General features: G+C 33.1%; 55 protein-coding genes (1 of these 55 cut by a window edge). 31 read left to right on the forward strand and 24 right to left on the reverse strand.

Annotated elements, in window-relative coordinates:
* A protein-coding gene (trmB, locus tag BC748_RS09470) for a tRNA (guanosine(46)-N7)-methyltransferase TrmB (RefSeq protein ID WP_133533247.1) crosses the window boundary here: on the reverse strand, positions 1–271 show its start. It extends 404 nt beyond the left edge of the window; the window shows 271 of its 675 coding nt (coding positions 1–271); the start codon lies at positions 269–271; the stop codon falls past the left edge of the window.
* Between the two features lie 320 nt (positions 272–591).
* On the opposite strand from trmB, the gene BC748_RS09475 reads away from it, so the two are divergent.
* On the forward strand, positions 592–1668 hold the full coding sequence (locus BC748_RS09475) for a glycosyltransferase (protein WP_133533248.1): 1077 nt from the start codon (positions 592–594) through the stop codon (positions 1666–1668).
* Here the strand turns inward: BC748_RS09475 and BC748_RS09480 are convergent.
* Positions 1645–2685: a sensor histidine kinase gene (locus tag BC748_RS09480; protein ID WP_133533249.1), complete on the reverse strand. Its 1041-nt coding sequence runs from the start codon at positions 2683–2685 to the stop codon at positions 1645–1647. The two genes, BC748_RS09475 and BC748_RS09480, sit on opposite strands and share 24 nt — an antisense overlap.
* A 1-nt stretch (position 2686) precedes the next feature.
* Positions 2687–3370 (reverse strand): response regulator transcription factor, encoded by a 684-nt coding sequence (locus BC748_RS09485; RefSeq protein ID WP_133533250.1) that lies wholly within the window; start codon positions 3368–3370, stop codon positions 2687–2689.
* 193 nt (positions 3371–3563) lie between these two features.
* On the opposite strand from BC748_RS09485, the gene BC748_RS09490 reads away from it, so the two are divergent.
* The 7 genes from BC748_RS09490 to BC748_RS09520 all read left to right on the forward strand — a co-directional run bounded on the left by BC748_RS09490 (position 3564) and on the right by BC748_RS09520 (position 12391).
* Positions 3564–6350: a TonB-dependent receptor gene (locus BC748_RS09490; RefSeq protein ID WP_133533251.1), complete on the forward strand. Its 2787-nt coding sequence runs from the start codon at positions 3564–3566 to the stop codon at positions 6348–6350.
* Between the two features lie 173 nt (positions 6351–6523).
* On the forward strand, positions 6524–7648 hold the full coding sequence (locus BC748_RS09495; RefSeq protein WP_133533252.1) for a hypothetical protein: 1125 nt from the start codon (positions 6524–6526) through the stop codon (positions 7646–7648).
* A 107-nt stretch (positions 7649–7755) separates the two neighbouring features.
* Complete coding sequence (locus tag BC748_RS09500) at positions 7756–8070, forward strand: T9SS type A sorting domain-containing protein (protein ID WP_133533253.1); 315 nt, start codon at positions 7756–7758, stop codon at positions 8068–8070.
* Between the two features lie 103 nt (positions 8071–8173).
* On the forward strand, positions 8174–9880 hold the full coding sequence (locus tag BC748_RS09505; RefSeq protein ID WP_133533254.1) for a T9SS type A sorting domain-containing protein: 1707 nt from the start codon (positions 8174–8176) through the stop codon (positions 9878–9880).
* A gap of 75 nt (positions 9881–9955) precedes the next feature.
* The gene (locus BC748_RS09510) at positions 9956–10936 is read left to right on the forward strand and encodes a LuxE/PaaK family acyltransferase (protein WP_133533255.1); all 981 of its coding nucleotides are present in this window, start codon (positions 9956–9958) and stop codon (positions 10934–10936) included.
* Between the two features lie 104 nt (positions 10937–11040).
* The gene (locus BC748_RS09515) at positions 11041–11715 is read left to right on the forward strand and encodes a hypothetical protein (RefSeq protein ID WP_133533256.1); all 675 of its coding nucleotides are present in this window, start codon (positions 11041–11043) and stop codon (positions 11713–11715) included.
* 4 nt (positions 11716–11719) lie between these two features.
* Entirely contained in the window at positions 11720–12391 is a 672-nt protein-coding gene (locus tag BC748_RS09520; protein WP_133533257.1) for a hypothetical protein, read from the forward strand.
* 29 nt (positions 12392–12420) lie between these two features.
* Here BC748_RS09520 and tyrS read toward each other — a convergent pair whose 3' ends face one another.
* Positions 12421–13713 (reverse strand): tyrosine--tRNA ligase, encoded by a 1293-nt coding sequence (tyrS, locus tag BC748_RS09525; RefSeq protein ID WP_133533258.1) that lies wholly within the window; start codon positions 13711–13713, stop codon positions 12421–12423.
* A 323-nt stretch (positions 13714–14036) separates the two neighbouring features.
* On the opposite strand from tyrS, the gene BC748_RS09530 reads away from it, so the two are divergent.
* Positions 14037–15050, forward strand: coding sequence for an NAD-dependent epimerase/dehydratase family protein (locus BC748_RS09530; RefSeq protein WP_133533259.1), 1014 nt, complete (start codon positions 14037–14039; stop codon positions 15048–15050).
* Here the strand turns inward: BC748_RS09530 and BC748_RS09535 are convergent.
* From BC748_RS09535 to BC748_RS09545, 3 genes are read right to left on the reverse strand one after another with little or no spacing between them, the layout of a single operon-like run.
* Positions 15047–15430 (reverse strand): DUF4296 domain-containing protein, encoded by a 384-nt coding sequence (locus BC748_RS09535; protein WP_133533260.1) that lies wholly within the window; start codon positions 15428–15430, stop codon positions 15047–15049. The two genes, BC748_RS09530 and BC748_RS09535, sit on opposite strands and share 4 nt — an antisense overlap.
* Before the next feature lie 11 nt (positions 15431–15441).
* Entirely contained in the window at positions 15442–16782 is a 1341-nt protein-coding gene (locus BC748_RS09540) for a dihydroorotase (protein WP_133533261.1), read from the reverse strand.
* 9 nt (positions 16783–16791) lie between these two features.
* Positions 16792–17517 (reverse strand): polyprenol monophosphomannose synthase, encoded by a 726-nt coding sequence (locus tag BC748_RS09545; RefSeq protein ID WP_133533262.1) that lies wholly within the window; start codon positions 17515–17517, stop codon positions 16792–16794.
* A 111-nt stretch (positions 17518–17628) separates the two neighbouring features.
* On the opposite strand from BC748_RS09545, the gene BC748_RS09550 reads away from it, so the two are divergent.
* Both BC748_RS09550 and BC748_RS09555 read left to right on the forward strand, forming a co-directional pair.
* Positions 17629–18282 carry a DUF4271 domain-containing protein gene (locus BC748_RS09550; RefSeq protein WP_342772717.1) on the forward strand — a complete coding sequence of 218 codons (654 nt, stop codon included), beginning with the start codon at positions 17629–17631 and terminating at the stop codon, positions 18280–18282.
* 9 nt (positions 18283–18291) lie between these two features.
* Complete coding sequence (locus tag BC748_RS09555) at positions 18292–19050, forward strand: uroporphyrinogen-III synthase (RefSeq protein WP_133533264.1); 759 nt, start codon at positions 18292–18294, stop codon at positions 19048–19050.
* A 76-nt stretch (positions 19051–19126) separates the two neighbouring features.
* On the opposite strand, the gene pckA is transcribed toward BC748_RS09555, so the two are convergent.
* Together pckA and BC748_RS09565 are read right to left on the reverse strand one after the other, a co-directional pair.
* Positions 19127–20752, reverse strand: a complete 1626-nt coding sequence (pckA, locus tag BC748_RS09560) for a phosphoenolpyruvate carboxykinase (ATP) (RefSeq protein ID WP_133533265.1) — start codon at positions 20750–20752, stop codon at positions 19127–19129.
* Between the two features lie 83 nt (positions 20753–20835).
* Positions 20836–21219, reverse strand: a complete 384-nt coding sequence (locus BC748_RS09565) for a DUF423 domain-containing protein (protein WP_133533266.1) — start codon at positions 21217–21219, stop codon at positions 20836–20838.
* Positions 21220–21345: 126 nt separating this feature from the next.
* On the opposite strand from BC748_RS09565, the gene BC748_RS09570 reads away from it, so the two are divergent.
* The 4 genes from BC748_RS09570 to BC748_RS09585 all read left to right on the forward strand — a co-directional run bounded on the left by BC748_RS09570 (position 21346) and on the right by BC748_RS09585 (position 24627).
* A complete protein-coding gene (locus BC748_RS09570; RefSeq protein WP_133533267.1) occupies positions 21346–22107 on the forward strand; it encodes a DUF3108 domain-containing protein in 762 nt (253 codons plus the stop codon).
* A gap of 14 nt (positions 22108–22121) precedes the next feature.
* The gene (locus tag BC748_RS09575) at positions 22122–22457 is read left to right on the forward strand and encodes a hypothetical protein (protein WP_133533268.1); all 336 of its coding nucleotides are present in this window, start codon (positions 22122–22124) and stop codon (positions 22455–22457) included.
* A gap of 76 nt (positions 22458–22533) precedes the next feature.
* Positions 22534–23907, forward strand: coding sequence for a saccharopine dehydrogenase family protein (locus BC748_RS09580; protein ID WP_133533269.1), 1374 nt, complete (start codon positions 22534–22536; stop codon positions 23905–23907).
* A 249-nt stretch (positions 23908–24156) separates the two neighbouring features.
* Entirely contained in the window at positions 24157–24627 is a 471-nt protein-coding gene (locus BC748_RS09585) for an Lrp/AsnC family transcriptional regulator (protein ID WP_133533270.1), read from the forward strand.
* A 241-nt stretch (positions 24628–24868) separates the two neighbouring features.
* On the opposite strand, the gene BC748_RS09590 is transcribed toward BC748_RS09585, so the two are convergent.
* From BC748_RS09590 to BC748_RS09600, 3 genes are all read right to left on the reverse strand, one after another.
* Complete coding sequence (locus BC748_RS09590; RefSeq protein WP_133533271.1) at positions 24869–25564, reverse strand: zinc metallopeptidase; 696 nt, start codon at positions 25562–25564, stop codon at positions 24869–24871.
* 162 nt (positions 25565–25726) lie between these two features.
* Positions 25727–26848, reverse strand: coding sequence for an alanine dehydrogenase (gene ald, locus BC748_RS09595; protein WP_133533272.1), 1122 nt, complete (start codon positions 26846–26848; stop codon positions 25727–25729).
* 243 nt (positions 26849–27091) lie between these two features.
* The gene (locus BC748_RS09600) at positions 27092–30103 is read right to left on the reverse strand and encodes a leucine--tRNA ligase (protein ID WP_133533273.1); all 3012 of its coding nucleotides are present in this window, start codon (positions 30101–30103) and stop codon (positions 27092–27094) included.
* A 191-nt stretch (positions 30104–30294) separates the two neighbouring features.
* Between BC748_RS09600 and BC748_RS09605 the strand changes: the two genes are divergently transcribed.
* The 6 genes from BC748_RS09605 to BC748_RS14385 all read left to right on the forward strand — a co-directional run bounded on the left by BC748_RS09605 (position 30295) and on the right by BC748_RS14385 (position 33566).
* Positions 30295–31170 (forward strand): cell division protein FtsX, encoded by an 876-nt coding sequence (locus tag BC748_RS09605; RefSeq protein ID WP_133533274.1) that lies wholly within the window; start codon positions 30295–30297, stop codon positions 31168–31170.
* 43 nt (positions 31171–31213) lie between these two features.
* On the forward strand, positions 31214–31450 hold the full coding sequence (locus tag BC748_RS09610) for a DUF3098 domain-containing protein (RefSeq protein ID WP_133533275.1): 237 nt from the start codon (positions 31214–31216) through the stop codon (positions 31448–31450).
* 96 nt (positions 31451–31546) lie between these two features.
* On the forward strand, positions 31547–32344 hold the full coding sequence (locus tag BC748_RS09615; protein WP_133533276.1) for an undecaprenyl-diphosphate phosphatase: 798 nt from the start codon (positions 31547–31549) through the stop codon (positions 32342–32344).
* The gene (gene truB, locus BC748_RS09620) at positions 32344–33033 is read left to right on the forward strand and encodes a tRNA pseudouridine(55) synthase TruB (RefSeq protein ID WP_133533277.1); all 690 of its coding nucleotides are present in this window, start codon (positions 32344–32346) and stop codon (positions 33031–33033) included. The genes BC748_RS09615 and truB overlap by 1 nt, the downstream gene beginning before the upstream one ends.
* 58 nt (positions 33034–33091) lie before the next feature.
* On the forward strand, positions 33092–33256 hold the full coding sequence (locus BC748_RS14195) for a hypothetical protein (protein WP_162846442.1): 165 nt from the start codon (positions 33092–33094) through the stop codon (positions 33254–33256).
* Positions 33257–33356: 100 nt separating this feature from the next.
* Positions 33357–33566, forward strand: a complete 210-nt coding sequence (locus BC748_RS14385) for a type II toxin-antitoxin system RelE/ParE family toxin (RefSeq protein WP_133533399.1) — start codon at positions 33357–33359, stop codon at positions 33564–33566.
* Here BC748_RS14385 and BC748_RS09630 read toward each other — a convergent pair.
* Complete coding sequence (locus BC748_RS09630) at positions 33563–34156, reverse strand: thioredoxin family protein (protein WP_133533278.1); 594 nt, start codon at positions 34154–34156, stop codon at positions 33563–33565. The genes BC748_RS14385 and BC748_RS09630 overlap by 4 nt on opposite strands.
* Before the next feature lie 136 nt (positions 34157–34292).
* Between BC748_RS09630 and pyrH the strand changes: the two genes are divergently transcribed.
* The 6 genes from pyrH (at position 34293) to BC748_RS09660 (ending at position 39534) form a co-directional block, all read left to right on the forward strand.
* Positions 34293–35000, forward strand: a complete 708-nt coding sequence (gene pyrH, locus BC748_RS09635; RefSeq protein WP_133533279.1) for a UMP kinase — start codon at positions 34293–34295, stop codon at positions 34998–35000.
* 79 nt (positions 35001–35079) lie between these two features.
* Positions 35080–35640, forward strand: coding sequence for a ribosome recycling factor (gene frr, locus BC748_RS09640; protein WP_133533280.1), 561 nt, complete (start codon positions 35080–35082; stop codon positions 35638–35640).
* 91 nt (positions 35641–35731) lie between these two features.
* Positions 35732–38224 carry a DUF5686 family protein gene (locus BC748_RS09645; protein ID WP_133533281.1) on the forward strand — a complete coding sequence of 831 codons (2493 nt, stop codon included), beginning with the start codon at positions 35732–35734 and terminating at the stop codon, positions 38222–38224.
* Between the two features lie 157 nt (positions 38225–38381).
* Positions 38382–38726, forward strand: coding sequence for a hypothetical protein (locus BC748_RS09650; protein WP_133533282.1), 345 nt, complete (start codon positions 38382–38384; stop codon positions 38724–38726).
* 159 nt (positions 38727–38885) lie between these two features.
* Positions 38886–39185: a nucleotidyltransferase family protein gene (locus BC748_RS09655; protein ID WP_133533283.1), complete on the forward strand. Its 300-nt coding sequence runs from the start codon at positions 38886–38888 to the stop codon at positions 39183–39185.
* A complete protein-coding gene (locus BC748_RS09660) occupies positions 39178–39534 on the forward strand; it encodes a HepT-like ribonuclease domain-containing protein (protein ID WP_133533284.1) in 357 nt (118 codons plus the stop codon). Before BC748_RS09655 ends, BC748_RS09660 begins: the two co-directional genes overlap by 8 nt.
* An 18-nt stretch (positions 39535–39552) precedes the next feature.
* Here the strand turns inward: BC748_RS09660 and BC748_RS09665 are convergent, their stop codons facing one another.
* Positions 39553–41823 carry a cation:proton antiporter gene (locus tag BC748_RS09665; protein ID WP_133533285.1) on the reverse strand — a complete coding sequence of 757 codons (2271 nt, stop codon included), beginning with the start codon at positions 41821–41823 and terminating at the stop codon, positions 39553–39555.
* A 173-nt stretch (positions 41824–41996) separates the two neighbouring features.
* On the opposite strand from BC748_RS09665, the gene BC748_RS09670 reads away from it, so the two are divergent.
* The 3 genes from BC748_RS09670 (at position 41997) to rpoN (ending at position 47467) form a co-directional block, all read left to right on the forward strand.
* Positions 41997–44417 carry an efflux RND transporter permease subunit gene (locus BC748_RS09670; RefSeq protein WP_133533286.1) on the forward strand — a complete coding sequence of 807 codons (2421 nt, stop codon included), beginning with the start codon at positions 41997–41999 and terminating at the stop codon, positions 44415–44417.
* Between the two features lie 78 nt (positions 44418–44495).
* Positions 44496–45929: an asparagine--tRNA ligase gene (asnS, locus tag BC748_RS09675; RefSeq protein ID WP_133533287.1), complete on the forward strand. Its 1434-nt coding sequence runs from the start codon at positions 44496–44498 to the stop codon at positions 45927–45929.
* Positions 45930–46000: 71 nt separating this feature from the next.
* Entirely contained in the window at positions 46001–47467 is a 1467-nt protein-coding gene (gene rpoN, locus BC748_RS09680; protein WP_133533288.1) for an RNA polymerase factor sigma-54, read from the forward strand.
* Between the two features lie 2 nt (positions 47468–47469).
* Here rpoN and BC748_RS09685 read toward each other — a convergent pair whose 3' ends face one another.
* Positions 47470–47871 carry a hypothetical protein gene (locus tag BC748_RS09685; protein ID WP_133533289.1) on the reverse strand — a complete coding sequence of 134 codons (402 nt, stop codon included), beginning with the start codon at positions 47869–47871 and terminating at the stop codon, positions 47470–47472.
* 85 nt (positions 47872–47956) lie between these two features.
* Between BC748_RS09685 and BC748_RS09690 the strand changes: the two genes are divergently transcribed.
* Positions 47957–48562, forward strand: coding sequence for a hypothetical protein (locus tag BC748_RS09690; RefSeq protein ID WP_133533290.1), 606 nt, complete (start codon positions 47957–47959; stop codon positions 48560–48562).
* Here the strand turns inward: BC748_RS09690 and BC748_RS09695 are convergent.
* Genes BC748_RS09695 through BC748_RS09735 form a run of 9 tightly spaced genes read right to left on the reverse strand, consistent with a single transcriptional unit; the run spans position 48557 to position 57515 of the window.
* Positions 48557–49285 carry a porin family protein gene (locus BC748_RS09695; RefSeq protein WP_246014032.1) on the reverse strand — a complete coding sequence of 243 codons (729 nt, stop codon included), beginning with the start codon at positions 49283–49285 and terminating at the stop codon, positions 48557–48559. The genes BC748_RS09690 and BC748_RS09695 overlap by 6 nt on opposite strands.
* Positions 49286–49326: 41 nt before the next feature.
* Positions 49327–50706, reverse strand: a complete 1380-nt coding sequence (locus BC748_RS09700) for an NADH-quinone oxidoreductase subunit N (protein WP_133533291.1) — start codon at positions 50704–50706, stop codon at positions 49327–49329.
* Positions 50707–50710: 4 nt separating this feature from the next.
* Entirely contained in the window at positions 50711–52147 is a 1437-nt protein-coding gene (locus BC748_RS09705) for a complex I subunit 4 family protein (RefSeq protein ID WP_133533292.1), read from the reverse strand.
* Positions 52148–52157: 10 nt separating this feature from the next.
* Positions 52158–54035, reverse strand: a complete 1878-nt coding sequence (nuoL, locus tag BC748_RS09710) for an NADH-quinone oxidoreductase subunit L (RefSeq protein WP_133533293.1) — start codon at positions 54033–54035, stop codon at positions 52158–52160.
* A gap of 6 nt (positions 54036–54041) precedes the next feature.
* Positions 54042–54362 (reverse strand): NADH-quinone oxidoreductase subunit NuoK, encoded by a 321-nt coding sequence (gene nuoK, locus BC748_RS09715; RefSeq protein WP_133533401.1) that lies wholly within the window; start codon positions 54360–54362, stop codon positions 54042–54044.
* A 2-nt stretch (positions 54363–54364) separates the two neighbouring features.
* On the reverse strand, positions 54365–54877 hold the full coding sequence (locus BC748_RS09720) for an NADH-quinone oxidoreductase subunit J family protein (protein ID WP_133533294.1): 513 nt from the start codon (positions 54875–54877) through the stop codon (positions 54365–54367).
* Positions 54877–55428: a NuoI/complex I 23 kDa subunit family protein gene (locus BC748_RS09725; RefSeq protein ID WP_133533295.1), complete on the reverse strand. Its 552-nt coding sequence runs from the start codon at positions 55426–55428 to the stop codon at positions 54877–54879. The genes BC748_RS09720 and BC748_RS09725 overlap by 1 nt, the downstream gene beginning before the upstream one ends.
* Before the next feature lie 6 nt (positions 55429–55434).
* On the reverse strand, positions 55435–56466 hold the full coding sequence (gene nuoH, locus BC748_RS09730) for an NADH-quinone oxidoreductase subunit NuoH (protein WP_133533296.1): 1032 nt from the start codon (positions 56464–56466) through the stop codon (positions 55435–55437).
* Positions 56466–57515: an NADH-quinone oxidoreductase subunit G gene (locus BC748_RS09735; protein ID WP_133533297.1), complete on the reverse strand. Its 1050-nt coding sequence runs from the start codon at positions 57513–57515 to the stop codon at positions 56466–56468. Before BC748_RS09735 ends, nuoH begins: the two co-directional genes overlap by 1 nt.
* Positions 57516–57671: the final 156 nt, after the last annotated feature.

A 57671-nucleotide genomic window follows, 5' to 3' on the forward strand; every position in this document is an offset into this window, starting at 1 on the left:
CAGCGGTTTTTGCTCCTCGCCAAAATCGAGCGCCTTTAATATCTATTCCAACAAAATTTTTATCAGGAAAACGCTCGGCTAATCCAACGGAATATTCACCTTTACCACAGCCTAATTCGATAATAATTGGATTGTCATTTTTAAAAAAACTACTATTCCATTTTCCTTTCAATGGAAATTCACCACTAACTACTTGTTCTCTTGTTGGTTGAAAAACATTTTCGAAAGTTTCGTTTTCCTTAAATCGTTTTAATTTATTCTTACTTCCCACAAACTTAATTTTTTGGTAAAAATAAGGAAATATAAAGTAACCTAAACTGTTTTATCTTTACATTTGATAAAGAACGAATCAATAGTTTGTTTCAATAATTGTAATTCCTGCTTTCCGCTTCAATTCCCGAAAAAAATCGGGAGATTTTCGCTGCAATCAGGGTTAGAATTGGAAACCATTTGATTTCTTGTAAACGAATAGAAACCTAAATAGCCGCGATTGAAGTGGAAATCCTGTCATTGTTCTGCAATTGTTAATGAGATTGCTTCTTTCCTCACAATGACAGATTGAAACGGAAAGCGGGAAAACGGATAGCAAAAATGCCCGAATCATTCGCTCAAAATAAAAAAAATATTCTTGTCGCTCCTTTAAATTGGGGTTTAGGTCATGCAACTCGTTGTATTCCAATAATTAGAGAATTGCAAAAAAACGGATTTACACCAATAATTGCATCCGATGGAAGTGCTTTGGCATTGTTAAAAAAAGAATTTCCCAATTTGATTCATTTAGAATTGCCTTCTTATCATATTGAATATGCTAAAAAAGCTGAAAATTTTAAATGGAAATTGATTAAAAACAGTCCAAAAACTATAAATGCAATTTTGGAAGAGAAGAAAATTATAAAAAAATGGATGAAGGAATATGATTTGTATGGAATTATTTCCGACAATCGATTGGGCGTTTACAATAAAAAAATTCCAAGTGTTATCATTACGCATCAACTGACTGTTTTATCGGGGAAAACAACTTGGATTTCAAGTAAATTACATCAACATTTTATTGGTAATTTTAATGAATGTTGGGTTCCAGATTTTGACAAAACAACTAATTTCACTGGGAAACTTGGTCATTTGAAATCTACTTCTCTCAATCTAAAATACATCGGAATACTTAGTCGTTTGGAACAAAAAGAACTTCCAAAAAAATATGATTTAATGGTCTTGCTTTCTGGTCCTGAACCTCAGCGCACTTTGCTAGAAGAACAACTAAAAATTCAAGTTCAAAATTATAACGGTAACGTAGTATTCATAAATGGAAAAATTGAAGAAAATCAAAAAATAGAAATTGTAAACAATGTGACTTTTTACAATTTTATGACTTCTGGAGAATTGGAAATTGCTTTTAACGAAAGTTCAACTATCTTATGCCGATCTGGTTATACAACTATAATGGATTTGGTAAAATTGGACAAAAAAGCTTTTTTTATTCCAACTCCTGGACAATTTGAGCAAGAATATTTAGCCAAAAGATTAAAAAGACACGGCATGATTCCTTATTCAAAACAAGAAGATTTTAAGATTGAAAAATTAGAAGAAATCCAACTATATAGTGGTTTTCCAAAAGTTAAAGAACAAATAAACTGGAAACAATTATTAGTGCTTTTCGAGCGTGAATGAGAATTCTGAACCTTTTCCGAATTCGCTTTCTACATAAATTTTTTCGCCGTGAGCTTCAATAATATGCTTTACTATTGAAAGTCCAAGTCCAGAACCACCTTCACTTCTTGCTCCACTTTTATCCACTCTAAAAAACCGTTCAAAAAGTCTTGGAATGTATTGTTTTTCAATTCCTTCGCCATTATCTCGAATACGAATAATCAATTTGCTGTCGACTAAATCCTCTATAGTTACTTCGGTTGTTCCATTTTCTTTTCCGTATTTAATGGAATTCATAACAAGATTAGTTACTACCTGCTGTATTTTTTCTTTGTCGGCAAAAACTTTTATGGCTTTGTTGTATTTTACATCAAACATAAGAATGATGTTTTTTTTATCGGCACTCATTTCGAGCATATCGAAAACATTTTGAACCAATTCAACTATATCAAAACGAGATAGTTCTAAATTGACATCGCCCATTTCAAGTTTAGCAATCATGTCTAAATCTTCTACGATATAAATGAGCCGTTCGACACCTTTTTCTGCTCTTTCTAAATATTTTTTTCTAACTTTTTTATCGTCTAAAGCACCATCGAGCAAAGTAGAAAGATAGCCTTGAACTGTAAAAAGTGGTGTTTTTAATTCGTGAGAAACATTTCCCATAAATTCTCTACGGTATTCTTCACGAACTTTTAAGGTTTCGATTTCAAGTTTTTTATCTGTAGCAAACTTCTTAACTTGTTTTGTCAAGGTTGCCATATCGGTAGTTATCGGTTGGTTTCTAAACGAAGTCGACTCGAGAAGCGAAACATCATCATAGATCTTTTTTACTCTTCTGTATATGAAACGTTCTACTCGATATTGAATAACGAAGAATGAAAATGTTGCGATTGAAACAGCAAAAACCAAACAAATTGAAGCAGAAAATTTATTAAAAAACCACAATAATAATCCAAGAAAACCTGCTGAAAAAATAGTAATATAAACGGATGAAACTAATGCAAACCGATATGTTTTCTTAAATTTTATTGCCATTTTATCCTTCTAGTTTGTAGCCAACACCTTTGATGGTTTTGAATAATTCTTCGTCTATTTTTTCGCGCAATTTACGAATATGTACATCAATTGTTCTACCACCAACGATAACTTCATTACCCCAAACTTTATCTAAAATTTCTTCACGCTTGAATACTTTTCCTGGTTTTGAAGCTAATAAATAGAAAAGTTCAAATTCTTTTCGAGGCAAAATGATTTCTCTTCCGTCTTTTACAATTTTGTATTCTTCGCGATTGATTTCTATTCCAGCTACGTTTAAAGTTTCAGAAGATTTTTCTTCACTTTTTAGTCTTCTTAACAATGCTTTTACTTTACTAACCAATAATTTTGGTTTGATTGGCTTTGTAATATAATCATCTGCGCCAGCGTCAAAACCTGCTACTTGCGAATAATCTTCACTTCGCGCAGTTAAAAAAGTGATGATAACATTACTAAGTTCTGGAAGTTTTCTAATGTTTTCACAAGCTTCCATTCCGTCCATTTCGGGCATCATGACATCCATAATAATAAGTTGTGGCAAGTGCTTTTTTGCCTTAGCCACAGCTTCTTTACCGTCTGAAGCAGTAATTATTTGGTATCCTTCTTGCTCAAGATTATAGCCAACAATTTCGAGTATATCTTGCTCATCATCGACTAATAAAATTGTAATGTCTTTTTTTTTCATGGGTTGAACCTCTTTTAGAAATAGATACGCAAAAGTAAATATAATACAAAATCTTAAGTAAATGAAATGCTGAGTTAACCATAATTTAATATCATAACAATTTGGTAATCTTTTGGCAACAAAAAACTAATAAGTGAGTAACGTGGTCTTTACATTGGAGTAGTTCCTTTGCGCCAAAATAAAACACAACAAAATGAGACTTAAACTAATTGTTATCACTTTATTATTTACTTTAGTTGGTTTAGCACAAACAAAAGGAACCATCAAAGGTGTTATTACCGATAAAGATTTGAACAACGAACCATTACCTTTTGCAAATGTAGTTGTTAAAGGTCAAAATATAGCTGTCAATACCGATGAAAACGGAGGTTACAGTATTGCTATTGTTCCTGGAGAATATATTTTAGAATTCAGTTTTTTAGGTTATGAAAACGCTACCGAAAAAGTAATTGTAAAAGAAAACGAAACCATTATTGTAAATAAATCAATTGGTTCTGGAAGTTACACGCTTCAAGATGTTGTGATACAAAACAATACTAGTCGCGAGAAAGAAACAGCTCTTTTATTAGAACAGAAAAATGCTGTAGAAATTAAACAAAGTATTGGAGCACAAGAAATGTCGAGAAAAGGAGTTTCTACTGTTGAACAAGGTGTTTCAAAGATTTCTGGAGTTTCTAAAGTTGAAGACCGTGGAATTTTTATCCGTGGATTAGACGATAGATATAACTACATGCAAATAAACGGTTTAAACTTTATTCCTTCTGATCCAAATTTAAAAACAATTCCTTTAAGTTTTATACCAACGGATATTGTTAGAAACATAGATGTATTTAAAACATTTAATACTGGTTTGTATCAAGATTTTGCTGGTGCATCAATAAATATTTGGACAAAAGATATTAGTTCAAAACCATTTACAAAAGTTAGTTTATCAACGGGATTCAACTCATTAGCAAGTTTCAAAGATTTTAAAACCTCAGATGAAGGAAGTGGTAATTTCTTTGGATACACTGGTGAGAAAAGAAACTTGCCTAATGTTTATGGAGAAAATGTCGCTTTAGGTTATCAAGCAAGTCCAAGCGAGTCAAAAGATTTATTTAATGCCTCTTGGACACCTGACAGAACTACAGCTCCATTAAGTTTTGGAACTAGTATTACCAATTCAGATTCTTTCGACTTAGAAAATGATAGAAAAATCGGTTATATTTTTAATATAAATTTTAATAATAATTACCAAAACCAAAGTGGTGTAAGAAGAAATATTAATTCAGAAGGAACAGCTTTTAAAGATTTTGATTTAAACAGATGGAATTACACAACACAAAAATCTGCTTTAGCAAGTATTAATTTGAAAAAATCAAATAAATATAATTTCTTATTCAATTTAATTTACATTCAAAATTCCGAAAATGAAATCCGTGAATTTGCAGGAGAGAATACTGATTTTATTACAATTGACAAACCATTTTTCTTAAGAGACACAAAATATTTAGAAAATTCTTCTATAGGATTTCAACAAATAGGAACTATTTATTTTAAAGATAAAAAACACACACTAGAGTATGGTATTGCAGCTACTTTAGGTAAAAATAATATGCCAGACCGTAAAATTCTCATCACAGAAGGGGTTGAAGACGATGCCAACTTTGTAACATTTAATGGCGTTAACCCATTCCGATTTTACTCAATTTTAGATAATGTAAACGCTAATGGAAAAGTTGAGTATGAAATAAAGTTTGGAGAAGAAACTGATGGAAAATATAAAAATGTAGTTCGATTTGGATATGCTGGTGATATGACTACATTTAATTTCTTCAACAGAACAATTCGATTAAATGCAAATCCAAGTTTAACAGAAACAGCATTAAACACTAACTTCCCACAAGTGTTTTTTGATACTAATTTTGATGCTGGTCATTTATTTTACGCAAGCACTCCAGATCCTACTTATAAAGTAGATATTAATCAATTTACAAATGCAGGATTTATCAATTTTGCAAAGAATTGGTCAAAATTAACATTAGATTTCGGTGTTAGAATAGAATATATGTTCAGAGAAACTAAATATAGAGAGGAAACAAGTTCAGTTAACTCACCATTTAAAACAAAAACGTATGATCCAATTGATTTTAGTCCAGTTTTAAATGCTAAGTATTTAGTAAACGACAAAACAAATCTTCGTTTCACAGCTTCTAAAACATCTACAAAACCAAGAGTTCGTGAAATATTACCTTTTAGATACCAAGATGGTGATGGAAACTTTACACTTGGAAATCCTGATATTAAAAACACACAAAATTATAATGCTGATTTCAAGATAGAATATTTCCCAAAAAACAATGCTACTTTTTCAGCTACAGTTTTTGGTAAATACATACAAGATCCAATATCTAGATTAGTAGAAGGAACTTCAACAGGTTTCCTAGAAAATTATGCAAACTTTGACGAAGCTACTTTATATGGATTAGAATTAGAAACAACTTTTAGTTTTGATTTACTTTTTCCAGATAATATAATTGCAGAAAAAACAACTTTAGGATTAAACACCATCTTAATGAAATCAAACGAAAAAGCAGACGCATCAAAATTCCCTCAGTTAACTTCAACTTCAAGATCGTTGCAAGGTGCATCAGATTTCATTATCAATGCGGACCTTTCTTATGATGTTGTTAAAACTGAAAAAACGGAATCCAGAGCAACATTGATTTTTAACACATTTAGTGATAGAATTTATGGTGTAGGAAACTCTGGTGCCGCTGATTTTATTGAACAACCAATTGATAGACTTGACTTTACTTGGAGAAATACATTTAATAAAAATTATCAAGTAAACTTAACATTGAGAAACCTTCTTGATAGTGAAATTATTGTAACACAAGATGCTACAAGAGCTTTAGCTTTTCCAGATCAATACAGCAACATCAGTAGACAATTAAATCAAGGGATTTCTGTTGGGCTAGAATTCTCATATACATTCTAAAATATTTTATTTAGCTGATTATTAAAACGAGAGAGCATTTGTTCTCTCGTTTTTTATTTGATAACATTTAATTTACAAATAATTGATTATCCGATAACCGTTAAATAACTTTTGATTAACCTCTTTTGGAAAGTCTAAAATTACTTTTGTCAAAACAATATAACACAAAAAGAATGAAAACAAATTTATTAAAACTAGTTGCATTATTTGCATTAACTTTTGCTATTGGATGTTCATCAGATGATGATAGTGGTACAAATGTTCCAAACCTTGAAGGTTCTGTTTTACAAGGAAACATAACAACTGATTTAAACGTTCCAGCTGGAAGCTATAGCTTGAAGGGAGTTGTAACAGTAAAATCAGGAGCAACTTTAACTATTCAGCCAGGAACAACTTTCACTGTAACTACTGCTGATCAAACTGCTGGAACAAATTATTTACAAATTGAACAAGGAGCAAAAATTATAGCTAATGGTACTTCATCTCAGCCTATTATTTTCACAGCACAGTCACAACAAATTGGAGCTTGGGGTGGAATAATTATGAATGGTAGAGCAAGTATAAACGTAGCTGGTGGTACAGAAATTGCTGAAGCTGGTGGTTTAAGTTATGGTGGTACTAATGATGCTGATAGCTCAGGTTCATTAAAATATGTTAGAGTTGAGTATGCTGGTGCTGCTATTACTGGTGGAACAGCGGAATATAATGCATTCTCTTTCTTTGGATTAGGAACTGGAACAACTTTAGAAAACCTACAAGCTTACAAAGGTGCTGATGATGCATTTGAATTCTTTGGTGGCACAGTAAATGCTACAAATTTAGTTGCATTTGGTTGTGAAGATGACAATATCGACTGGGATAGAGGTTACAGAGGAACTTTAAGCAATATCTGGATTAAGCAACCTTCAAATGGTGATTTTGCGTTCGAATGTTCTAATCTTCCTGTTGAATTTAACCGTACTCCAAGAGCAAATCCAAATGTAAGTAATGTAACAATTGAAGGTTCTGGTAATGCAACAAAAGCAGCATTTAATTTCAAAGAAGGAACAGCTGGAAACATTTCTAATGTAAAAGTTACTAATGTTGGTTATGGAGTTGATTTAAGAAATCAACTAGGACAATTCCAAGATGCTTCATTAAAAATAACTAATGCAAATATTTCTTTCATCACTGCATTAACTAGAAATGGAATCTCTGGTGACACAACAAACATTGACTCAATTGTAACTGTTAATGCAGGTGCAACTGGAGCAAATACTGCACCATTTACAACTGGTACTTGGGTTAAAAATTTATAAGATTTACTTAATTATTTCATAAAAAACGCCTTCCTAATACGAAGGCGTTTTTTTTGGTATAATATTTGAAATATATTTTCTATATTTGTAACAACCAAATTTTTGTCATGGCAAAAAACTACTTTAATATTACTTTACTTTTTTGTTTGTTTTCTTTCTCAGCAATGGCTCAAGAAGGAAAGCCACAACAAAATGATGGCTTAGGTTTCTATCCAAACCCAGTGAGTAATGGTAAAATATACATTACTTCAAAGACAAGTTTGGAAAAAGAAATCATGATTTTTGATGTTCTTGGTAAAAAAGTGCTACAAACCACTACCACAACCAAAGAATTAAACATCAGCTCAATTCCTACAGGAGTTTATATCATCAAAATCAAAGAAGAAGAAACCACAGTAACTAGAAAACTAATTGTCAGATAGTTGATTTCTCATTCTTAATCGTTTTTTAACCTTTTTTTTACGTTTTTTATTTTCACTAAAGTTTTTTTGTGCTTATATTTGTGGGCTAATTAAATTTAAAAAAATGAAAAAAATTTACTCTTTATTATTTTTGGTAATGACATCTGTGACTTTTGCACAGACATTCTATTCTGAAAACATGGGAACTGCAACAGGAACCTTATCCATTGCAACTAATGTTTTCCAAAACTCGACACCAATTGTTTATTCTGGTGATGCTGATACAAGATCATCTGGAGCATCAACTACATACAATGGAGCAAGTGGAGGAAGAAATGTGTTTTTTGCAGCAGTTGGAGGTAGATTTTTCCAAATTGACGGTTTAGACTCTTCTGCCTATTCTTCTGCAGATTTACAATTATCATTTGGATACACTACTACCACTGTAGCTGCTCAAATGGTAGTAGAATATTCAACAGATGGTACAACATGGAATCCACTAACATTCACAAATAACACAACAACTGCTTGGAATTTAGTAACTATAAGTGGCGGTGTTATCCCATCTTCTGCAACACTTTCTTTCAAATTCACAGCTCCAGCAACAGGAAGTGGAATGAGAATAGATGATATTAAATTAAGCAGTGTTTCTGCTTCTTGTACACTTGCTCTTGGAACACCAACAACAGCTTGCAATGCATCAACTCTAGGAACTGACACATACGATATAACAATTCCATATACTGGTGGTGGAAACGCAACGTATGTTATTACTCCAAATTCTGGAACTGTTGGTGGAGACAATCCTTCAACTGTTGCAGCTGGAAATATAGTAATTAGTGGAGTAGCAGAAGGAACAAATTTTTCAGCAACTATTATTGGTGGAACATGTAATCTAAGTACTAATGCAAATTCCCCAGAATGTAAACCAGTAAATACTTTACCATATAGCGAACCATTCCCATATACAGTTGGAGGCTCATTAAATGCTGAGCAAAAATGGACAGCAGTAAATTCTGGTGATAATATTACTATCAATTCAGGAAGCTTAAGTTATACTGGAATTACTTCTACTGGAAATTCAATCACTTTTGGAGGTTCAGGAGCAGAATCAAGAACTCCATTTACAAACACTACAACAGGTACAGTTTATGCTTCTTTTATAGCTACTGTTACAGACTTATCAAATATTACATCTACTGACTTAACTGTTAATACTTATTTTGCTGTTTTTACTGATAATTCTGGAGCTACAACAAATGGTAGAGTTTGGATAAGAAAAAATGGTACTCAATATCAATATGGTTTAGGTACAACTTCAGCACCATCAGATTGGGATACTACATTATATAATGTAAACGATATTCAGTATGTAGTTTTAGGATATGATTTTACAAACAATATTTTAACGTTAACTATCAACCCAACAATTGGCGGAACTTCTTCTCCAACATTGGCTGTTGTTCCTGCTGCTGCATATAGTAGCATTGCTGGTTTAATCTTCAGACAAGATGAAGGAAACAGAACTCCAACAATGATCATTGACGAACTAAGAGTAGATGTAACCCCTAACTTTACTTTAGGAACTTCTCAAAATGAAATCACTGGATTAAAATTATATCCAAACCCAGTTGCTAACGGTAAATTATTCATCGAAACTGCTGCTAATGCAGAAAGAACAGTTACTGTTTTTGATGTGTTAGGAAAACAAGTTTTAAATACTATTTCTTCTGAAAATGAAATCAATGTTAGCGAATTAAACGCTGGTGTTTATGTAGTTAAAATTTCTGAAGAAGGAAAAACGGCTACTAGAAAATTAGTGGTTAGATAATCCCATTTTTGATAACATTAAAAGCTCTAACGAAAGTTAGGGCTTTTTTATTTTCATTACTTTTGCAAAAAAAAATTGATTTCAAGTCAAGACATATTCACGATTTCAAGTCAAAAGCAATTTGAAAAAATAGCTTTAAAGGTTTTTCGTCACCAACACGAAAACAACAAAGTCTATCGTGAGTTTTGTGATTTTCTAAATACCGATGTTCAAAAAGTAAAATCAATAGAGAAAATTCCGTTTTTGCCCATACAGTTTTTTAAAAGTCATGATGTAATTTCTGCAACTGAAGCTATCCAAGAAACTTTCACTAGCAGCGGAACAACCGGAATGATTACTAGCAAACATCTCGTTACTGATGTTTCGCTTTACGAACAAAGCTATCGATTGGCTTTCTCAGAATTCTATGGAAACATTGAAGATTATACCGTTTTGGCTTTGCTTCCATCCTATTTGGAACGCAGCGGTTCGTCCTTGATTTATATGGTTAAAGATTTAATCGAATTGTCCAACAACGAACACAGCGGTTTCTATCTTCACAATTATGATGAATTAATTACCAAACTAATTGAACTCGATTCATCAGGTCAAAACGTAATTTTAATTGGTGTAACCTATGCTTTATTAGATTTAATAGAAAAGCAAAACTTTCAGTTAAAAAACACCATTATCATGGAAACTGGAGGAATGAAAGGCAAACGCAAAGAAATCATCCGAGAAGAATTGCATTCCATTTTAAGTAAAGGTTTTGGCGTTTCCAACATTCATTCTGAATATGGTATGACCGAATTATTATCACAAGCGTATTCATTGGGTAACGGAATTTTTGAATGCCCATCATGGATGCAAATCCTAGTTCGCGACACAGAAGATGCATTAACTTATGTCGATTTCGGAAAAACTGGCGGTATAAACGTCATCGATTTAGCTAATATCAATTCATGCTCGTTTATCGCTACACAAGATTTAGGCAAAAAATACAACAACAATTCCTTTGAAATTTTAGGACGTTTTGACAATTCCGATATTCGAGGTTGCAATTTGATGGTGATATAATAAAATCCATATTTTTACGTTATCTTAGTATTTAATGTAAGTTTATGCGAATTTCTATTTTTTTATTTCTTTGCTCTTTTTCTATTTTCGCCCAAAATCCGAAGTTGGAAGTTAAAATCAATTCTATTGCAACTTTTCCAGTTCACAACTCAGCAACGGAATACCAAATCAATTATCAAATAGAAAATAAAACCGCAAACGAACTTTTGTTTTTTCTTATTCCAAATGCATTAATTGCTAATTCGGCTAGTTCTCTAACGTTATTTCCGGTTTACAAAATGTATCAAAACGGTGTTTTTGAAAACATGGACGGACCATTTTTTGAATATGAAACCGAAGACGATTTAGAATATTCAAAAATAGAAAACAAAGAATCTGAAGAAGCCAAAAATCTCTTGAAAAAAATCCAAATAACTCAAGGCACAATAGCAATGGATAATTATAAAAAATACAAAGAGAATGGTGGTGAAAGTAATGATTTACAATGGATTTATTACAGACTGCGTTTGCTCAACAATATTGTTTTTTTGAAGCCAAACGAAACCAAAACATTCACTATAAAAACACTTTGGGACAAAAACCGATATATTAAAAACGATGATTTAGAGTTTTATCTCGACCAAAATAACACTATCGAAATTGAACTAATTCTCGACCTGAAAACCAATTTATTTCAAGACCAACTCACAAAAGAAGATTTGCAAAAAATCAAAGAAAACCCAAATTTTATTAGCGGACAATTCACTTCCAACAAAATGAAAATTGAATTTAAAGATTAATTCCATGAGGATAAAACTGTTTTTTATATTACTTTATTCCTCATTTTTATTCGGACAAAAACCTGTTGAAATAAGGATTGATAGTTTAACTTCTTATGACGAAACTCAAGAAGAAAGAACATTTACTATAAAATATTCAATTACAAACAAAACAGACAAAACCATTAATTTTATTTTAAACCCTGAAGATTTAATACCAATAAGTGGTGGTTCAATGCGACCAAAACCGTATTATAAAATTTATGAAAATGAAACATCAATCGATATGAACAGTCTTTTTACTAGAAGAAAAGAAACTAGAACTTTTAAAAACGAAGAAGATTTTAAAAAATACCAAGACTCTTTATCTGAAGTTGTAAAAAATAAAACTTTGGAAGAATTAGTTAAAGAAAACAAAGCCAACACTATCAAAAACATCCTAGAAATGAAACCCAACGAAACCCGAGAATATTCAACAACATTCCGTTGGGATAAAAACCGTTATTTCAAAAACGATGTTATGGAATATTACATTGACGAAAAAGAACCACATTTTTTTGAATTGCATATCAATCTGATGAAAGAAGAATTGCTTTCAAAATTCTCTGAAAAAGAAAAAAACGAAATCCTAAAAGACAAAAACTTTATCAAAGGTTGGTTTACTTCCAATAAAGTTGAAATCAATTTTAGAGAATAAAAAAGGAGCAAAATTTGCTCCTTTTTGTATTAAACCACTTTTATCAAGTAATAATTTTTCTTTCCTTTTTGCAACATTACAAACTGATTGTGAATTAAATCAGATGCTGTAATTTTATAATCTGCTGCTATTTTTTCTTTATTTAACGAAATTGAATTCTGTTGCAATTCACGTCTTGCGTCACTATTAGAAGCCAAGAAACCTGTTTTAGCCGAAAGCGCTGCAATCATATCCAAACCTTCGTTCAAATCATCAGTTGAAACCTCAGCTTGTGGAACACCATCAAAAACCTCTAAAAAAGTAGCAACATCCAATTTTTTTAAATCATCCATCGTTGGACTAAAAAAAGCACTCGAAGCAAAAACTGCTTTCTCCAACTCTTCTTTTCCATGAACAAAAGTGGTGATTTCTTCCGCCAAACGCTTTTGTAAAACTCTCAAATGCGGTGCCGTTTGATGTTCAGCAACTAAACTATCAATCGTGTCTTTATCCAAAAACGTAAAAATCTTAATGTATTTCTCTGCATCAACATCAGTTGTATTCAACCAAAATTGGTAGAATTTATACACCGAAGTTTTATCCGCAGTTAACCAAACATTTCCGCCTTCGGATTTTCCAAATTTAGAACCATCCGCTTTAGTTATCAACGGACAAGTCATCGCATACGCTTTTGCTCCTTCGCCGTTCATTCTACGAACCAATTCCGTTCCAGTTGTGATATTTCCCCATTGATCGCTTCCACCCATTTGCAGCAAACAATTATGCGCTTTATACAAATGATGAAAATCATAACCTTGAATTAATTGATAGGTAAACTCCGTGAAACTCATTCCTTCGCCTTCAGCACTTAATCTTTTCTTCACAGAATCCTTTGCCATCATATAGTTTACAGTAATACGTTTTCCCACATCACGTGCAAAGTTGATAAACGAAAAATCCTTCATCCAATCATAGTTATTAACCAAAATCGGAGCATTCGCAGCCGTAGAATTAAAATCCAAAAATCGCGACAAAACCGCTTTAATTCCAGCCACATTTTTATCCAAAGTAGCTTCATCCAGCAAATTTCTTTCATCACTTTTTCCCGATGGATCGCCAATCATTCCCGTTGCGCCACCAACCAAAGCAATAGGTTTATGCCCAAATTTCTCCAAATGAACTAAAAGAATTATCGGAACCAAACTCCCAATATGCAATGAATCGCTCGTTGGATCAAACCCAATATACGTCGTTGTCATTTCCTTTAAAAGTTGTTCTTCCGTTCCAGGCATGATATCATGAACCAAGCCACGCCATTGCAATTCTTCTACTAAATTCTTCATTTTAAATCTATAATTTACGCAAAGATAACAATTCAAAAACCAATGACAATAGCAATTTCAATATCAAAAATTAATTATGTTGAGCGAATCGCTTGGGCATTTTCAGTTATCCATTTTCCTGCTTTCCGTTTCAATCTTTTTATTGTTTTGTCACATCGAGCGCAGTCGAGATGCTTGTTTTCAAAACAATAAAAAGGATTTCCACTTCAATCAGGGCTAAATAGTATTTGTCTTACTAAGAAAACAGTATTTTTAAACCAATTCCTTTTAAACTTTTAAACTATAACCTTTTAAACTTATTTCTTAAAACTTATCTTTACAAAATGATTTTAGTCACAGGCGGAACAGGTTTAGTTGGAGCACATTTATTACTTCTTTTAGCAGAAAATGAAGAAACTATAGTTGCCATTTACAGAAATCCAAAAAAGATTGAAAAGACAAAAACTCTATTTGCTCACTATCAAAAACCAGCACTTTTTTCAAAAATCAATTGGATTGAAGCAGATATTTTAGACATTTCATCATTAGAAATTGCTTTTAAAAATATAAAATACGTCTATCATTGTGCTGCTCATATTTCGTTTAATCCAAAAGACGAAAACCTCCTGCGAAAAGTAAATATTGAAGGAACAGCCAATATTGTAAATTTTTGTATCGATAAAAAAATCGAAAAACTTTGTCATGTCAGTTCCATTGCAGCTCTTGGCGATTTGAAAGAAACGGAAACTATTCTCACCGAAGAAATCGAATGGAATCCCGAGATAGCTCACAGCGATTATGCAATAACAAAATATGGCGCCGAAATGGAAGTTTGGCGCGGACAACAAGAAGGTTTGCAAGTAGTGATTGTCAATCCAGGAGTGATATTTGGCTCAATGCTTTGGACAGATGGCAGCGGTGCATTTTTCACTAAAATTAAAAAAGGTTTTCCTTTCTACACAAAAGGTTCAACAGGATTTGTTGGCGTTTTTGATGTAGTAAAAGCGATGCATTTGCTTATGAATAGTGACGTTTCTGGTGAACGATTTTCATTAGTATCCGAAAACGTATCTTTTGAAGAAATCATTTTCAAAATTGCAGACAAACTAAAAGTCAAAAAACCAACTTTTGAAGTCAAACCTTGGATGACTTCATTAGCTTGGCGATTGGATTGGTTAGTTGCTGCTGTTTTTAGAACCAAAAGAAAAATTACAAAATACAGCGCTAATTCATTACATTCAAATGAAATTATTGCTAATGAAAAAATAAAAAATCCCGAAATTTCGGGATTGAATTTTGAGTTTCAAAGTATAGATTCAGTTTTGAATGAAATTATACTTTTGAGTAAAAAAAGTTAATAAACGGTTGGCGTATCAGAATTTTGAGTATCATTCCCTGTTGTCAATGGCTTTCCAGTTACTTTTTTATTTTCTTCATCTAATTTTTCTTTTATTTCTTCAAACATTTTTTTATAATCTTCTACGTCTGAAGCGTAAAATTTATTACTAGCAACAAACTGTTTTTTATTGATTTTATGCTTTTTGAAAATATATTGATTGATTTCTTCTTGTGAAATCCCTCCTTTAATATTCTGACTTTTAACCGCTTCTAACAATGTCAAATCATATAAAATAGCTGTCATTTTATCTTTTTCAATCAAATCTGAAGGCTTTTCAATTGCAGAATCTTGACAACTAATCGTCAAGAAAACCAAACATAAAAGAACTATTTTTTTCATCGCTATTATTTTTATCTTTCAAAAAGCAATCGCTTTCCAACTTTTTTATCTTTTACTTTAAAATTTTGGTAAACCAATTCGCCATTTACAAAAGTATGCGATATTCTCGACTTAAAATTATAGCCTTCAAATGGCGACCAACCACATTTTGCTAAAATATTTTCTTTCTTAACATTCCATGGCAAACCAGCATTCACAATAACTAAATCGGCATAAAATCCTTCTTTGATAAAACCTCTTTTTTCAATTTTAAAAATCTTCGCTGGATTGTGACACATTTTTTCTACGATTTTCTCGACAGAAATTTTCCCTTGGTGAAACGTTTCAAACATCGCAACTACAGCATGTTGAACCAATGGTCCGCCAGATGGAGCTTTCAAATAACTTTGCTGTTTTTCTTCCAAAGTATGTGGCGCATGATCAGTGGCAATAACGTCAATTCTATCATCGAGCAATGCTTCCCACAAAACTTTTCGGTCATTTGCAGTTTTTACTGCAGGATTCCATTTTATAAAATTGCCTTTGGTTTTATAGTCTTCATCGGTAAACCAAAGATGATGAATACACACTTCGGCGGTAATTTGTTTTTCTTCTAATGGAATTTTATTGGTAAAAAGTTCCATTTCTTTAGCTGTAGAAAGATGAAAAACGTGCAATCTTGCTCCTGTCTTTTTTGCTAATTCAATTGCTTTTGATGAGGAAAGATAACAAGCTTCTTCGCTTCTAATTAAATGATGTGCTGTAACGGGAATATCGTCACCAAACTCAGCTTTGTATTTTTCTAAATTATTTTTTATTGTCGTTTCATCTTCGCAGTGAACTGCAATTAGCATTTTTGTAGAGGAGAAAATTTTCTCTAAAGTTTCTTGATTATCAACCAACATATTTCCAGTTGACGAACCTAAAAATAATTTTATCCCAGCAACGTTTTTTGGATTAGTTTTTAAAAGTTCTTCAAGATTATCATTGGTTCCGCCCATCATAAACGAATAATTCGCATAGGAAGTTTGAGCCGCAATTTGATATTTTTCTTCTAAAAGTTCTTGTGTGACAGCATTTGGAACCGTATTTGGCTGTTCGATAAACGAAGTTATTCCTCCAGCAACGGCAGCACGACTTTCTGTTTCGATTGTTCCTTTATGAGTTAACCCTGGTTCACGAAAATGTACTTGATCATCAATTGCACCAGGAATTAAATAATTCCCTTCGGCATCAATAATTTTACAATTAGGCGATTTTGGACTTATACTTTCAGCAATTTCGACGATGAATTCATTTTCAATCAAAACGTCGCCTTCAAGTATTTTCCCTTCGTTTACAATTTTGGCATTTTTAATTAAAACCGTATTCATTTTTATTTTTTATAATCGATTAAAAAACTTTTTAATTCGCAGCGACAAAACTCCAAAAACAGCTTCCTTTATAATAGCTCCACTCATTTTGGATTGTCCTTTTGTTCTATCGGTAAAGATGACCGGAACTTCCTTAATATTGAATTTTTTGGCAAAAGCCCTGTATTTCATTTCAATTTGAAAGGCGTAACCAATGAATTTTATTCTGTCTAAATTAATGGTTTCCAATACTTGCTTTTTGTAGCAAATAAATCCAGCAGTTGCGTCCATTATCTTCATTCCGGTTATCATTCGAACATAAACCGAAGCAAAATAGGACAGTAAAACCCTGCTCAATGGCCAATTTACAACATTAACTCCAGTAACATATCGAGAACCAACTGCCAAATCTGCACCATCTTTTGCGCAAGCATCATAAAGTCGTTCTAAATCGTTTGGATTATGTGAAAAATCAGCATCCATTTCAAAAATATACTCATACTTTTTTTCCAAAGCCCATTTGAAACCATGAACATAAGCCGTTCCTAATCCCGCTTTTTTCATTCGCACTTCGAGAAATAATTTGTCAGGAAATTCGTGCTGCAATTCGGAAACCTTCTGATATGTTTTGTCAGGAGAATTATCATCAACAATAAGAACGTGAAATGTTTTTTCGAGTGAAAACACGGCACGAATAATGCTTTCTATGTTTTCTATTTCGTTATAGGTTGGAATAATTACTATACCGCAATTCATATTTTAGTTCAATTTTCAGGGCAAAAATACTGTTTTTATCAGTGTAGTTTCTTAATAATTTTATAATAATTTAGAAAATAAAAAAATCGTAATTTTGCAACGATGATTGAAATGATTTTAAACCCGCGAATTATAGAGCCAAAAGATTGGGCAACCTTTTTGTTTGTTTTTTCTTTTTGCTTAATAGCCATTACAAAAACTGCCTTTGAAACTCGTTTCAATGATTTTTTAAGGATTTTAGTTTCCGATAAATACATTAAAGTTTACAAAGACACTTCACACTTGATGAGTGGTTTTACTATTCTATTGTTTTTGGTTCAAGTAGTTTCGTTTTCCTTTTTTATCCAAATAATTTTAGATCATTTTGGATATATTTCAAAATATGATTGGATTAGTTACTTAAGGATTTTTACTTTTTTTGGCGTATTTGTCCTTTCAAAATTTCTAATCGAAAAAATCATTGCCACTACTTTCACAATTGAAGAGTTTGCAGAGCAGTTTAATTTACAAAAAGTTAGCTACCGAACTTTTATCGGGATGCTATTGCTTCCTGTGAATATTTATTTATTTTACAATAACGCATCAGATGTTTTAATTTATTGCATTATTGTTGTAATTTTAATAATAAACCTGTTAACTTATTTGATTTCTTTGCGAATTTATCAAAATTTAGTTGTTGGCAACTTGTTTTATTTTATTTTGTATCTTTGCGCACTTGAAATAGCGCCGTATTATTTCATATATTATTTGATTACAAAAATTTAGCACACTACAATGTCAAATTTAAAAGTGAAAACAATTTTGGTTTCTCAACCAGAACCAAAAGTAGAGAATTCTCCTTATTTTGAGTTACAACAAAAGCATAAGGTGAAAGTTGATTTCCGCTCATTCATTCATGTAGAAGGAGTTAATGCTAAGGATATAAGAGCTCAAAAAATTGACCTCAACAATTTCAGCGCTATCATTTTAACGAGTAGAAATTCTGTAGATCATTTTTTTAGAGTTGCAGAAGAAATGCGATATAAAGTTCCTGAAGACTTAAAATATTTTTGTCAGTCGGAAGCTATTGCATTTTACTTGCAGAAATATGTAGTTTATAGAAAGCGTAAAATATATGTTGGTCAAAAAGATTTTGTTGATTTATCTCCATTAATCAAAAAATATAAAGACGAGAAGTTTTTGCTTCCTGCTTCTGACCAATTAAATTTTGACATTCCGCAAACACTAAATAACTTGAAAGTAAATTGGACACAAGCTACTTTTTACAAAACTGTGATGAGTGATTTGTCTGATTTGGCAGATGTATATTATGATGTTTTAGCGTTTTTTAGTCCAACTGGAATTAAATCATTATTTAAAAATTTCCCAGATTTTAAACAAAATAACACTCGAATAGCTGTTTTTGGAAGTACAACTCAAAAAGAAGCTTTGGAACACGGATTGCGAATTGATATTCTTGCTCCAACTCCAGATACACCTTCAATGACAATGGCTTTAGAGAAATATGTAGCTGAAGCAAATAAAGGAAAATAGATTTTAATTTATACAAAATAAAAAAAGCCATTCAAATTGAGTGGCTTTTTCGTTTTGGCTTAGTTTGTTTGTTATTCTATAATTGCGGACCAGCATTTACTAAATTCTGCCCTTCGGAATTATCGGTGTATTGAACGAAATTTTTAATGAATAATCCAGCTAAATTAGTAGCTTTTTCATTCCATTCCGAAGCATTTGCATACGTATCTCTTGGATCTAAAATCGCTGGATTTACATCGTGTAAAGAAGTTGGAACTTCAAAATTGAATGTAGGTATCATTTTAGTTTCAGCTTTTTCTATGGAACCATCAAGAATCGCGTCAATGATGGCGCGCGTATCTTTTATTGAAATACGTTTTCCTGTTCCGTTCCAACCTGTGTTTACCATATAAGCTGTTGCGTTGTGTTGCTCCATTTTTTTCACCAATTCTTCACCATATTTTGTTGGATGAAGTGATAAAAATGCTTTTCCGAAACAAGCAGAGAATGTTGGTTGTGGTTCGGTTACTCCTCTTTCTGTTCCTGCTAATTTAGCCGTAAAGCCTGAAAGGAAATAGTATTTAGTTTGTTCTGGAGTTAATTTAGAAACTGGTGGCATAACTCCAAATGCGTCTGCTGTTAAGAAAATAACTTTAGTAGCATGACCAGCTTTAGAAACTGGCTTAACAATATTATGAATATGCTCTATCGGATAAGAAACACGCGTATTTTGAGTTACAGAACCGTCTTTAAAATCGATAATTCCATTGGCATCAACAGTTACATTTTCAAGTAAAGCGTCTTTTTTAATGGCACCAAAAATATCGGGTTCGTTTGCTGCACTTAAATCGATGGTTTTTGCATAACATCCGCCTTCAAAGTTAAAAACGCCATCATTATCCCAACCGTGTTCATCGTCACCAATTAATTCTCTTTTTGGATCGGTAGAAAGAGTAGTTTTTCCTGTTCCAGATAATCCAAAGAAAACGGCTACATCACCATCTTTTCCTTTATTTGCAGAACAATGCATTGATGCAATTCCTTGTAATGGCAAGTAGTAATTCATCATTGAGAACAACCCTTTTTTCATTTCTCCACCGTACCAAGTTCCGCCAATTAATTGCACTTTTTCTGTTAAATTAAAAGCTACATAAACTTCAGAATTTAATCCGTGAGCTGCATAATCTTTGAAACTAGTTTTTGAACCATTCATAACTATAAAGTCTGGTTCTCCAAAATTTTCAAGTTCGGCTTCTGTTGGACGAATGAACATGTTTTTTACGAAATGCGCTTGCCACGCTACTTCCATAATAAAACGCACTTTCAATCTTGTGTTTTCGTTAGCACCACAAAAAGCATCAACAACAAACAATCTTTTTCCAGAAAGCTGGTTTACAGTTGTTTCTTTTAAGGCATTCCAAGTAGTTTGAGAAATTGGTTTGTTGTCGTTTACTGCTTTATCAGAATTCCACCAAATGGTATTTTCAGTGATACTGTCTTTAACAATGTATTTGTCTTTAGGCGATCGACCGGTAAATTCACCTGTCATTACATTTACTGCTCCAAGTTCTGTTAATTGACCTTTTTCATAACCTTCTAAACTTGGATTTAACTCTTCATTATATAAAAAATCAAAGGATGGATTGTGAATAATTTCTTGAACATTTTTAATTCCGTATTGTTCTAACGAAATCGATTTCGTAATTTGAGCAGTATTTTCCATAAAATTGTATTGTGTTGCAATTATTAAATTGACTGCAAAGGTAAAAATATTTTATTACAACGTTGTAGTTGAAAGATAAATTGTTATTTTTTCTTGACGAACTGCAGAAAAAGTAGTGCCCAAGCAAGAATTAACATCGTTCCTCCAATAGGTGTTATAATTCCAATTGGTTTGAAATTGATATTGGTTAATGTCATAGTAGAAAGTAAATATATTGAACCAGAAAAAAACACAATACCTAATAAAGTGAACCAATAAATAGTTTTTTTAGCTTTCTCAACTATATCGTTATTCAATCCTAAGAACAATAAAAACAAAGCGTGATACATTTGATATTTTATTCCAGTTTCGAAAGTAGCTAATTGCTCAACGTTCAAAACTTTTTTTAATGCATGTGCACCAAATGCGCCAAGAATTATCGCAATCATTCCTAACAGGATAGCTGTTTTTATTATTTTATTGTTCATTTTATTAATTTTAAATACTAAAACACAAATTTACCCGTTATGTATTGATATTAAAGAAATTTTAAGTTTTCTTTTTAAAATTATCCGTTTTAAAAATTTTACATTTGCACACATAAAATACTTCTCATGAAAAAAATATTTTTAGTTATAACATCGATTTTGCTATTATGTTCGTTTAGAGCTACTACAAATTCAAAAATAAAATCAGGAGAAAAATTGGTTTATACGGGTTCATACAATATGAGTGGATTAATGACACAATTGGCTCAAGTAACTATGAGTACGGAAAATGTTTCTACCTCAAAAAACAATTATCTTCATTTGAGTTGTGAGTTAGCAACTTATAGTAAATGGGATAAATTTTTTAAAATTAGAGATATTTATGAAACCTATGTTGATCCAATCACGATGAAACCTGCTCTTTACAAAAGAAGCATTGACGAAGGTGGTTATACCAAAAAAGAAAAATATGTTTTCAAAAACAACACTGTTACAAGTACGGCTAGAAAAAGAAATTATCCTGAGTCGGTGAAAAAATTTACTATCAAACCAACAAGCATTGATGCTATTTCAATTTTATATCAATTGCGTTCTGTTGATTTTTCAAAATATAAAGCCGGTCAAACAAAGTCATATACCATTGTTTTTGATGAAAAAGAAATTCCTGTGACCTTAAAATATATCGGAAAAGAAACTGTTAATGCTGGTAATTTAGGAAAAAAAGAATGCTATAAAGTTTCTATCGGTGCCAAAACCGATGCGTTAAAAGGACAAGATAAAAATTTAATTTGGCTTACTGCTGACGACAAAAAAATTCCTGCATTGATGAAATTTAGTATTCCAGTAGGAACAGGACAAATAGCATTATCATCTGCAACAGGAATTTAATAACCACCTAAAAAATGCAAAAAATATATCTCATTTTAAGTTTTGTTTTTACACTTTTGGCTTTGGTTTTTTCTATTATGCCAATGGATACAATTGCTTTATTACCCATTGGACTAGCTATTGCTTTTTGTTTACTAACTATTAGAAAATCGGAGGGAAATAAAGTTAAAATACCAAAGTGGTTGTTGACCATTAGCGTTTTATGTTCTGTTTTTGTGATTGGGAAAACACTTTTAATAAAAGACGAAGTTGTCGTTGACCAAACATTCGAACAGCAAAAAATAGAAACCAAACAAGAAGCTAAAAAAGAACTCGAAGAATTAGAGCAACTTGAAAATGATTTAGAATAATTTCAAAACCCATTCGAATTGAATGGGTTTTATGTTTCTGCAAATTCATACATTTGCCACAACAACAAACAAACGAATGAGAAATATACTTATTATTGGTGCTGGTCGTTCAGCATCATCACTTATAAAATACCTTCTTGAAAAATCTACTCAAGAAAATCTTCATCTTACTATTGGTGATTTATCATTAGAATTGGCGCAACGCAAAACCAATAATCATCCGAATGCAACACCAATTGCATTAGACATAAATAATGTTGAACAACGCCAAAGCGAAATTCAAAAGGCTGATATTGTCATTTCGATGCTTCCAGCACACATGCATATTGATGTGGCAAAAGACTGTGTTACTTTCAAGAAAAACATGGTTACCGCTTCTTATGTTTCCGATGCGATGCAAAGTTTAGATGCTGAAGTGAAAGCAAATGGTTTGATTTTTATGAACGAAATTGGTCTTGACCCAGGAATTGACCACATGAGTGCGATGAAAGTTATCCATGAAATTGAAGAAAAAGGCGGAAAAATGATTTTGTTTGAGTCGTTTTGTGGCGGATTAGTTGCTCCAGAAAGCGATACTAATCTTTGGAATTACAAATTCACTTGGGCACCAAGAAACGTAGTTTTAGCTGGTCAAGGTGGCGCAGCAAAATTTATCCAAGAAGGAAAATACAAATACATTCCTTATAATAAACTCTTCCGAAGAACGGAATTTCTAGAAGTCGAAGGTTTTGGAAAATTTGAAGCCTATGCTAATCGTGATTCACTAAAATACAGAAGCGTTTATGGACTAGACAATATTTTGACTTTATACCGTGGAACGATTCGTCGCGTGGGTTATTCAAAAGCTTGGAATATGTTTGTTCAACTTGGAATGACCGATGACACTTATGTGATGGAAAACTCAGAAACCATGACTTACCGCGACTTCATCAATTCCTTTTTGCCTTATTCGCCGACAGATAGTGTAGAAATGAAAACCCGTTTGCAACTTGGCATTGAACAAGACGATATCATGTGGGATAAATTATTAGAACTCGATTTATTCAACCCAACTAAAATTGTTGGACTAAAAAATGCTTCGCCAGCCCAAATATTAGAACATATCCTTAACGATAGCTGGACTTTGCAACCAGAAGACAAAGACATGATTGTAATGTATCACAAGTTTGGATATGAAATCAATGGTGAGAAAAAGCAAATCGATTCTAAAATGGTATGCATTGGCGATGACCAAACCTACACTGCCATGGCAAAAACAGTAGGTTTGCCTGTAGCCATGGCAACCATCCAAATCTTGAACGGAAAAATTAAAACTTCAGGCGTTCAATTGCCTATCAACAAAGAAGTTTATTTGCCAATCATCAAAGAGCTTGAAGAGTTTGGTGTGATTTTCAAAGAAACCGAAATGCCTTATGTTGGTTATAATCCGGATAGATTATTAGGAAATTAAATTTATAATTAGAAGTGAATCGTTCGGGAATTATCTGTGATGGTAATTCCTGCTTTCCGTTTCAATCTTGCCAAAAAAGGCAAGGATTTCCACTACAATCAGGGCTAAAAGATTTTCCAATTTTATTTTTGTTAACTTTCTTAATGAACCTTAATTTCTTAATGTTTCAAACCATAACAGTAACCGATTTCAATTTTTTCATTTCTATTTAAAACAAAAATCATATTTTTACTTTCAAATTAATTGAAAATGAAAATAAATCAGTTACAAATAGAAATTGATGGTATCGACAAAGAAATTCTTCGTGATTTGATGGAAGATGCTCGAAAACCTATTCTGCAAATTGCTAATAAAATAGGTATTTCTGGTGCGGCAATTCATCAAAGGTTGCGAAAACTAGAAGATGCTGGCGTTATTGCAGGTTCTAAAGTGGTGATTGACAACAAAGTTTTGGGCTATAAAACGATGGCGTTTATTGGCGTTTATCTTGATAAAGCTTCCAGCAATTCGGATGCCGTTCGTGAGTTGAAAAAAATCCCTGAAGTGTTGGAATGTCATTATACTACGGGAAATTGGTCTATTCTTATCAAAATTATTTGTAGAGATAACGAACATTTGATGCAGTTGCTCAACAAAAAAATCCAACCGATTGATGGTGTTTCGAGAACGGAAACGTTTATTTCGTTGGAACAGCAGATCGAGAGACAGATACAGTTGTAGTGTTCAGTTTGCAGTCGCAGTAAACAGTCGCAGTTTGCGGTTATTGGTGGTAAATGGTTGGCTGTTTAGCCCCGATTGAAGTGGAAATCCTGTCATTGCACAACAAAAATTTCAAAATGACATTGCTTCGTTCCTCGCAATGACAGATTGAAACGAAAAGCGGGAATTACTGTTCCTGAAACTGCCCGAACGACTCGCTTCTAAATAAAAAAATCCGCTACTTTCGTAACGGATTTTGTATTTAATCTCTGCTTCCAAAAACTTGCATTGCCCAATAGAGTAATGATGCTAAAGCACCGATTGCGGCTACAACATAGGTTCTTGCGGCCCATTTTAGTGCGTCTTCTGCTCCTGCGTATTCTTGCTGGGAAAGCATGTTTTTATTTTTTAACCATGCTAAAGCTCTATTACTTGCGTCATATTCTACTGGTAGTGTGATAAAGCTGAAGGCTGTTGCTACTGCCATTAGAATTAAACCAATTACGGCTATGTAAAAACCAAATCCTAAGCCTGCTGCGGCACCAAGTATTAATCCTCCGAAGATTAACCATTGTGAAAGTGTTGAGGATACATTTACGATTGGTACTAATTGCGAGCGTAATTGTAGCATACTATAAGCCGTTGCGTGTTGGACTGCGTGTCCACATTCGTGAGCAGCTACTGCGGCAGCGGCAGCATTTCGTTGATTATACACCGCTTCCGAAAGATTAACTGTTTTGTCGGTTGGGTTGTAATGATCGGTTAGTTGTCCTGGTGTTGAAATTACTTTTACGTCATAAATGCCGTTGTCGTGGAGCATTTGTGTTGCGATTTCGGCACCAGACATACCGTTTCTTAAGTGAATTTTTGAGTATTCCTCAAATTTGCTTTTCAGTTTTGAACTTACCAGCCAGCTTACTAAAGCGATGGCTCCGAGTAAAATATAATATCCTAACATGTCTTTATTTTTTTAATTTATTTATTAATCATCAAATTATACGCCAAATTTTACAAATGACAAGTTGACATTTATCTGTTATACGTAGAAATAAAAAAATGTTACAAAAAAATCCCAAACCATATGCTAGTTTGGGATTTTTTGTAACTCTAATTTTGATTTTTAAACGATTTCTGGTTCGCCAACGCGGTGATTTTCTTTCCAATCAAACGCATCGATGATTTCCTTATAAACACATTTTCCGTTGATGATATTTAATCCTTTAGCCAGTGATGGATCTTTTTCGCAGGCTTTCTCCCAACCTAAATTGGCCAAGGACAGCACATAAGGCAAGGTTACATTGGTCAACGCCATGGTAGATGTGTATGGCACAGCTCCAGGCATATTGGCAACGCAATAGTGAATTACATCGTCTATAATATAGGTTGGGTTTTCGTGAGTAGTTGGTACAGTCGTTTCAAAACAACCGCCTTGATCGACCGCTACATCTACGATAACTGTTCCTGGACGCATTTCTTTTAGCATTTCTTTTGTAATCAATTTGGGTGCTTTTGAACCCTTTATTAAAACGCCACCAATGATTAAATCGTGGTCTTTGATGTGTCGTCTAATGTTGTACTCGCTTGAAAACTCGGTTACTACATGCGAAGGCATCACATCGTTTACGTAGCGAAGACGTTTCATATTAGTATCTAAAATAGTAACATGAGCACCTAAACCTGCTGCCATTTTTGCGGCTTGAACGCCAACAACACCTGCTCCGAGTACTAAAACTCTTCCCGGTGGAACGCCTGGAACGCCACCAAGTAGAACGCCTCTACCTTTGATTGGTTTTTCTAAATATTTAGCACCTTGTTGGATAGCCATTCGACCAGCCACTTCGGACATTGGAGTTAAAAGAGGTAAACTTCCATCAGTATCTTCTACCGTTTCATAAGCGATGCAAACGGCTTTGCTTTTTAGCATGGCTACGGTTAACTCTTCGCTTGATGCAAAATGGAAATAAGTAAATACTATATGGTGTGGTTTAATCAAAGGATATTCCTCTGCGATGGGTTCTTTTACTTTGATAATCATTTCGCTCAAGCTGTACACTTCTTCAATCGACTTGACGATAATGGCGCCAACGTTGCGATAGTCATCGTCAAAAAAACCACTTCCGTCGCCAGCTGTCGATTGCACAAACACTATGTGGTTGTTTTTTGTTAGTTCAAAAACACCTGCAGGAGTCATTCCTACTCTACTTTCATTGTTCTTAATTTCCTTTGGGACACCTATTTTCATATATGTAAAATTTATTTGTTAGTGGTCATATATGTTATCGCCTTTTTATTTATTGGGGTTTGTTTACACAAACTTGTTGGCAGTGGCGATTTCATAATTCAAGGATTTAAATTTCCTCAAAAGTTGTCATTTTATTTCAAATTATGAAATTTTTAGGGTTAAAAGTTAAAATAATCGATATAAAAACAAAACAACCCTGTAAAAAATAGGGTTGTTTGTATAAAAGGTATATTTTTTTTAGAATTAACCTACTAGATTAATTACTTTTCCAGGTACGATAATAATCTTGTTTGGCGTTCTACCATCCAATTGTTTGATGGTACGTTCGTCTGCAAGAACAATTTCTTGGATTTGAGGAACGGTTAAATCCAAAGGCAATTTGATAGTAAAACGCATTTTTCCGTTGAAGGAAACTGGGTATTCTTTTTCGCTTTCTACTAAATACTTTTCTTCATAGATTGGAAAAGCTACGGTTGAAATTGAACCTTGATGACCTAACTGCGACCATAATTCTTCAGCAATATGTGGCGCATAAGGCGAAACTAAAATGGCTAATGGTTCTAAAATGGCTCTGTGATTGCATTTTAATTGCGATAATTCATTCACACAAATCATAAACTGTGAAACCGATGTGTTGAACGAGAAATTCTCGATATCTTCCGTCACTTTTTTGATGGTTTTGTGTAATGATTTGTACATATCTGCTGTTGGTTCGTCGTTGGTTACAATCAAACCATTATCATCAAAATACAAACGCCATAGTTTTTTCAAGAAACCAGAAACTCCTGTAATTCCGGCAGTATTCCATGGTTTTGCTTGTTCCAATGGACCTAAAAACATTTCATACAAGCGTAAAGTATCCGCACCATAATCATTACAAATATCATCGGGATTGACCACATTGTATTTTGATTTTGACATTTTTTCTACTTCTCTTTTAGTAATATAATCTTCCTCTTCATTTAAAAAAGGCATTCCATTATACTCTGGTCTCCAACTCCTAAGTTTATTTTTATCAATAACATTAGAGTTTCCAATTAATAAAGAAATATCAACACTTGTTTTAATAACGTTTTCTGCGGAATAATAGATTTTAATATTATTTAGATTAGAAGCTTTCTCATTAATCCATTCATCAACTAAATAATTATGTCCATTTAATTTTATATCATTATAAATCTCTTCACTTATTACAAGAGATTTTGGCGCTAAAGCTGCTCCCAAAAAATTTTCTGAATTTTCAATATTTAAATTTTTACTACTTAAAAAAGAATTACTCAAAGTAGTTTTTGACCGTAATAAAACAATAAACACAAAAGCACTTTCTCCCAAAATCATTCCTTGATTGATTAATTTTTTGAATGGTTCTTCTGTTGGTGCGTAACCTCTGTCTTTTAGAAATTTGTTCCAAAAACGAGAATACAATAAATGTCCGGTTGCGTGTTCGCTTCCGCCAATGTATAAATCTACGTTTTCCCAATATTTTAGTGCGTCGGGTGAGGCAAATTCGTTTTCATTGTGCGCATCCATATATCGCATCCAATACCAAGAACTTCCTGCCCAACCTGGCATCGTATTTAATTCTAAAGGGAAAACTGTAATGTCGTCAATCAACTGATTACTTACCACTGAACACTGAACACTATCCCAAGCCCAATCGGTTGCGTTTCCTAATGGCGGTTGTCCGTCTTCGGTTGGCAAATATTTTTCTACTTCTGGTAATACAATTGGTAAATGTTTGGCATCAATCATTTGTGGCAATCCATTCACATAATACACTGGAAATGGTTCACCCCAATATCTTTGACGAGAAAAAACCGCATCACGCAAACGGTAATTGGTTTTGCCTTTTCCTTGATTGATTTTTTCAAGCTCTTCAATTACTTTTTTGGTTCCGTCTTTGTAACCCAATCCGTTTAGGAAATCAGAATTTACTAATTCGAAACCGCCTTTTTCACCATAAGCTGCTTCAGAAATATCTTGATTGAAAATATTTTTGATTTCAGGCATTCCGTTCTGACCTTTGAAAAAATTTGCGAAAGCATAATCACGTTCGTCGCCACATGGAACTGCCATAACTGCGCCTGTTCCGTAACCTGCCAAAACGTAATCACCAATCCAAACCGGAATTGGTTCTTTTGTAAATGGATGTTCGGCAAACGCACCAGTGAACACTCCAGAAATGGTTTTTACATCGGCCATTCTTTCACGTTCAGAACGTTTTGCAGTGGCTTCAACATAAGCATCAACCGCAGCTTTTTGTTCTGGCGTTGTAATTTGCGAAACCAATTCGTGTTCTGGAGCTAAAGTCATGAAGGTAACTCCGAAGATGGTATCAGGACGCGTTGTAAACACAGAAATTACGAATTCCGAATTAGGAATTACGAAATCAACACTCGCACCAACTGATTTTCCAATCCAGTTTCTTTGTGATTCTTTTATCGATTCACTCCAATCTATAGTATCTAAACCTTGTAATAATCTTTCGGCGTAAGCAGAAATTCGCATGGACCATTGTGTCATTTTTTTACGAATAACTGGATGTCCGCCACGTTCTGATACGCCGTTTACGATTTCGTCGTTGGCTAAAACGGTTCCTAAAGCTGGACACCAATTGACTTCGGTTTCGGCTAAATAGGTTAATCGGTATTGTAAAAGGATTTGTTGTTGTTGTTCTGATGAAAATGAATTCCATTGATCAGCTGTAAAAATGGCAACATTATCATCACAAACGGCATCAACCATTTGATTTCCTTCCGTTTCAAAAACCTTGATTAATTCTGAGATATCAAGTGCTTTGTCTGAATGCTTACAATAATATGAATTGAACAATTGAATAAAAATCCATTGTGTATGTTTGTAATAATCGGGATTGGACGTGCGCACTTCTCTACTCCAATCGAATGAAAAACCAATTTTATCTAATTGTTCACGATAACGCGCAATGTTTTCACGAGTAGTTTTTTCTGGATGTTGCCCAGTTTGAATAGCATATTGTTCTGCCGGTAAACCAAACGAATCGTAACCTTGCGGATGCAGCACATTGAACCCTTTGTGACGTTTGTAACGCGCTACAATATCGGAAGCAATATAACCTAGCGGATGACCAACGTGTAAACCTGCACCTGATGGATAAGGAAACATATCCAAAACATAATATTTTGGCTTTTCGCTGTTATTTGATGCTGCAAACGTTTGATTTTTTGCCCAATATTGTTGCCACTTCTCTTCTACTTTTTCGTGATGATACTTCATTCGTCGTTATTATTTTTGTGCTAATTTACCCAAATAAACTGGCAGATTTTACCTTGTGAGTTAATCGAGAGTTAATGTCTATACTAATCGGTGCCAAATTTACGTTTTAAGTAGTAATTTCAAAACTTTAAACAGGATAAACATTTGATTAAACAAATTCTTTATTATTTTTACGGCTTAAATTATTACGTATGTCATCATCATTTGAAAAGTTTCAAAAACGCAGAGTAATCACTTCTTATTTTTCGGTTGTATTGAGCGTATTTTTAGTGCTTTTTTTATTGGGAACTTTGGGTTTATTTGTCATTAACTCGAAGAGAATTTCGGACAACTTTAAGGAAGATATTGTAATGACTATTTTCTTAAAAAGTGAGGCGAATGACTCTATCATTAAAGCGTTTGACGATGAATTGCGAATTGCGAATTTTGCAAAAGATTACACGTATGTAAGCAAAGAAAAAGCGGCAAAGCAACACAAAGATGTTATTGGCGAAGACTTTATGCAGTTTTTGGGTGTCAATCCGTTGCAGAACTCTTTTGATGTTCACGTAAAAGCGGATTATGTAACTAATGATAGTTTTAAGAAAATTGAAACCCGTTTGCGTAAAAATGAGATGATTGCTGATGTTATTTACGATCAACAATTAGTGACTTTGGTTAATGATAATGTGAAACAAATCAGTATGTGGATTTTGATTGTGAGTTGTGTTTTTGCTGTAATATCGGTTTTATTGATTAACAGTTCGATGCGATTGTCCATCTTTTCTAATCGATTTATCATCAAAACGATGCAATTGGTTGGTGCTACAAAATCCTTTATTAGAAAGCCTTTCATCAAAAAAAGCATCATTTTAGGTATGATTGGAGCAGTTCTGGCTGTTGTGGCATTGATTAGCCTGTTGGTATATGTAGATGTTAATTTTCCTGCTTTAGATATATTTAAGGATAAACTATTGATTGGTTGCGTTTTGCTTGGTGTTTTATTACTAGGCGCATTAATTCCTTGGATAAGTACTTATTTTGCTACGCAACGTTTCTTGAATTTAAGAACGGACGATTTGTACTAGATAATAGATGATAGACTGATAGATAATAGACAACTTATACATTATGAAAAATAACGAACACAAACCTGATTTTCTTTTTGAAAAAGCAAATTATACTACCCTTTTGATTGGAATAGCTGTTATTGGAATTGGTTTTATACTAATGTCTGGTGGCGGAAGCGATGATCCAAAAGTTTTTAATGAAGATGTTTTTAGCTTCAGAAGAATTCGATTGGCACCAACGGTTGTGCTTATTGGTTTTGGGATTACTATTTATTCTATTTTTAAGAAGAGTAAATAGTCTTTTTAGAAAACTTAGACTACGTTAGATTGTTAGATAATTTAAAACTAGCTATCTATGAAGTCTAAAAATCTAACCATCTAACTTATCTAATCAATGGATTACATTCAAGCTATTGTTTTAGCAATTATTGAAGGAATTACGGAATTTTTGCCTGTTTCTTCGACTGGACATATGATTATTGCAAGTTCATTTTTTGGAATTGCCCAAGATGATTTTACCAAATTATTTACGATTGTAATTCAATTGGGAACCATTTTATCGGTTGTGGTTTTATACTTCAAACGCTTTTTTCAAACGATGGATTTCTACTTTAAACTTTTGGTTGGATTTATTCCTGCTGTAGTTTTAGGTCTATTGTTAAGTGATTTTATTGATGGACTGCTTGAAAATCCTATAACCGTTGCCATTTCATTAATTATTGGTGGTGTAATTTTACTGAAAGTGGATGATTGGTTTACACCAAAAGAAGAAACCCAAGTGGTAAAAGAAATCAGTTATGGTACTGCTTTCAAAATTGGAATGTTCCAATGTTTGGCAATGATTCCGGGTGTTTCGCGAAGCGGTGCAAGTATTGTTGGTGGAATGTCGCAAAAACTATCGAGAACAACAGCTGCTGAATTTTCATTTTTCTTAGCTGTTCCAACCATGCTTGGCGCAACGGTTAAGAAATGCTATGACTACTACAAAGCTGGTTTTGTATTGTCTGACGAGCAAGTTAATTTATTGATTATTGGCAATGTCGTTGGTTTTATTGTAGCGATGATTGCTATTAAATCGTTTATTGGATTTTTATCTAAAAATGGTTTTAAAGTTTTTGGATATTACCGAATCATTGCTGGAGTTGCTGTGCTGTTAATCCACTTTTTTGTTCAGAAACTAACCATTATTTAATGACTGCCGAAGATTTTCTTGAAGGTCAAATCCTTTTAATTGACAAGCCTTTAACGTGGTCATCGTTTCAAGCGGTGAACAAATTGAAGTATGTATTAAAACGAAAATACGATTTGCCTAAGAAATTCAAAATTGGTCATGCTGGTACTTTAGATCCATTGGCAACTGGTTTACTTATTATTTGCACTGGAAAGTTTACTAAAAAAATAACTGAAATTCAGGCGCAAGCCAAAGAATATACTGGAACCATTGTACTCGGTGCCACAACACCAAGCTATGATATGGAAACTGAAGTTGACGCTACTTTTCCAATCGAACATATTACCGAAGCCTTGCTACTTGAAACTACGAAACAGTTTTTAGGCGAAATCGACCAAAAACCACCTGTTTTTTCTGCCATCAAAAAAGATGGGAAACGATTGTATGAGCATGCTCGCGCTGGCGAAGAAGTTGAAATTGCATCCCGAAAAACTACCATTTACCAATTTGAAATCACCCGAATTGCTTTGCCTGAAGTAGATTTTAGAGTGCAATGTAGTAAAGGAACGTACATTCGTTCTCTGGCTTTTGACTTTGGGAAAGCGTTACATTCTGGTGGTTATTTATCTGCTTTGCGCAGAACAAAAATTGGCGATTATTCAGTTGAAAACGGAATTACTCCTGATGTGTTTGAGAAAACTTTGTTGTAATTTAGTTTTTGAATTCATTTATTTCTTACTTTTACTATTCTTTCAAATTCGTTATTTCATGAAAACGTCGAATAAAAAAACTAAAAATTTGGCAACTCCAGGCAAACCAATGTCACAAGATGAGTTTGTTTCTTTAATAAAAGAGGCAGAAGAAGGAGAATTTATGTCGGAAAAAGAATTTGAAAAAAAATTCAACGAATGGAGATTGCAAAGAAAGAAGTAATTCGTTCTATTTTTTATTTAAAAGACATTCAAGATATTTTTGAATACGGCGAAACTACTTTTGGAGAAAGAGCCGCTCTTATTTTCTATGATGAGCTAAAATTAATTGTACGCAATTTTTAGAAACAAATTATTTAATCCATCCCGAATGTCGTCATTTAGAAACAAAAACTAAAATCTATAGAAATATCATTCTTGGTTCCTATTTAATTATTTATAGAATTAGAGCACAGCGAATTGAGGTTTTAAGAGCTTTTCACGGTAGTCGTTCTCCAAAAATAATCAGGCAAGTTAGAAAAGTAAAAGTCTAACTTACCAAATTCAAAATCTCACGCTGCGTACTCAATCCTTTATCGTGCAAATACCATTTTTGTAATTCGGTTTTTGCTGTTTCGTCAACAACACCATGAGTTGCTTTATAATCCAAAATCAATTGCTTTGCTTCTGTTGGTCTTGGTCCAAAATCACCCAAAACCTCTAAGGTATTTTTATCTAAAACAATCAATTTAGGAATAGATTTGGTTCGATTTGTTAAAAACAAATTCATTAGTTCTTCGTTTTCATCACGGAAAACAATTTTCAAATCTATTTTCTCTGATTGTTCTGCCATTTTATTGATAATGGGAAGAATTTGCGCTGCATCACCACACCAACCTTCGGAAATTACTAACCAAATCATTTCGGAATTGATTTCTTCTAAACGTTTTATATTTTCTGCTGGAACAACCATTGTTTTATCCAATCGGTTCATTCGAACTTCGTTCAACTCGCTGTAATGCGTTAAATCCTCCGATTGTTCGTTTCCTGTTGATTTTCCTTCTTTTAAAAGCGTTGCTACTTGATTTCTGTATTCTTGATACGTATAACTTCTTGCTAAACTTTGGGTAATAATTGAATTCATCTTTCTGTTTGTTTGTGGTGCAAATGTACTAAACGCTTTTTTTTGTTTTTATGATAAATGTTATCAAACATTCTTTTTATCGAATACTTCATAAAAAGAGAATATGTTTATATTTGCATCACAAAAAAACAACGCAATGAAATACAAAAGAATTCTTCTAAAACTAAGTGGCGAAGCTTTGATGGGCGAAAGACAATATGGAATTGACCCAAAACGTCTTGCTGAATATGCCGATGAAATCAAAGCGATTCATGATAAAGGTGTTGAAATTGCCATAGTTATTGGTGGTGGAAATATTTTCAGAGGAGTTGCTGGAGCAAGTAACGGAATGGACCGAGTTCAAGGTGACTATATGGGAATGCTTGCTACGGTTATCAACGGAATGGCACTACAAGGTGCTTTGGAAGAAAAAGGAATGTTGACTCGCTTACAAACGGCTCTAAAAATCGAAGCCATAGCAGAACCTTATATCAAAAGAAGAGCTGTTCGTCATTTAGAAAAAGGAAGAATTGTAATTTTTGGTGCTGGAACTGGAAATCCTTATTTCACCACGGATACTGCAGCAGTTCTTCGTGGTGTTGAAGTTCATGCCGATGTTATTTTAAAAGGAACTCGTGTTGATGGAATCTATGATTCTGATCCCGAGAAAAATGCAAACGCAGTAAAATTCAACAGTATCACTTTTGAAGATGTTATCAAAAAAGGATTGAACGTAATGGACTCCACTGCTTTTACATTAAGTCAGGAAAATGAGTTACCAATTGTAGTTTTTGACATGAATACCAAAGGAAATTTATTAAAAATTTGCAATGGTGAAAACATTGGAACAGTAGTAAAAATATAGAGGTTAACAGGTTATAAGTTTATGAGGTTATTTGCCTAATAAACATTATAAACCAATAAACTTTTAAACTATAAATAAAATGGAAGAAATTGAATTTATTTTAGACAGTACAAAAGAATCGATGATTGGTTCTATTGCACATTTAGAAAAAGAATTTTTAAATATTCGTGCAGGAAAAGCAACACCACAAATGCTTGGTAGCGTTTTTGTTGATTATTATGGTTCTCAAACACCACTTTCACAAGTTTCAAACATCAATATTCCTGATGCAAGAACAATTACAATTCAACCGTATGAAAAAAGCATGTTGCAACCCATTGAAAAAGCGATAATGATTGCTAATCTTGGTTTCAACCCAATGAACAATGGTGACAATATCATCATCAGTGTTCCGCCATTAACGGAAGAAAGAAGACGCGACTTAGTAAAACAAGCCAAAGCGGAAGCAGAAGATGCAAAAATTGGAATTAGAAATGCTAGAAAAGATGCTAATACTGATATCAAAAAACTAGAAAAAGAAGGAACTTCAGAAGATGTATGTAAAACTGCCGAAGATGATGTTCAAAAATTGACCGACACTTATATTAGAAAAGTAGAAGAATTATTGGCAGTGAAAGAAGCCGAAATCATGAAAGTGTAACTATGTTAAATCGATATTAAAATCCGTCTCATTGAGAAGAAATTCAGCGAGACGGATTTTTTTATTGCTATTTTTGTGCAAATTCTTTTTAATGAAATGTCTAATTACCATGCTGTTCTTGTTTTGTGCTTCGCTAAATGCACAAATTCAACTCAATGGAATTATAAAAGATAGTTCGACTAAAAAACCACTTTCCTTTGCCACTATAACTTTAGACAACGGATTTGTTTCCATCTCAGATGTTGACGGAAAATTTAATTTTACTTCTATCGCCAATGTCTCATCATTTGAAGTTACTTACATTGGTTATGAAAAAAGGAAAATAAATATTGACAATACGAGTAAATTTCAAGTTGTTTTGCTTTCGCCAAAAATTGATTTGTTGCAAGATGTGATTATTATAAATGAAAATTTAGCGAATAAAATCATTCAAAAGGCAATTGACAACAAAGACAAAAACAACCCGCAAAAAAAGCTCAACTCTTTTCAATTCAATACCTACAATAAACTTCTTGTTAGTGCAAATCCCGATTCGATTGTTGGGAAAATCGATAGCGTATTTGTTACTACTTCACTAGGAAGAGCTTTTCAAAAAATTGATTCAACCGAGTACAAGTTCAAGCGAATTATAGACAAACAACATCTTTTTTTAGCCGAAAAAGTATCACAATTTCAATTTTCTAACCCAACGTTGAAAGAAACTGTTATCGGTTCAAAAATGGCTGGATTTAACGAACCAATTTATGAGTTTTTTGGATTTAAATTACAATCATTTTCTATTTATGATTCAAAATACGAACTGTTTGAAACAACATATAAAAGTCCAATTGCAGCCAATTCATTGTCGGAATACAAATTCAAAATAAACGACACCATTTCAATAAACAACCGAGAGGTTTTTGTAATTCATTTTAAAAATAAAATCAAACGAAAAGGTCTCGAAGGATTGTTGTATATCGACAGTCAAAATTTTGCCATTGCGAAAGCGGTAATGCGAGTTCGAGGTGTTTTAAACATTACTGGAATTCATGAATTTAGTTATTATCCTGAAAATGATATTTGGTTTCCAACAAAGAAGAACTTCAAAATTATTAAAGGAAAAAGTAAAGAAGCCACCTCAATTCTTGGTGGACGAATAGCCTTTGAAGCCAATTCTGACACCAATGAAAACAAACAAAAAAGAAGTTCCGATTTTACATATTTATCATCAGAAACAGAAGTTTATAACATAGAATTTAATTCGGATATAAAAATCAAAAAATCCTTCATTTCCGTTGATGTAAAAGATAATGCTAGTGATAAACCAATGACGTTTTGGGACAAAAACAGAACCGAAATCCTAGATCAGCGAAGTCTAAAAACATACGAAGTTCTCGATAGTATTGCCGCTAAAAACAACATTGAAAAGAAAATTCGTTTTGGCAGAAAAATAATCAATGGCTATTTGCCTTTTGGTTTTTTTGATATTGATTTAAGACATCTTTTGAGTTACAACAATTTTGAAGGTTTTCGTTTTGGAATTGGCGGTATTACGAACGAACAGTTTTCAAAAAAATACCGCATTGAAGGTTATACTGCTTATGGATTAAAAGACGAAACCTTTAAATACAATTTGGGATTTGGCTCTCGAATTGGCAAATTTTCCAACACTTGGATTGGTGCTTCATTTACTGATGACATTCGAGAAATTGCGAGTACTACTTTTGCTATTGACAAACGTGTTTTCAAATTGTATGATCCGCGACCAATTAACATCAGTACATTTTATAATTATAAAACCTGGCGAACGTATATTGAAACGAAAATCATTCCAAAAACCGAGAGTATTTGGCAATTGAGCTATAGTGAGATCACGCCATTATTTGAATACCAATTCGATTATAATGGAAAAATTTTCGACGATTTTAAAATCACTTCTGCCATGGTTTCGCTGCAATGGAATCCGTTTAGCGATTATATGCAAACACCAAATGGAAAGTTAGAGATTGAAAAACGCTTCCCTAAATTCACGTTTCAGTTTACAAAATCAATACCCGATATTCTAGAAAACGACTTTGATTTTGGTAAAATTGATTTTAAAATTGACTATGAAAAAAGGTATTTGAATGGTCAAAAATCGACAGTTTTAGCACAAATTGGTTATGCTTTTGGCGCTATTCCGATTACCCATTTATATAACACTTCGCCTAACAACTTGACGAAAGACAACATTCTGCAACGTATAACCATTGCGGGTAAAAACAGTTTTGAAACCATGTTTTTTAATGAGTTTTTCTCAAGTGAATTTGCTTTTCTCCAATTAAAACATGGCTTTAAACGAGTTGAAATTTTCAAAAAAGTAAAACCTCAATTGGTCATGGTAACGCGCATGGCTTGGGGAAATTTAGAAAATCCTGAACGTCATATTGGCATCAACTACAAAACTTTGAATGAAGGTTACTTCGAGTCAGGTATTGAACTCAACCAGATTTATAAAGGATTTGGGCTTAGTGGTTTTTATCGCTACGGACCAAATCAGCTTAGCCGACTGGAAGATAATTTAGCTATTAAGTTGAGTTTTATTTTGGATTTGGGATTGGATTGATGGGTTTTGGAGGTTATTGTAAAATACTATTTCAATACGTTATACGTATATTATTTGGCTATTTGGTATAGTTTCGTATATTTGAGTGTTATGTTTCATAGTTTAAGAAACCGCTTTATAAAGAGAAAAGTAATTGAAAAACAGAAAAACAAAATATTTGATTTTAGTTTTATCCATTTTGGGGTTACTTAATTGTTATTGCCAAAATAGTTTTAAAAAAGTTTCATTTGAAATACTTTATGAAGAAAACGACCCTTTGCCGGGAACAAACATTATGGTTAAAAATTCCATACCAATTATTGAAACTCAAAGTGACTTTAATGGTAAAGCAGAATTGAATTTGAATGATTTAAATGTTAATGTTGAATTAAGTTATGGTCCACGTTTTAAATTCAAGTTAATCGAAAATGTTGACTTTATAAAAGTTTACTTAAAAAAAAAGAAAGTAACATATTATTCGAAAAATAAGATTCTGAAAAAGGGCAAACTGAAAGGTTATTGAAAAACTACGAACGCATAACAGCGGTTTCTTGCAATAGCATATTTTAAGCACTAAGGCTTCACAATCAACGCCGAAGGAATATCTGAAAGCTAAAAACCATTTTCGGTAATTATTTCTATGTCTGCAAAAAACGGAACTTTTTTTGACTAACTTTGTTTTATGGGAATTGTTGACAAAAATTTAGAAGACTTAAAAACACTTTGTACAATATACAACGTGGAAAAAATGTATCTATTTGGCTCGGCATCAAATACTAAGTTCACAAAAAAAAGTGACATTGATTTTCTTGTAAAATTTAAATCCATTGAGTTGTCAAAGTATTTTGATAATTACATGGACTTCAAGGAAAGATTAGAGAAATTATTTGGACGTGAAGTTGATTTAGTTGAAGAACAAACTTTAAGAAACCCAATATTAATTAACTCAATCAATAAATCTAAAGAACTTATTTATGGATGAAAGAATTCTTAAGTGGTTTTATGATATCAAAATATGTATTGACGAGATTGATAGTTTTTTCCAACATGAAGAAAAGGATTTTTTCAAATACAGAAATAACGTAATGCTTAAAAGAGCTGTCGAGAGAAATCTTGAAATTATTGGTGAAGCCGTAAACAGAATCATCACACGTGATAATCTGTTTAGCCAAAGAATCAGCAATGCAAAAGCAATTATTGGATTAAGAAATCAAGTAATTCACGCTTACGACAATATTTCTGACGAAAATATATGGTCAATACTAACAAACCATCTTCCGAAATTAAAACTCGAAGTTGATATGTTAATCCAAGAAAACGAAAACAATTAATCAACTCCTAGAAAAAAATTAAGGCTTCACTATCAAAGCCGAAGGAATATCACTAAGCCAAGTTTCTTCTTCATCAACGATTTTTTTCCAGCTTTCTAGACTAACCACTATCAAATCTTGCTTTTCTAATAAAGGTTTGTTGAGTTTTCCATACTCCACGATTTGCAAGTTATTAGCATATTTTAATTTTAGACCTGCAACTGCATTTTCAATGATGAAATTGTTTTTTCGCTGACCTTCATTTTCAATGATGGTAACTTTAGTATTGTTGTTAAAAATCAATCGTTCGGCATAATCAAAAAGAAACGCATCGCCAATACTCATAATCGGAATGGTTACGTTTTCTACTTTCTTCAAATCTTTATCAATCAAAATTCCCAGCGGTGTTTTTGATTTTGAAATAATCAATCGCGTTCTATCGTCAAAAGGCGAATTTTCAAAAAGCCCTTCTTTTCCAGTGAATTTATCCAACAATCGATCTGGGTTTATAAATCGAGATGTGAAACCTAAAACGCGTCCGAGAATCGTTCCTTCAAAAATGGATTTTCCTAAACCAACCAACAATAAATCATATTCTCCTTTTACAGAAACATCAACAATATCGGTTTCAATGTCGTTGGTTGCCTTGAAAATAGTAGTTATTTTTTGATTTAAAACTTTGGACTCGTTTATGATGGGTTCAAAAGCCTCAGTTTCATATTCTTCTAAATCGTAAGCATGCAATTCATCACTCGACGAAAAATGCATAGCAGTAACTAGTGTTGTTTCCGTTTGTTTTTTGACCAAACTGTTTGCTAATCGCAGTAATGATTTGCCTTTTTCATTGTTCCCAAAAGAAATCAGCACTTTATAATCCGAATTGTTTTTAACATCGGAAGGAATAAAAACATCTTTTGATTTGAATATATAATTGATAATATCCAACGCTGGACCAGTCATAAAAGTAGTAACCAATGCCATGATAACCATCATCGTGAAGACTTTTGGCGAAAGCACACCGAGTTCATAGCCAATATTCAAAACAACCAATTCCATCAATCCACGCGTGTTCATCAACGCACCAATGGTTAAACTATCGCGCCAATTTTGACCCACAAATCGCGCTGCCAAAGCACTTCCAAGAAACTTTCCAATAACGGCAACTAAAATGATATAACCTGTTATTTTCCACAAATAAGGTTCGTTGATTAAACCAATTTCTGTACGTAAACCCGTGAAAACAAAGAAAAGTGGCAACAATAAAATTACGGCTACATCTTCTACTTTTTCGATAAAAATATTTCTAAACTTAGCACTTTCGGGCATAATTGCTCCAGCCATAAAAGCACCAAACAACGCATGAATTCCAATGACTTCGCTCAAGTATGCCGAGACAATTACGGTTAAAAAGAAAATAGCAACTACGGGTTTATTCAAATTTTCTTTGTTGGCATACAAATCACCAATACGTTTTAAAAACGGTTTTACCACAAAAAGCATCGCCAACACAAAAAGCATTGCTAAAGCAATAATGTAGAGCGAACTGACAAAACTTCCGGCTTTTACAATGGCAATTACAGCAGCTAACAAACACCAAGCTGTAATATCATCGGCGGCAGCACAAGTGATTACAATCGTTCCTAATCGGGTTTTATGAATACCTCGTTCTTGTACAATTCTGGCTAAAACTGGAAACGCCGTTATGCTCATGGCTATTCCCATAAACAATCCAAAAGAGAGAAACTCAACACCTTGTGGAGCAAATTCGTGATAGATGAAATACGATAATCCAATCCCAAGTGCAAACGGAATTACGATACTCGCATGACTGATTACAACGGCATCATTGGCTTTGTTTTTCAATACTTTCAAATCCAATTCCATCCCAATAACATACATGAAAAGTATCAAACCAACTTGACTTAAAACTTGAAGATTTCCTAGCGAAGCCACAGGAAACAGCGACTGGTTTAAATCGGGAAAATACAATCCAAAAAGCGATGGTCCAAGTGCAATTCCCGCAATAATTTCTCCAATAACTGTTGGCTGACCAATTTTTCTAAAAATCCAGCCAAAAATTCGAGCAACCAAAACAATCGTAATGATTTGCATCAAAAGTAATGCTACTGGATGTTGCAAATTGTGAAAAAGTGATGATAAAAACTGTGTCCATTGTGTATCATTTGAAGATGGAGAAACTATTTTTCTACCTACTTCAAGTAGTTTTCCTTGTTCAACAATCCAGTACATCAAAGCCGTAAAACCTCCTGTTACTAGAATATAAAATATAGTGTTTTTTAAATTCCTCATACTTTTTAAATCGCCTCACAAATATGAGAAAAAGGAATGTTATTTTCTAAAAAATTAGAATAAATAACGATTCATTAATTTTATGTAAAAACAAATTAAAGTTAAGTCAAATTCTTTCTAAAAAAGGAGTGTTTTTTGCCGTTTTGATTACCTTTGCAACCCATTAGGATTTTATGAAAAAATTGTTAGGTATTGGTTTTTGGGAATTTATTGCGAGAGTAATTCTTAGAAACCGAATTGTCATTCTTGGTTGTATTGTTTTAATCACCGTTTTACTGGCTTTGCAGTGGAAATCAATACGATTTACACAAACCGAAGCCAACTTAATTCCACTAGACGATAAAGTAAATGTAGATTATCAAAAATTCCTTGATTGTTTTGGCGAAGAAGGAAACTTAATTGTTATTGCTACAAAAGATAAAAAGCTTTTTACCCCAAAAGTATATCAAGCTTGGAGCGAATTGATGCAAACCATTCAATCGAGTAAAGAAGTTAGCTTGGTCGTTTCGGTGGATAATTTGCAAAAATTGGTTAAAAACGATTCGCTAGAAACCTTTGAATTAAAACCTTTGGTTGACAAAAATAAAATTCAAGACGAAGCCTATTTAACTCAAATTCAAAAAGATTTATTCAGCAAAATGCCTTTTTATGAAGGATTGTTGTTTAACAAAAAATCGGGAGCTATTCGTTCGGCAATATATTTGGACAAAAAAATTGTCAATACCAAAATCAGGAAAGATTATGTTTTAGAAAAACTAATTCCTGCTATTGAAAACTTTACCCAAAAAACCAATATTGAGCTTCATACTTCTGGAATGCCTTACATCCGAACATTGAATGCTAAAACTATCATTGACGAAATTGGTCTGTTTATTGGTGCCGCATTGTTGATTACTTCGTTGATATTTTTCTACTTTTTCAGGTCGTTTAGAGCAACATTAATTTCGTTAATCATCGTGATTATTGGCGTTATGTGGTCGTTTGGAATTATCGCTGGCTTGGGTTATGAAATTAACGTTCTTACGGCTTTGGTGCCAACATTGGTCATTGTTATTGGTATTCCAAATTGTATTTTCTTCATCAACAAATACCATCAGGAATATTACAAACATGCTAATAAAGCAAAAGCGTTGCAACGCGTTATCACGAAGACAGGAACAGCTACTTTAATGACTAACATAACGACAGCTGTTGGATTTGCTACATTTATTGCTACTAATAATGATTTGTTGAGAGAGTTTGGAATTGTAACAACCATCAATATTTTGGCGATTTATTTGTTGTGTTTATTGATTGTACCTATATTTTTTAGTTATATTCCACCGCCAATTCCGAGACATCTTGGCCATTTGGAACGAGAATCGTTGACTTCGTTTTTAAAATGGATTGTCAATACAGTAAAATACAACCGAGTTGGTGTTTATGTTACGGCCGTTTGTCTTTTGGCTTTTGGAATTATCGGAATTAATAAAATAAAAGTTTCTGGTAGCATCATCGAAGATATGCCTAAAAACACGACTTTTTTTGATGATATTCGTTTTTTTGAAAAAGAATTTGATGGCGTAATGCCTTTAGAAATCATGATTGACACCAAACGAAAAAATGGTGCGATGAAACTTTCCAACCTTCGTAGAATGGAAGAATTGGAACAAACCATCATGGACGTTCCTGAGCTTTCAAAGCCATTATCGGTTGTAAATATTGCCAAAAGTTTTAACCAAGCTTACTACAACGGAAATCCTGAATATTATAGTTTGCCTTCATCACAAGAAGAAATATTTTTATTGCCTTACATTAAAAATTCACTGAAAAATTCTAAAGAAAATCAGTTGAAAAGTTACATTACTGCTGATGGAAGTGTAGCAAGAATGACCACTTTTATCAAAGATGAAAATGGTGAAAAAATGGAATCTATCGAAGCACACATTCGTAATAAAGTTAATAAATTGTTTCCATCACCACGATATGAAGTTATCATCACAGGAAAACCTTCTGTATTTCAAAAAGGAACTAAATATCTGTTAGACAATTTATTATCCTCATTATTATTTGCTTTTGCCTTGACTGGCGGATTGGTTGCTGTTATGTTCCGATCGCTAAAAATGGTATTGGTTTCTATCATTCCTAATTTGTTGCCATTACTGATGACTGCAGGTTTGATGGGCTTTTTAGGCATTCCTTTAAAACCGTCAACGTTATTAGTTTTTGGAATTGCTTTTGGAATGTCAGTGGATGATACACTTCGATTTTTAGCACAATACCGATTGGAATTGGCACGAAACGATTGGAAAATAAAAAAATCAGTCTTTGCCACCTTCAATGATGCTGGAATTAGTATGTTTTACACGTCAATCGTACTATTTTTCGGGTTTTCGGTGTTTATGCTTTCAAGTTTTGGCGGAACAGTTGCGCTTGGCGGATTGGTTGCATTAACTTTATCCTTCGGAATGTTGTCAAATTTAGTTTTATTACCGTCATTGGTATTGACTTTGAATAAAACGTTGGCAAATCAGCAAGAATTACCAGAACCGATAATCGATATATTAGAACAAACCGATGAAGCAGTCGATGCTTTAGAAAAGAAAAATAAATAATTTATATTTGCGATTGGAATATTAAATATCAAATTTTAAATATTTAATATCTAAAATTTAAAATCTCATATTAAAAAAATGAAACATACAAAAGTCAAAGCGCTTTTAAGCGGCTCGAAAGTGAACACAGAAGTAAATGCAAAAGGTTGGGTTAGAACTTTTAGAAATAATCAATTTATAGCGTTGAACGACGGTTCGACGATTCATAATATTCAATGTGTTGTTGATTTTGAAAACACACCAGAAGAAACCTTAAAAAGAATTACAACTGGTGCTGCGATTTCTGTTATTGGAAATTTAGTTGAAAGTCAAGGTGCTGGACAGAAATTTGAAATTCAGGTTACTAAACTTGAAATTCTTGGCGATTCTGATGCTGAGAAATTTCCAATGCAACCGAAAAAACATTCGCTTGAATTTTTACGAGAGAATGCTCATTTGCGTGTAAGAACAAACGCGTTTGGCGCAATTATGAGAGTTCGTTCAGTTTTGGCACATGCAGTTCATACGTATTTCCAAGAAAAAGGATTTGTTTATGTAAATACGCCAGTAATTACTGGTGCTGATGCTGAAGGCGCAGGCGAAATGTTTCAAGTAACTTCGTTGCCATTAGACAATCCGCCAAGAACAGAAGACGGAAACATCGATTATAAAAAAGATTTCTTTGGAAAACATACTAATCTTACGGTTTCTGGACAATTGGAAGGCGAAACTTTTGCTATGGCATTAGGTCAGATTTACACTTTTGGACCAACTTTCCGTGCTGAAAATTCAAATACATCACGTCACTTGGCAGAATTTTGGATGATTGAACCCGAAGTTGCTTTCAATGATTTGGATGACAACATGGATTTGGCAGAAGATTTTATTCAGTATATCATAAAATATACGATTGATAAATGTCAAGACGATTTGAAGTTTTTGGAAGGTCGTTTATTAGAAGAAGAAAAATCAAAACCACAAGCTGACAGAAGCGAAATGGCTTTGTTAGAAAAATTGAATTTCGTTTTAGAAAACAACTTCAAACGTGTTTCTTACACCGAAGCGATTGATATTCTTAGAGATTCAACGCCAAATAAAAAGAAAAAGTTCCAATATATCATCAACGAATGGGGTGCAGATTTACAAAGTGAGCACGAACGTTATTTGGTTGAAAAACATTTCAAATGTCCCGTAATTTTGTTTGATTATCCAGCCAATATCAAAGCATTTTACATGCGATTAAACGAAGACGGAAAAACCGTTCGCGCTATGGATATTCTTTTCCCAGGCATCGGAGAAATCGTTGGTGGTTCGCAAAGAGAAGAACGTTATGATGTTTTGGTTGAAAAAATGAAAGCATTAGGAATTGATGAAGAAGAACTTTGGTGGTATTTGGATACCAGACGATTTGGTTCAGCAGTTCACTCAGGTTTTGGATTAGGTTTTGAACGATTAGTACTTTTCGTTACTGGAATGACTAACATTCGTGACGTAATTCCTTTTCCAAGAACGCCACAAAATGCGGAATTTTAAAAAAGGTTATAAGGCTAAAGTTTATAAGGTTATATTATAAATTTATCAACAAATAAACTCATAAACATAAAATGTTAAAACAGTTTTTAAATCTTAAATTATCTCAAAAATTATCTCCACAACAAATTCAGTTGATGAAGTTAATTCAATTGCCTACGCAAGCCTTTGAACAACGATTGAAAGAAGAGTTGATTGAAAATCCGGCGTTGGAAAATGGTAAAGATGAGGAAGAAATTTATGAAAAAGACGAATTTGACAACAATGATGATTATGATGAATATGAAGATAATGAAAGTATTGCATCAGACGATATCAACATTGACGAATATTTAAGCGACGACGAAACACCAGATTATAAGCTTCAAGCGAATAATTATAGTGAAGATGACGATGAAAGAGAAACACCTTTCGCTACACAAACCAGTTTTCATCAAGATTTAATCAACCAATTAAATACATTTATTTTAAACGATGATGAACGAGATATTGCTGAGTTTTTAGTTGGAAGTATTGATGATGATGGCTATTTACGTAGAAGTATTCAGGATATTGTTGACGATATGGCTTTTACACAAGGTATTTATACCGATGAAAAAAAAGTAGAAAAAATTCTTCATATCATTCACGATTTAGATCCTTCTGGAGTTGGCGCAAGGGATTTGCAAGAATGCTTACTTCTTCAACTGAGAAGAAAAACGCCTTCGGAATATATTGATTTGGCCATAAATTTACTCGAAAACTATTTTGACCATTTCACAAAGAAGCATTACGAAAAACTTTTAACCCTTTGCGAAATATCACAAGAGCAACTTAAAAAAGCGATTGAGGAAATTGAAAGATTAAATCCAAAACCTGGTGGTTCGTTTGATAGCAGCAGTCGAGTTGTGGAGCAAATCGTTCCTGATTTTACTATTAGAATTATCGAAGGCGAATTAGAACTTACTCTTAACGGAAGAAATGCTCCATCACTTCATGTTTCGAAAGACTATCAAGAAATGCTGCAAACCTATAAAGATTCGCGCGACAAATCACATTCGCAGAAAGATGCTGTTCAGTTTATTAAACAAAAATTAGATTCAGCAAAATGGTTTATCGATGCAATACGTCAGCGACAAGAAACGCTGTATGTTACTATGAATGCCATCATGCATTTTCAACAAGAATACTTTCTTGATGGCGAAGAAACCAAGCTGAAACCAATGATATTAAAAGACATTGCGGACATGGTTGGTTTAGATATTTCAACGGTTTCACGTGTTGCAAATAGTAAATATGTTGACACGCCTTATGGAACCAAATTGGTCAAAGAATTCTTTTCTGAAGCAATGAAAAACGATCAAGGTGAAGATGTTTCTACTTTGGAAATCAAAAAAATATTAAAAACGGTTATCGAAGAAGAAGATAAGAGTAAACCTTTACCCGACGATCAATTAGTTGAAATTTTAAAAGAAAAAGGTTATCCAATAGCTCGAAGAACTATAGCAAAATATAGAGATTTACTCGATATTCCTGTAGCGAGAATGAGAAAGAAAATTTAATTTCAATGAAAAATTTTTTTGCTTTTTGTAAACGATATTGTTTTCAATTCGTTTGATACTCCATCGATTTGAATTTCTGCAAAAACGTTGTTTTCTTTTTGAAAAAAACGAAATGTATAGTTATGTTTATCATTTCTATTGCTTTTAAAATGTCTAAAATAAGCATACAAACTATCTTTGTAATTGAAATGCCAATCGTTTTCTCCGTATTCATTTGGAACATCATAAATTACATTTCCATCATAAATCACTTTTCGATTAACATCACTTCCTAAAATTTGAATTTGAATTTTGAAATCTTTTTTTTGTAAAGGTTTTGAAAAATCAAGTTCCATCTCATTTTTACTTGTACAAGCAAATAAAAACAAAGTAGTTGTTAGTAATAATAGTTTAGAAATTTTCATCTTTTAAATGTTAATTCAAACAAATCTAACAAACTTGTTTCATAAACTTTTAATGAATTCATATATTTGTCCGAAATAATTCATTTTGAAAAAAATCCTTCCCTTTTTTTCATATCTCTTCCATCCTATTTTTATTCCGCTTTTTGGAACTTTTTTTTATGTTCTAATAAATGATGCTTATTTTTCGTTTTACCAACATTTAGTACTATTTATCCAAATCATAATTATTACTATTTTACTTCCCGTTGCATTTTTTTATTTACTTAGAACCTTTGGAAAAGTAGATAACATAATGCTTTCTGACATTTCGCAACGAAAAATTCCATTGTTATTACAAATTATGTTGCTTTCGATTTTGATTGTAAAAAGCATCACAATTGATAAATTTCCTGAACTATTTTACTTCTTATTTGGTGGATTGTTAAGTGCGATTTTTGCATTTGGACTACTTTTTCTTAAAGTAAAATCAAGTATTCACATGATTGGAATGAGTGCTTTAACCGTTTTCATTATTGGTCTAAGTGTTCATTCTCAAATCAATATTATTAATACGGTGATGTTTTTTGTGGTTATGAACGGTTTTGTTGCTTCATCTCGACTAGAAATGAAAGCACATAATAAAAAAGAATTACTGATTGGTTTTCTTTGTGGAATTATTCCCCAGCTGGTTTTACTCTATTTTTGGTTATAGAATATAAAACATGAGACCAAAATGAAGCGCGCTAATATCCAACGCTTCACCATCAATTTTTGCAGATGATTTAAACAACGGATTTAGACCATAATACGCATACAAATTAACGGTATTCCAACCTACAGAAAGGTAAGTTCCATATTGAAATTGGTTTAAATCTTTATTATTGGAAATCTTTCTATCTCCAATAGTTGATTCAATTTTGTATTGGTCATAAAACAAATAACTAAATTTAAATCCTGCATAAACTCTCCAAAATTTATAACTTTCTGGTGTTGAGTTTCGCCATCTGAATTCTATTGGTAAATCAACAGTATGAAAAGAAAATCGGTCTTTGGAATAGGAAACGCCATCTGCTTCTGGAAAAATGGCATATGTGTAATCATCACCGACTTCTTCTATCAATAAATTTTGATTGTAGGTGTTTAAAGAATATCCTAATCCAACAGCAATTGCAATTGTTCTGTCTTTATTGATAGGCATATCTCTAAGAAATCCCAGGCTAATTCCTGGTGAAAATTTATTTTGATTTAAACCATCTGGCTGATTTAATAATGTGCAATAAGACACATTTACATAGAATTGGTCTTCGCGATAAAGTGAGTCAACCGCATCAAAATCTACTTCTTTTTGTTGCGCAGAAAGACTTATAACCAAAAAGAAGATTATAAAAAATAGATTGGTATTCTTTGAAAAAAATCGACGATTTCTCATAGACATAAACCAGTATTTTGAAAGGAAAAGTTTCTTCTAAAACTATATTAAACCAATAAATCGGTTAGTAAAGAAGGATAAATTCCAATAACAATATTTAAAACTATAGCAACAATTGCTACAATTGTATAAGCAAAAGGAATTGATACTTTCTCTTCATTTGATTCTTTAGTATACATTGCTAAAATCAATTTGAAGTAGTAACCAACACTAATAATTGAGTTGATTACACCTGCGATAACTACTATTAAAAACCCAGCTTTTACGGTATCGCTAAACAACATGAATTTAGCAAAAAATCCAGAGAAAATAGGAATTCCAGCCATCGACAATAGCGAAGCTGTTAAAACTGCTGCCATCAAAGGATTTGTTTTTCCTAAACCGTTGAAGTTTTCAATATTCTCGTTCTCTTTGTTTTTTGTTACCATTATGATTACTGCAAATGCTGCAATTCCTGCTAAAGCATAAGCGGTTGTATAATATAAAAGTGTTGAAGCTGCTGTTGATAAAGTTAGCAACGCCATTAGCATAAATCCAGCATGAGAAATACCCGAAAAAGCCAACATTCTTTTGACATTCTTTTGACGTAATGCCATGATATTTCCAATAGTCATCGAAAGAATTGAAATAATTACAATCAATAATTCTACTTTATAACCAAGTGCAACGGTCATTCCGCTTAATAATTTATACAATGTTGCCATGGCTACTACTTTTGCCAAAGTACTCATGATTGCCGTTGTCAATGCTGGCGAACCTTCATAAACATCTGGTGCCCAAAAATGAAATGGTGCTGCAGCTATTTTGAACAACATGCCAATAACAATTAACGTAACACCAATTGGAAACCAAGTTGGTAAACCAATACCTTGAGACAATGCATAAATTTCTTCTAAATTGAAATATCCTGTTGCGCCATAAACCAAGCAAATTCCGAATAGAATAATTCCCGAGGCAAATGAACCCATTAAGAAATATTTCATTCCAGCTTCGTTGCTTTTAATGTCTAATCTTCGACTTGCTGCCAAAATGTACAATGAAATTGACAATATTTCTATTCCTAAAAAGAACATCGCTAAATTGGTAAACGAAACCATAGCAACTGCTCCAGCCAAAAGGAATATTTTAATGGCAATAAAATCAGAAAATTTAGTTGGAATGTCTTTGTAAAAATCGTCACTCAACAACAAAATGAAAATCGTCAACACAATAAAAAGTGATGAAAACGCTGATGAGAACTTAGTCGTTGCCATCATGTTTAAATAATTAGTGTCAATCGAACTATCAATCGACCAAAGATTTAACGAAATTCCTAAAACGGCAAGTAAACCTATTACAGTAATTGGTACCAGCAATTTTCTTAAATTGAAAATCTCTGCCAACAGACAAAAAACTCCTAATGATACTATTGTTATTAATACTTGCATTTTATTATCTATTTATTACTGCTAAAATTTCTTTAATCGCTGGATTTACTAGATTGTTGATTGGTTTTGGGTACAATCCTAAGAACAAAAGGAAACCAATAATTGCCACAAAAACAATTGCTTCGCTAACGGTTACGTCAGCAAAAACTTTAGTATTGGTTTCGCCAAGCATTACGTTTTGGAACATTTTCAACATATAGTACGCTCCAAGAATAATAGTTGTTCCACCGATTACTGCAAACCAAATATTCACTTGACTTAAACTATATAAAACGGTAAACTCACCCACGAAGTTGTATGTTCCAGGCAAAGCAACCGACGCTAAAACCAATATCATAAACATGGAAGTAAATCCTGAAGCTTGTGAACGAATTCCGCCAAGTTCATCAATTTTTCTGGTTTCAAATCTTCTAAATATTACTTCAGCAGCAAAGAATAGCCCAACAATTACAAAACCATGAGCAATCATTTGATAAACTGCTCCGTTTAAACCGTCAGCTGTTAAAGTATAACAACCTGCGGCGATTAAACCAACGTGAGCCAAAGACGAATAAGCCAATAATTTTTTCAAATCTTTTTGGCGTAGCGCTACAACTGAACCATAAATTACTCCAGCAATACTCAACCCAATTAAGATTGGCATGTATTCTTTTGCAGCATCTGGAGCGATTGGTAATTGCCAACGAATAACGCTGTACAATCCCATTTTTAGCATAATACCCGAAAGTAACATCGTTCCAACAGTTGGTGCTTTTTGATACACCTTTGCTTGCCAAGTATGAAAAGGAATGATTGGAATTTTGATGGCATAAGCCAAAAAGAAAGCAAAGAAAATCCAAAATTGTTCTTGGTTTGAAAGTTCTAATTTGTATAAATCTTCCAAAAGGAAACTTCCTGCTTTTGAATATAAATAAGCAAATCCAACCAACATAAATAACGAACCTGCTAAAGTGTAAATGAAAAATTTCACTACGGCTTTTTTGCGTTCGTCAACGTCGCCATTACCCCAAATTAAGGCAATAAAGTAGATAGGAATTAATGCCAACTCCCAGAAAATATAGTATAATAAACCATCGGCAGCAAGGAAAGTTCCAGCCATAGCAAATGCCATGAACAAAACCAAAGCATAGAAATTTTTGCTATTATTGAAACTATTTCCAAACGATGATAGTATAATTAACGGTGTTAAAGCTGTAGTCAATAAAACCATTGCCATAGATAAACCGTCGGCTTTTAGTGCCAAAGCAACTTTTGGATTAGCAATCCAATTGGAAACAAAACCAATGTCAGTTCCTTGATTGAATTGTAAAAGTAAATTAATTGATAATCCGAAAGCGACTAAACTGAATAGTAAAGCTACTTTTGAAGCTAGTTTATCACCCGAAACAAGTGTTGCAACGGCTCCAATTAAAAGTAGTATTAATAATGTAGTTACATCCATTATATGAAAATTATTGAGCTATGAATAAATAAGTTATGATGGCACAAATACCAATTACAAATACAAATAAGTACAAACCAATGTTTCCGTTTTGTAATTTTTTACCTTGAGATCCAATTCCGTTTGCCACCGTTCCAAAACCATAAACTACTTTTCCTAATGCAGGTTCAAGTGTAGTTCTGAAAAAGTTTGACAATCCATTTAATGGTTTAACGATAAGGAAAGTGTAGAATTCATCTACATAGTATTTGTTATAAATTGTTTTTGAAAAACCAACGATTTCGGCATCTTCTTTTGGAACAAAACCTTGTTTGATGTATTTAGCGTTTGCCCAAATAATTCCGATAATTGCACCAACTAAAGCAATTCCCATTAAGATAAATTCTTGAGTTCCTAAATGATGCGCTTCGTGTTTTGCTACTAAAACTGGTTCCAAGAAATGGTTTAACCACATACTTCCTGGCAAATTGATTGCGCCGCCAATTACAGCTAAAACTGCTAAAATTACTAATGGAATAGTGATCAATTTTGGACTTTCGTGTAAATGGTGTTTTTGTTCTTCTGTTCCTCTGAACTCTCTAAAGAAAGTCAAATACATCAATCGGAACATATAGAAAGCTGTCATGATAGATGCAATAGAAGCCACAATCCATAATGCTTTATTGTGTCCGAAAGCAACCATTAAGATTTCGTCTTTTGACCAAAAACCTGCAAAAGGGAAAATACCTGCGATAGCTAACGTTGAAATCATCATAGTCCAAAAAGTGATTGGCATCGCTTTGCGCAAACCACCCATTTTTCTCATGTCTTGTTCGCCGTGCAATCCGTGAATTACTGAACCCGAACCTAAGAACAAACAGGCTTTGAAAAACGCATGCGTAATTACGTGGAAAACAGCAACCGTGTATGCGCCAAGTCCTAAAGCAAGGAACATCAAACCTAATTGTGAAACGGTTGAATAAGCCAATACTTTCTTAATATCATTTTGCAATAATCCGATAGAAGCGGCAACCAAAGCGGTAATTGCACCAACGATTGCAATAATATTTTGAACATCTGGTGTTAAATCGAATAAGAAATTCATTCTTGTTACCATAAAAATACCTGCGGTAACCATCGTTGCCGCGTGAATTAATGCAGAAACTGGCGTTGGTCCAGCCATGGCATCAGGTAACCAAGTATATAAAGGTAATTGCGCCGATTTTCCACAAGCTCCGATGAATAAACATAAAGCGGCTAATCCAAGTAAAGCAGAATTCGCATCTCCACTAGCAACAGCAGATTTAATTTCAGCGTAATTTAAAGTTGAAAATAAAGCTGCGATAATAAACATACCAATTAGGAAACCTAAATCTCCTATTCTGTTCATAATGAAAGCTTTCTTTGCAGCATCGTTATACGGTTGGTTTTTATACCAAAATCCGATTAGTAAATACGAACATAATCCAACGCCTTCCCAACCGATGAACATTACTAATAAATTGTTTCCAACAACTAATGTTATCATGAAAAACACGAACAAATTCAAATAAGCAAAAAACTTGTGCATATTTTCATCATCGTGCATATAACTAATCGAATACAAGTGAATTAGCGAACCAATTCCTGTAACGAATAATAACCAAAGTAATGATAATTGATCCAATAAAATTCCAAAATCCAATTTGAAATTGCTTACTTGTATCCAATCGAAAAGCGAAATTTCAAATGGTTTCCCATTTTGATTTAATTGTGCAAAAAAGCAAATGCTCAATAAAAATGAGACTACAATTGTCAATGTTCCAATTGCGCCAGAAATTCCTTTGCTTACTTTTTTCCCAAAGAAAATATTGAAAAGAAATCCAACAAATGGAGATAATAGTAATAATAAAGCCAAGTTTGTATCCATTTTGAATTATCCTTTTAAATTCTTTAAATTGTCAATATCTATCGAGCCAAGGTTTCTAAAAACCGAAACTAATATGGCTAAACCAACGGCTACTTCTGCTGCGGCAACTGCCATTGAGAAAAACACAAAAACTTGTCCTTCGGCATCTTGATGATAGGTTGAAAAAGCAACAAACAATAAGTTTACAGCATTTAACATAATTTCGATGGACATGAAAACTATGATGGCATTTCTACGATACAAAACACCAAAAACACCAATACAAAAAAGTAGTACGGTTAGAAAAATATAGTTTTCGATACCAATAATATTTAAAATATTCTCTATCATTATTTCTGTTCTTTTTCTTTTTTAGTCAATAATACCGTACCAATCATTGCTACTAATAATAAAATAGAGGCAAATTCAAACGGAACCATATATTCGTTCAACAATACTTTTCCTAATACTTTTATCGATTGGAAATCTTCGCCAGTACTATCATATTCACCCATAATGGTTTTTGAATTGATAAAAATAGTTATCAAAACTACACTCATCAGGATGAAAACTACAATTGCACCAAGACGAGTAATTCTCGGTTTGTGAACTTCGTCTTCTTTGTTGAGATTCATCAACATGATGGTAAAAAGCATCAATACCATAATGGCACCAGCATAAACGATAAGTTGTACAATAGCAAGAAATTGAGCATTCAATAATAAATAATGTCCCATTATTGAAGCCATACACAATACTAAATAAATAGCACTGTGAATTGGATTTTTACTGTAAATAGTCAAAAACGCTGTAGCCAAGGTAAAGGCAGCTAAAAAATAAAATGTAATTAAAACTGGAGACATTAGTTAGCGTTTTTAAGTTGGGTATTTTTCAAAGCCATTTCAAGAGGCATTACTAATTTATCTTTTCCGAAAATAAAATCTTCTCTGTCGTATTGTGCAGGAACTAACTCTTTTGAAAGCGTTAAGTAAATGGCATCTTTTGGACAAGCTTCTTCACACAATCCACAGAAAATACAACGAAGCATATTGATTTCGTAAATTGAAGCATATTTCTCTTCACGATACAAATGTTCTTCCCCTTTTTTACGTTCTTCGGCTTTCATCGTGATGGCTTCTGCTGGACAAGAAAGTGCGCACAAACCACAAGCGGTACAATTTTCTCTTCCTTGTTCGTCACGTTTCAACATGTGCTGACCACGATACACAGGACTAAATTCTCTAACTTGTTCTGGATAATGAATCGTTGCTTTTTTTCTGAAAAAGTGTTTGATGGTAATCCACAAACCTTTTACAATAGCAACAAGATACATTCTTTCAAGAAAGGTCATTTCCTTATTGGAAACTTGCTTTTTCTTGCCTGATAATGATATATTTTGAATAGCTGTTGACATACTTTTTTATTTAAAAACTAGAATACAAACTCCAGTTACCATAATATTTACAATTGCTAATGGAATTAATATTTTCCAACCCAAATGCATTAATTGATCGTATCTAAAACGCGGTATCGTCCATCTTATCCACATGTAAAAGAAGATGAAGAAACATATTTTTATAAACAAAACTACAATTCCAAGAATATTTGCTGCATTTACCCCAACATTATCAACCATCCATTGCATTCCAGGATAGTTGTAAGCACCAAAATACAAGACAGCTAAGATAGCAGATGAAATAAACATATTAGCATATTCGGCAAACAAATAGAAACCCATTTTCATAGAAGAATACTCAGTGTGATAACCACCTATCAACTCCGATTCACATTCGGCTAAGTCAAAAGGTGTTCTATTAGTTTCTGCAAAAGCACAAATTAAGAAAATCAAAAAACCAACAGGTTGATAGAATACATTCCAATTCATTCCGGCTTGTTGTGCTGCGATTTCTTTTAAGCTCAATGTTCCTGTCATCATTAACAAAGCAATGATGGATAATCCCATAGCAACTTCATAAGAAACCATTTGAGAAGCGGCACGAACCGAACTCATCAAGGAGAATTTGTTATTTGAAGCCCAACCTCCAATCATTATTCCATAAACTCCAACCGATATAATTCCGAAAACATATAACAAAGCAACATCAATATCAGTAGCTTGTAGAATTACTGTTCGTCCAAAAATTTCCAATTTATCGCCCCAAGGAATTACGGCACTTGTCATCAATGCTGTGCTCATCGCAATTGCTGGACCAACAATAAACAAGAAACGATTTGGTGTATTTGGAAAAAATTCTTCTTTAGCAAATAATTTCATACCATCAGCTAGCGGTTGTAATAATCCACCCCAACCCGCACGATTTGGTCCAACTCTATCCTGAAGATAAGCAGCAACTTTACGCTCAGCCCAAGTGGAATACATTGCCATAATCATGGTTATTGCAAATACTGCAACGATGAAAACACTTTTTTCGATTATAAATGCACTATCCATTATTGTTTCGATTTTATTGGGTTGCCATCAATTTTTTCGTTGTAATCGATATCAGCCATACTAATTTTTTTTCTGTCGATATCTCTTCCTTCTAGGATTCCTTTTTCGGTTTCGATAACAACTTTATCCATTTTGCGAGTATAGTTATTTTGATTGATTACAGAATCTTTTTCGAATTTTCTTGGACCTTCAATAACCCAATCCGAAACTTCTTTTTTGTCGAAACGACACGTGTTACAGATGAAATCTTCTACTTCGTGGTATTCGTCTTTTCTTGCTGTAACTCTTTGAATTTCGTTTCCAAACATCCAAAGTGTTGTTTTTCCGCAACATCCTGGCGTGGTACATTCTCTGTGCGCATTGAAAGGTTTGTTGAACCAAACTCTCGATTTGAAACGGAAAGTTTTATCAGTTAACGCTCCAACCGGGCAAACGTCAATCATGTTTCCAGAGAATTCATTGTCAATAGCTGCTGAAACACAAGTTGAAATTTGTGAATGATCACCACGATTTAAAACTCCATGAACTCTACCATCAGTTAATTGATCGGCAACTTCTACACAACGTTGGCAAACGATACAACGGTTCATGTGAAGTTGAATTTTGTCACCAATATCTTCAGGTTCGAAAGTTCTTTTTTCTTCGATGAAACGTGTTTCTGATTTTCCGTGTTCAAAGGATAAATTTTGCAAATCACATTCTCCTGCTTGATCACAAACTGGACAATCTAATGGGTGATTTATCAAAAGAAATTCGGTTACGGCTTTTCTAGCTTCGGTTACTCTTTCAGAAGATTTGCTGGCTACTTCCATTCCGTCTTGACAACCAGTAACACAAGATGCTACTAATTTTGGCATAGGTCTTGGATCAGCTTCGCTACCTTTTGTAACGTCAACTAAACAGCAACGGCATTTTCCACCGGTTCCTTTTAGTTTTGAATAATAACACATGGCTGGCGGAACTGATTCTCCACCAATCATACGAGCAGCTTGTAGGATAGTTGTTCCTGCTTCTACTTCTATTTCTTGACCGTCTATGGTTACTTTCATATTACCAATATATAATTCCTAACGGAATATTTATTTTTTCTATAAACATTAAACTCCTATGGAGTTTTTATTTTTTGTAATTACTTTTGATAATTAGCCCCGATTGTAGTGGAAATCCTTTTCTTTTTTCTTTTAAAAAAGAAAAGATTGCAACGA

Source organism: Flavobacterium dankookense (genome assembly GCF_004362665.1).
Taxonomy (GTDB): domain Bacteria; phylum Bacteroidota; class Bacteroidia; order Flavobacteriales; family Flavobacteriaceae; genus Flavobacterium; species Flavobacterium dankookense.

What these genes read in the sequence shown, in the direction of transcription:
- BC748_RS09495 (WP_133533252.1), top strand. Translation starts at nt 6,524, where the DNA reads ATGAAAACAAATTTATTAAAACTAGTTGCATTATTTGCATTAACTTTT.
- rpoN (WP_133533288.1), top strand. Translation starts at nt 46,001, where the DNA reads ATGTTAAAACAGTTTTTAAATCTTAAATTATCTCAAAAATTATCTCCA.
- BC748_RS09670 (WP_133533286.1), top strand. Translation starts at nt 41,997, where the DNA reads ATGAAAAAATTGTTAGGTATTGGTTTTTGGGAATTTATTGCGAGAGTA.
- BC748_RS09485 (WP_133533250.1), bottom strand. Translation starts at nt 3,370, where the DNA reads ATGAAAAAAAAAGACATTACAATTTTATTAGTCGATGATGAGCAAGAT.
- BC748_RS09565 (WP_133533266.1), bottom strand. Translation starts at nt 21,219, where the DNA reads ATGAACAATAAAATAATAAAAACAGCTATCCTGTTAGGAATGATTGCG.
- BC748_RS09505 (WP_133533254.1), top strand. Translation starts at nt 8,174, where the DNA reads ATGAAAAAAATTTACTCTTTATTATTTTTGGTAATGACATCTGTGACT.
- BC748_RS09645 (WP_133533281.1), top strand. Translation starts at nt 35,732, where the DNA reads ATGAAATGTCTAATTACCATGCTGTTCTTGTTTTGTGCTTCGCTAAAT.
- BC748_RS09695 (WP_246014032.1), bottom strand. Translation starts at nt 49,285, where the DNA reads ATGTCTATGAGAAATCGTCGATTTTTTTCAAAGAATACCAATCTATTT.
- truB (WP_133533277.1), top strand. Translation starts at nt 32,344, where the DNA reads ATGACTGCCGAAGATTTTCTTGAAGGTCAAATCCTTTTAATTGACAAG.
- frr (WP_133533280.1), top strand. Translation starts at nt 35,080, where the DNA reads ATGGAAGAAATTGAATTTATTTTAGACAGTACAAAAGAATCGATGATT.
- BC748_RS09610 (WP_133533275.1), top strand. Translation starts at nt 31,214, where the DNA reads ATGAAAAATAACGAACACAAACCTGATTTTCTTTTTGAAAAAGCAAAT.
- BC748_RS09580 (WP_133533269.1), top strand. Translation starts at nt 22,534, where the DNA reads ATGAGAAATATACTTATTATTGGTGCTGGTCGTTCAGCATCATCACTT.
- BC748_RS09490 (WP_133533251.1), top strand. Translation starts at nt 3,564, where the DNA reads ATGAGACTTAAACTAATTGTTATCACTTTATTATTTACTTTAGTTGGT.
- tyrS (WP_133533258.1), bottom strand. Translation starts at nt 13,713, where the DNA reads ATGAAGAATTTAGTAGAAGAATTGCAATGGCGTGGCTTGGTTCATGAT.
- BC748_RS09520 (WP_133533257.1), top strand. Translation starts at nt 11,720, where the DNA reads ATGAGGATAAAACTGTTTTTTATATTACTTTATTCCTCATTTTTATTC.
- BC748_RS09735 (WP_133533297.1), bottom strand. Translation starts at nt 57,515, where the DNA reads ATGAAAGTAACCATAGACGGTCAAGAAATAGAAGTAGAAGCAGGAACA.
- BC748_RS14195 (WP_162846442.1), top strand. Translation starts at nt 33,092, where the DNA reads ATGAAAACGTCGAATAAAAAAACTAAAAATTTGGCAACTCCAGGCAAA.
- pckA (WP_133533265.1), bottom strand. Translation starts at nt 20,752, where the DNA reads ATGGAAAATACTGCTCAAATTACGAAATCGATTTCGTTAGAACAATAC.
- BC748_RS09630 (WP_133533278.1), bottom strand. Translation starts at nt 34,156, where the DNA reads ATGAATTCAATTATTACCCAAAGTTTAGCAAGAAGTTATACGTATCAA.
- BC748_RS09530 (WP_133533259.1), top strand. Translation starts at nt 14,037, where the DNA reads ATGATTTTAGTCACAGGCGGAACAGGTTTAGTTGGAGCACATTTATTA.
- BC748_RS09705 (WP_133533292.1), bottom strand. Translation starts at nt 52,147, where the DNA reads ATGGATGTAACTACATTATTAATACTACTTTTAATTGGAGCCGTTGCA.
- BC748_RS09570 (WP_133533267.1), top strand. Translation starts at nt 21,346, where the DNA reads ATGAAAAAAATATTTTTAGTTATAACATCGATTTTGCTATTATGTTCG.
- BC748_RS09500 (WP_133533253.1), top strand. Translation starts at nt 7,756, where the DNA reads ATGGCAAAAAACTACTTTAATATTACTTTACTTTTTTGTTTGTTTTCT.
- BC748_RS09725 (WP_133533295.1), bottom strand. Translation starts at nt 55,428, where the DNA reads ATGTCAACAGCTATTCAAAATATATCATTATCAGGCAAGAAAAAGCAA.
- BC748_RS09660 (WP_133533284.1), top strand. Translation starts at nt 39,178, where the DNA reads ATGGATGAAAGAATTCTTAAGTGGTTTTATGATATCAAAATATGTATT.
- BC748_RS09475 (WP_133533248.1), top strand. Translation starts at nt 592, where the DNA reads ATGCCCGAATCATTCGCTCAAAATAAAAAAAATATTCTTGTCGCTCCT.
- BC748_RS09615 (WP_133533276.1), top strand. Translation starts at nt 31,547, where the DNA reads ATGGATTACATTCAAGCTATTGTTTTAGCAATTATTGAAGGAATTACG.
- BC748_RS09555 (WP_133533264.1), top strand. Translation starts at nt 18,292, where the DNA reads ATGTCAAATTTAAAAGTGAAAACAATTTTGGTTTCTCAACCAGAACCA.
- nuoL (WP_133533293.1), bottom strand. Translation starts at nt 54,035, where the DNA reads ATGGATACAAACTTGGCTTTATTATTACTATTATCTCCATTTGTTGGA.
- BC748_RS09720 (WP_133533294.1), bottom strand. Translation starts at nt 54,877, where the DNA reads ATGTCTCCAGTTTTAATTACATTTTATTTTTTAGCTGCCTTTACCTTG.
- BC748_RS09540 (WP_133533261.1), bottom strand. Translation starts at nt 16,782, where the DNA reads ATGAATACGGTTTTAATTAAAAATGCCAAAATTGTAAACGAAGGGAAA.
- BC748_RS09700 (WP_133533291.1), bottom strand. Translation starts at nt 50,706, where the DNA reads ATGCAAGTATTAATAACAATAGTATCATTAGGAGTTTTTTGTCTGTTG.
- nuoH (WP_133533296.1), bottom strand. Translation starts at nt 56,466, where the DNA reads ATGGATAGTGCATTTATAATCGAAAAAAGTGTTTTCATCGTTGCAGTA.
- BC748_RS09550 (WP_342772717.1), top strand. Translation starts at nt 17,629, where the DNA reads ATGATTTTAAACCCGCGAATTATAGAGCCAAAAGATTGGGCAACCTTT.
- BC748_RS09585 (WP_133533270.1), top strand. Translation starts at nt 24,157, where the DNA reads ATGAAAATAAATCAGTTACAAATAGAAATTGATGGTATCGACAAAGAA.
- BC748_RS09575 (WP_133533268.1), top strand. Translation starts at nt 22,122, where the DNA reads ATGCAAAAAATATATCTCATTTTAAGTTTTGTTTTTACACTTTTGGCT.
- asnS (WP_133533287.1), top strand. Translation starts at nt 44,496, where the DNA reads ATGAAACATACAAAAGTCAAAGCGCTTTTAAGCGGCTCGAAAGTGAAC.
- BC748_RS09480 (WP_133533249.1), bottom strand. Translation starts at nt 2,685, where the DNA reads ATGGCAATAAAATTTAAGAAAACATATCGGTTTGCATTAGTTTCATCC.
- BC748_RS09600 (WP_133533273.1), bottom strand. Translation starts at nt 30,103, where the DNA reads ATGAAGTATCATCACGAAAAAGTAGAAGAGAAGTGGCAACAATATTGG.
- BC748_RS09655 (WP_133533283.1), top strand. Translation starts at nt 38,886, where the DNA reads ATGGGAATTGTTGACAAAAATTTAGAAGACTTAAAAACACTTTGTACA.
- ald (WP_133533272.1), bottom strand. Translation starts at nt 26,848, where the DNA reads ATGAAAATAGGTGTCCCAAAGGAAATTAAGAACAATGAAAGTAGAGTA.
- BC748_RS09685 (WP_133533289.1), bottom strand. Translation starts at nt 47,871, where the DNA reads ATGAAAATTTCTAAACTATTATTACTAACAACTACTTTGTTTTTATTT.
- BC748_RS09545 (WP_133533262.1), bottom strand. Translation starts at nt 17,517, where the DNA reads ATGAATTGCGGTATAGTAATTATTCCAACCTATAACGAAATAGAAAAC.
- BC748_RS09605 (WP_133533274.1), top strand. Translation starts at nt 30,295, where the DNA reads ATGTCATCATCATTTGAAAAGTTTCAAAAACGCAGAGTAATCACTTCT.
- BC748_RS09665 (WP_133533285.1), bottom strand. Translation starts at nt 41,823, where the DNA reads ATGAGGAATTTAAAAAACACTATATTTTATATTCTAGTAACAGGAGGT.
- BC748_RS09535 (WP_133533260.1), bottom strand. Translation starts at nt 15,430, where the DNA reads ATGAAAAAAATAGTTCTTTTATGTTTGGTTTTCTTGACGATTAGTTGT.
- pyrH (WP_133533279.1), top strand. Translation starts at nt 34,293, where the DNA reads ATGAAATACAAAAGAATTCTTCTAAAACTAAGTGGCGAAGCTTTGATG.
- BC748_RS09590 (WP_133533271.1), bottom strand. Translation starts at nt 25,564, where the DNA reads ATGTTAGGATATTATATTTTACTCGGAGCCATCGCTTTAGTAAGCTGG.